Genomic DNA, 57,671 nt, shown 5'->3' on the forward strand with positions numbered 1-57,671 from the left:
CATTATTGACGGGGTTCGCTTGTGTAAAGCGGCTCGTTATCGTTATGAAAATAATAATATGGATGATTTAGAGCAGCAGCTAATCAAAGCAAATGAAGCAGGAGCACGTTTCAAGCTAATTGTAACTGACGGGGTTTTTTCTATGGATGGATTAGTGGCGCCATTGGATAAAATTTGCGACTTAGCTGATAAATATGACGCTATGGTAATGGTTGACGAATGTCATGCCGCTGGCTTTATAGGGGCGACAGGAAAAGGAACGCTTGAAGCAAAAGGAGTAATGGGAAGAGTTGATATTATTACAGGGACTCTTGGAAAAGCTTTAGGAGGAGCTATGGGAGGCTATACCACTGCCAAAAAAGAAATTATAGAATTATTGCGTCAGAAATCTAGACCTTACTTGTTTTCAAATTCATTGGCACCTGCAATTGTTGGAGCTTCAATTAAAGTGTTTGAATTATTAGAGAAAGATACAGCGCTTCGTGACAAATTAGAATGGAATACCAATTACTTTAAAGAGGGAATGAAAAAAGCTGGCTTCGATATTATTGATGGTGATTCTGCAATTGTTCCAGTTATGTTATACGATGCAAAATTATCTCAGACGATGGCAAACGAACTTTTGAAACAAGGAATTTACGTTATTGGATTTTTCTTCCCTGTTGTTCCAAAAGATAAGGCTAGAATACGTGTACAACTGTCTGCAGCGCATGAAAAAGAGCACTTAGATAAAGCAATAAATGCCTTCACAGTTGTCGGTAAAATGTTAAAAGTTATATAATTACCACTTTGGTTAAATTTTTGTAGGTTTTTTTTAACATTTCATTTTGTATTTAAAAAATTTGGTGTTACTTTTGCTTGTAATTAACTAAATTGTAATTAAAAAAATTAAGTATGAAACATCTTAACAAACTTTTAGTTGCTGTATTGATGGCGATGGGTTTAAGTTCTCACGCGCAAGACAGTAACAATCCATGGGCGATCTCTTTCGGGGTTAATGCTGTGGATACTAGAACAAGTTCAGGTTCAGGAAGTGGATTTTTCGATCAACACTTCTCTCAGCCATTCGCTGTAAAAGACAACTGGAACATTCTTCCTTCTTTATCTTACATTGGTGTGTCAAGATATGTGGGTAGCGGTTTCTCAGTTGGTTTACAAGGATCTGTAAACAAAATTGATAAATATGTTACTTTCGCTCCAACAGCTCCAGGGCATGATGGAAGAGGTAACGTTGTAACTAATCCTGGTGACTTAATGTACTACGGAATTGATGCTACTATCAAATACAGTTTCCAAGAATTAATCAAATCTAAAGTGATTGATCCTTCGTTATCTGTTGGTGGTGGTTATACTTTCTTTGGAGATAGTAGCTATGGAACTGTTAACCCAGGTGCTGGTTTAACTTTCTGGTTTACTGATGCTATTGGTCTTGAGCTTGCTACAAGATACAAATGGGCTGTTAGTGGTGACAGACAAGATGCGGCTGGTGTTCCAGATGCTCCATCTCACTTCCAACACACAGCAGGTTTAGTTTTCAAATTCGGAGGTAAAGATACTGACGGAGACGGAATCTATGACAAAGACGATGCTTGTCCAGATGTTGCTGGTTTAAAACAATTCAACGGATGTCCTGACACTGACGGTGACGGAATCGTTGATGCTTCTGACGCTTGTCCAGATGTATTTGGTTTAGCTGCATTAAACGGATGTCCTGACACTGACGGTGACGGAATCGCTGATAAAGATGATGCTTGTCCAGATGTTGCTGGTTTAGCTGCTTTAAAAGGTTGTCCTGATACTGACGGTGACGGAATCGCTGATAAAGACGATAAATGTCCTACAGTTGCTGGTCCTAAAGAAAACGGTGGTTGCCCATTCTTAGATGCTGATAAAGATGGTGTTGCTGATAAAGACGATGACTGTCCTACAGTTGCAGGTCCTGCTAGTAACAGAGGATGTCCAGAAGTAACTTCTGAGGCGTTAGAAGATCTTAAAGTTCAAGCTAGAGCGGTATACTTCAACTCAGGAAAAGCTACTTTCAAAACTGGGGATAAAGAAACTCAAGCTAGATTAGATGCTATTAAAGAAATCCTTAAAAACTATCCAAACGCGAAATTCTCTATCGAAGGACACACAGATAGTACAGGTTCTGCTAAAATCAACCAAAAACTTTCTGAGGACAGAGCTAAAGCTGTAATGGACGCTTTAATCCAAAGAGGTGTTAATCCAGAAAACTTAGAGTCTAAAGGATTTGGTTCTAGCCAACCAGTTGCAAGTAACAAAACTGCTGCAGGTAAAGCACAAAACAGAAGAACTGAAATTAGACACGTTGGTTCTAAATACCAAGGTAAACTATAATTTTAGTTTCTAAATAAACATGAAAAGCCATTCTTAATTGAATGGCTTTTTTTATTTTTATACTATGATAAATGATTCTTTTCTTCAAAAAATTGCCTCTGTTGTAATTCAGGATTATGTTGGGAAACTTTCCGAAATAACAATAGTTCTTCCAAATAAAAGAGCAAAGGTATTCTTAATTGAAGCGCTTAGAAATGCAACTTCTAAGACTATAATCGCACCTCAGATTACCAGTATAGAAGATTTTGTTCAGGATGTTGCGTCAATTCGTTCTGTAGATTCGATTGAGCTTTTATTTGAATTTTATGAAGTTTATTTGTCTATTACAGAAAAGAAACATCAGCAATCTTTTGAGTTATTTGCAAATTGGGCTAAAACGCTTTTACAGGATTTTAATGAAATTGACAGATATCTTTTAGAGCCTTCACACGTTCTATCTTATCTAAAAGATATTGAAGATATAAAGAGATGGGGACTTGAAGTTGATCAGAAAACAAAACTTTTAGAAAATTATATTGATTTCTGGAAATTGCTTCCCGTTTATTACGAATCATTATATAATCATCTGCTGTTTAAATCCATTGGATACCAAGGGTTGATTTATAGAGAAGCAGTAAATAATCTCAATCATTTTTCTAATACTATTGGAAATCGGACTTTTATTTTTGCGGGATTTAATGCTTTGAATGCGGCCGAAGAAAAAATCGTGCAACATTTGCTAGCATTAGACCAAGCAAAAATTTATTGGGATGCGGATCAAGCTTTTCTAAATGATCCTTACCATGATGCTGGACTCTTTTTAAGACGATTTAAAGAAAGCTGGAAACATTATAAATCAAATGTTTTTGAATGGATTGTGGATGATTTTTCGCAGTCAAAAAACATTCAGATTATTGGAACTCCCAAAACAATTGGCCAAGCAAAATTAGCGGGTAGCATTATTGAGAATTTAATCAATCAAAATCCTGATGCTTCTTTAGATAAAGTTGCAGTTGTGCTTGGTGAAGAAAATTTATTGGTTCCCGTTTTGTATTCTCTTCCTGCATCTGTTGGAGCATTGAATATTACAATGGGATATTCAGGAAAGAATAATCCGTCGCAGATTTTTGTAGCTAAATTGTTTAAAATGCATACCAATGCGCTTTCTCGAAAAGGCGGGAGCTATGTTTTTTATTATAAAGATGTGCTCGATATTTTAACACATCCTTTGGTTGAGCCGTACGCTAATGCGCAAAGACTAGTAAGAATTATTAAAGAGAATAACTATACTTTTATTACTCATCATAAAATTTTGGAGCTTCATCCTGACCCATCAAATTTTTTTAATTTGCTGTTTGAAAAATGGGAAAATGGTTCTGTTGCTGTTCTGAAGAATATTTCAGCTTTGTTAATTGCAATAAAAGATCATTTTAGTAATGATAATGAAGAAGAAAAAATTGCCAAAGCATTTGTTTACGGCGTTTTTAAAGTGATTAATAAGCTTATAAATTATTATTCCAAACACCATCATATTGACAATATTGATACGCTCCATTCTATTTACAAACAAATTATAGATCTGGCAGAAGTCTCTTTTGAAGGAGAACCGTTGCGTGGTCTTCAGATTATGGGAGTTTTAGAAAGCCGTGTTTTGGATTTTGAGACCGTAATCATAACTTCTATGAATGAAGGAAAATTTCCTGCTGGAAAATCTCAGAATTCGTTTATTCCATATGATGTTAAAAGGGAGTTGGGACTTCCAACATTCAAAGAAAAAGATGCGATTTACACTTATCACTTCTATCATTTGTTGCAAAGAGCAAAAAATATTTATTTGATTTATAATACAGAAAACGACGGATTAGACGCTGGCGAAAGAAGCCGTTTTATCACGCAATTGGAAGTTGAAAAAAAATCAAAGCATAATATAACTTTTGATATTTATAATCCAGATTTGCCAAATACAGCTTACGAACCGATTTCAGTTCCTAAATCTGAATTGGTAATGGAGAGGTTGAAAGAAATTGCTGTTAACGGCTTTTCCCCATCTGCGTTGACAAGTTATATCCGAAATCCAATTGAGTTTTATTTTCAGAAAATATTACGAATTCGTGAAGTAGAAGAGGTTGAAGAAAATATTGCTTTAAATACTTTAGGGACAATTATTCATGAAACTTTAAAAGCGCTTTATGAACCATTTATAGGGAAATTTATTTCTGAGAATGACCTTCTCAATTGTTTCAAATTATTGGATGATGAAGTCCTCAAGCAATTTAAGTTGGTTTACAAAGAAGGAGAAATCAAGAAAGGAAGGAATCTTTTGGCTTTTGAAGTGGCAAAACGAAACGTTTCGAACTTCCTGAAAATGGAATTAGAGTCAGTAAAAAATAATGAAGCGATTCAGATTATCGCTTTAGAGCAGACTTTTGAGCGTCAGTTTGTTCATCCAAAACTGCCGTTTCCTGTTTTGATTAAAGGAAATGTCGATCGTATTGAACGCCGAGATGGAAAAATTAGAATTATCGATTATAAGACAGGAAAAGTAGAAAAGTCTAATGTAGTTCTCAAAACTTGGGAAGGATTGACACAAGAGCTTAAAAATGATAAAATCATTCAGGTTTTGGCATATGCTTTCATGTATGAGAAAGAAGCGGGAGAGCTTCCAATAGAAGTCGGAATTATTTCGTTCAAAAACTTAAAATCTGGATTCTTGCCTTTTGGTTTTAAAGAAGAAAAAGATTTAAATGTTGTGGTTACTCCACAGATATTGAATTCGTACTTAGAAGAAATTGCTAGTTTGTTGGGAGAGATTTTTGATATTAATATTCCTTTTGAGGAAAAAACCTAGAAGACTTATTAGAAAGTTTCGAAACATATTTGAGTTTTATAAAACGACTTTGGTTGTAAATTTGGTTGTTTCTGCTATTGCATTTCTTTTTGGCGGATTTAACTATTTTTTACTGATGATAGCTACACTAGGTTTTGCATTCAGTATTGGGTTTAAAGAAATTTATCGCCAAAACGAATATCTATTTTATGTAAACAATGGTCTTTCTAAAAAAAGGCTTTTGTTTTGTAGTTTCGTACTCAATTTTGCGTTTGTATCTTTTTTTTTCACGTTGCTAATTTTAATTCAAAAGACATTTTGAGAAAGCATGTCCTTGAAATAAGTGGTATTCAAAAAAGCTTTAATGATAAATTGTTGCTCTCCGATATTTATTTAAAATTGGAAACAGGACAAATAATTGGTTTATTTGGAAGGAATGGCTCTGGTAAATCTACATTATTTAGGATTATAGTCGGAATAGTATCTGCTTCCGATAAAAGTATCTTTATTAATGGAATTTCCAAGAATAATTCGTCTGTATTGTTAAATGAAATTGGTTATTTGCATCAAAACCAATTTATACCAAATCATTTTTCTGTTTTTAAGGCCATTCAGTTATCAGTCAATAAACAAAAATTAAAAATTTTTTATGATGATGATTTTTTAAAACTTATTTTAAATCAAAAGATTGGCAATTTATCTTTTGGTGAATTGCGATATCTTCAACTAAAATTGATTCTTTCGAATGAATCAAAATTTGTATTATTGGATGAACCATTTAGCGGTTTGTCTCCAAAAATGATTGAAATTGTATTTAAGTTGATTAAAGAAAATTCTCAAGAAAAAGGAATAGTTATTACGGATCATCATTATGAAAAAGTAATAGAAATTGCCACAGATTTAAGAATGTTGAAAAATGGTAAATTAAGAACAATTACTAAGAAAGCCGAACTTGTTCAAGAAGGTTATCTGATAAATTCGGCTATGTTTTAAGTCACTTTTAACCAAATATTTTTTTGAAGAAACCTCCTTTAGGTTTTTCTTGAGAGGCTCTAATATTAATGTATCCGTTTTCAATACGAAACTTTCTAAACTTCTCCAGTTTTACATTTAAGTCAAAGCGTAATTCGTCAACAGTTTTCATTTTTAGTATTTTTTTTGCAAATCTATATAAAAACTTTTGCCAAACGTAATAATCTGCAAATCTTAATTTTAGAATTGAAATTTGTGGAACAAAATGTTATGTTTTTGATATTATTACTTTTTATGTTAATTTTTTTTGCATATTTTTTGCAAATAAATAGGATTAATTACGTGATAAATAAAAGTGCTCCAATAGGTGATAATGTACCTTTTTTTTAACAAGTGTTTATCGAACAATTTCTAATATTAAAATATCTTTGACGCTTCCAAAACATGACATATAAGAATATGGTTGATTTACAAACACTAGTAGAAGAGACCGGAGCTGAGTCTGGGCTTAGTTTTAATATTGATGGCATCTTAAATGAGTCTGTTAATTTAGAGTACGACGGAAATGTTGCAGCAATGATCGGAATGATTTTAAAGATGTGTCTTGAAATGTCTGAAGATGTTAACAATGGCAATCTTAAACAAGTTATGATTAAGAATAATGACGGAATTGTTGTAGCAAGCAAAAGTCAAGATGATAATTGTATTGCGTTGCTTTCTAAAGATCTAAGCAAAATGGGACTATTGCTACGAAGAATGGATTCTGTTTTTAATAACTAGATTAAAAAAAATGCACTAAAGTAAATTTTGGTTTAACAAGAGTGACTTTATCTAAATACAAAAAAGATATTACTTCAAAGTTATAAAGATATTTTGCCCCCAAGAATGAGAAAAAGGCTGTTTCAACCCTTGGTTAGAAATGGCCTTTTTCGACTGTAATGTTTAGTCTTCTATTCGAAGAAATGTGACAAAGCAATTTTCAGCTCTTCTTTGTTTTCTATTTGACTCATGTGTCCATCTTCAAAAGAGACTAATTCTGCAGTTGTATCTTCAATTTGAGAAAGATTCTCTTCGTAATTTAAAACAGGATCTTTTTTTCCTAAAATCAATAAAACTGGGAAACGATTCTCTTTTAAAATCCATTCTCTGTCTTTTCTGATTTTCATACCTTCCTGAGAAGCTATAATTCCTTGTAAAGGTGTTTTTAAAGCTTCTGTTTTTACTTTTTCAATTTCTTCGGCCAATCGTGTTCTGTTATTTTCGCTAAATAAATTTGCAATTGCTAAGCTTACAAAACTTGCATAATTTTGTTTTACGGCTTTTATTGCTCGAGTTCTATTTAGTTTTCTCTCTTCGCTGTCTTCTTTAGAAGTTGAATTTAATAAAGCCAATTTCTGGATTTTATCTGGATACAATTCTGCAAAAGCCAAAGCAACATAACCACCCATTGAATGTCCAACAATTATAGCTTTTTCGATTTTTATGTTTTTTAAAACTTCATTTACCACATTGGCATTATCTTCCATTTCGTGAACATAACCTAGCGGTTCAGATTCGCCATGACCTAATAAATCGATTGTTATGACACGATATTTTTCTGAGAAAAAGTCAACATATTCTTTCCACATTTTTTTGTTCTCCAAAAAGCCGTGCAGTAAAACAATTGCATTTCCTTTTCCAGAATCTGAGTAGGAAATCGTAGTATTTTTATATAAAAGCGTTTTCAAAATGAAGTTTTTTTATTGTGAAGCACAAAGTTAAGAAAGCCAAAACAAAATACCGAAATGTCTTGATTTAATTGGGAAATCTTTAAACCAGCAATAAATTTATTTATGATAAAGTACTGTTTGTTAACTAATAAAAAAATGGCTTCCATTTCTGAAAGCCATCTAATTAAAATCGGTTATCACCATCCAAAAGATTTCCAAGTCCGTCAAGAAGACTTCCTTCATCACGACTGTTTCCGCCAGATCTAGGAGCCGAAGCAATAATTCGGTCAGCCAATCTTGAGAAAGGCAACGACTGAATGTAAACTGTTCCTGGACCTTTTAAAGTAGCATAGAATAATCCTTCGCCACCAAAAATAGAATTCTTGATTCCGCCAATAAACTCAATATCATAATCTACATCTTTGGTAAAACCAATAATGCATCCTGTATCTACTTTTAGAACTTCGCCGTGAGCCAGTTCTTTTTTGGCCATTGTTCCCCCAGAATGGACAAATGCCATTCCGTCGCCTTCTATTTTTTGCATGATAAAACCCTCACCACCAAAAAGACCGCGGCCTAATTTCTGCGAAAATTCAATTCCGACAGAAACACCTTTGGCGGCGCATAAAAAAGAACTTTTTTGGCAAATAAATTTACCTTGAAATTCAGTTAAATCAATTGGAAGAATTTTTCCAGGATATGGAGATGCAAATGATACTTTACTTTTAGTATGGCCTTGATTTAAAAATGCTGTCATAAACAAACTTTCGCCAGTAAGAACTCTTTTGCCAGCACTTAAAAGTTTGCCAAACAAACCTGAACCTTGCTGTTGGGAGCCGTCTCCAAATATAGTTTCCATTTGGATATTGTTTTCCATCATCATAAAGCTGCCGGCTTCGGCAATTACAATTTCCTGCGGATCTAATTCTATTTCCACATATTGCATTTCTTCCCCAAAAATCTGGTAATCTATTTCGTGTGCTTGCATAATTTCTAAGTGATTTGTTTTTGAAATTAGTCTAATGATGCTCTAGAATGTTACATTTTTTAATGTAGTAAGGTGGTTTTTAAAAACATAAATTAATTTTGTTATTTTAAATTAGTCTTAATTATGTGTTTAATTACTTGAAATTCTATATTTTTGCATCGTTATTATATTTATCAGAATGGCATTAGTTAGTGATTTGACCACCAAAGTATTATTTGAAACCGAAAAAGGATATAGTTATCAATGTGATTTGACCAATAGTATAATTATCAATTTTATTGATACCGTGTCAAGTTATAAAATCCATGATTTTTTGATTTTTCAAAGAAAGGTCAATAGTGTTGACATCCTTAATATGCTTTATGACTTATCTGATCAGTCGGATGCACAGCTGATTGAAACTACCAAAAGAAACTTTTCCAGAAATCTTACTATTTGCGAAATAGTGCAGTTAAGAGATTTGTTAAACGGAACTAAATTTACTCTCAATTTGCATTCTATGCTTTGTAGCGTAGCGAATGTTGAGCTTATTTAAATTCTTACTTAGATTAAATCCAAATTTTCAGGCAGTTAGGATTGCCTCCTTTAATTTTTGTAAATTTACACGTATAAAAATTTAAGGTTATGAAAGATTTACTAAGAACACGTACTTCATTAGTTGAAGGTGTAGAAAATATATTGAATTTACAGGCAAAAATAGAAAGTGACGCTTCTAACAAATATCTAGCTATGGCTGCATGGTTGGATCGAAACGGTTTTGCAAATACAGCATCGTATTTGTACAAACAAGCTGAAGAAGAAAGAGAACACTTTCTGAAAATTTTCAAATATATTACAGATATGGGAGGGATTGCCATTACGCCATCTGTTCCAGAAGTGCAGCAGGAGTTTGCTTCTTTTAGAGAAGTATTCGAAATTGCTTTGCAAAATGAAATCGCAGTTACTCAGGCAATCAATAAAGTGATCGCAAAATGTAGAGCTGAAAACGATTATGCTACAGAAGATTTTATGATGTGGTATGTAGCTGAGCAAAGAGAAGAAGAGAAAAACGCGAGAAGAGCTTTAGAGCTTTTTGATCTAATTAACGGAAATGAAGCTGACGGAAAATTCCAATTGGATCTTCAGATTTCAAAAATCGGATAATAAACGTTTATAAAATTAAAAAGCCCTTAATAAATTTATTAAGGGCTTTTTGTATTTAAGAATTCATCAAGCTTTCAATCTCGTCAACTTCAATAGGAATATTTCTCATTAAGTTGAATGGTTCTCCTTTTTCTTGAACCACAACATTATCTTCTAAACGGATTCCGAATTTTTCTGCTGGAATGTAAATTCCCGGTTCAACCGTGAAAACCATATTCGCTTTCATCGGTTCGTGAAGCAATCCGTAATCGTGCGTGTCAAGTCCCAAATGGTGAGAAGTTCCGTGCATGAAATATTTTTTGTAAGCAGGCCATTCTGGATTTTCGTTCTGAACATCGGCTTTGTCAATTAAGCCTAAACCAAGTAATTCAGAAGTCATGATTTTACCCACTTCAACATGATATTGTTTCCAAAGCGTTCCAGGCGTAAGCATTTTTGTAGCTTCGTTTTTTACTCTCAAAACAGCATTGTAAACTGCTTTCTGACGATCTGTAAAACGTCCAGAAACTGGAATCGTTCTCGTCATGTCACTTGAATAATTGGCATATTCAGCTGCAACGTCTAACAAAATCAAATCTCCGTCTTTACATTGCTGGTTGTTTTCAATATAGTGTAAAACATTTGCATTGTTTCCAGAAGCGATAATTGGGGTGTAAGCAAAACCTTTAGAACGGTTACGAATGAATTCATGAGCCAATTCGGCTTCGATTTCATATTCGGTAACATTTGGTTTTACGAATCCTAATAATCTGCGGAAACCTTTTTCTGTAATATCACAAGCGTGCTGAATCAAATCGATTTCTTCGCTTTCTTTTACAGAACGAAGCCTTTGTAGAATCGGGTTGCTTTTTGCAACATTGTGCGCTGGATAACGCTCTTTCCACCATTTTACAAAACGAGCCTCACGAGTTTCTGTTTCTACAGTCGCACGGTAATGTTCGTTGGTGTTGATGTACATGGTTTCGGCGTACGTCATCATTTCGTTCAAAATTTTATGAAAATCTTGCAACCAATAAACCGTTCTAATTCCAGAAACCTGAAAGGCACGTTCTTTAGTCAGTTTTTCACCTTCCCAAACTGCAATATGTTCGTTAGTTTCTCTCAAGAAAAGCATTTCTCTTTGATGCTCATAAGGCGCATCTGGAAATAAAAGCAAAACGCTTTCTTCCTGATCTACACCGCTCAGGTAAAAAATATCTCTGTGTTGTGCAAACGGCAAAGTACTGTCGGCACTAACTGGATAAATGTCGTTTGAGTTGAATACTGCAACAGAATTAGGTTTCATTTCAGCCATGAACTTTCTGCGGTTTTTTACAAAAAGAGCGCTGTTTATTTGATGATATTTCATAATTATTTCGTTTTTGAACTTCGAATTTCAAAATTAATGATTTTACAGGAATGGCGTATGGTTGATTTTATTAAAGTTTTCTTATTTATTGTTTTTGCCGCGAAGGCACTAAGGCACGAAGTTTTTTCTTAAAACTGTAATGAAATAATCTTGCAAAGTCGCTAAAGCGTAAAGTATTTACCCAATCTTGTCATTTCGACGAAGGAGAAATCTTCGCAAGTAACTCTACAAAGAATGACAAAAACGATGAGCATAAAAAAACCGAAGCCTTCAATTTGAAAACTTCGGTTTTTTCTTTTTATAAAATAAATTCTTATTTCTTATCAAGTAACTTCTCCAAAAGAGCCACTTTCTCTTTTTCTGCTTGAATTAATTGCTGATAAAGCTTTTTGTTTTCTTCAAAAGCTTCCAAAAGTTTGTCCAACGGATTAAAAGTGCATCCAAAACTAACAACTGAAGAACTGTTCTCAGCGGTATTTCCAATAATATTAAAAACAGCTTCCTCAGAGAAGTTTTTAATTACTTCGGCTGGTACGCCCAAAGCTTCTGCAACTCTGTTTAATTTTTCATCATCAACGTTTTCACTTCCTTCAAGATTAGAAATAGATTGCTGGCTAACGCCAAGCGCAATCGCAAGCGCTTCCTGCTTCATATCTCTCAGTTCTCTAATTCGGCTAATGTTTCTGCCGATATGTTTTGGTTTTATTGCTGTGCTCATGATTCAAAGATATTTAAAATTCTTTTACCTTTTTGGTTTATGCAGAAAACAAGTTTGCAGTTGCAAGCTCTTTTTTGTGGAGTAAAAATACAATTTTTCTGACTATCGAATTGGTTTTGAATTTAGAATTGTGTAATCTTGATATTCAAAAAATCAACTTCGATTAATACCAATAAAATGCAGACTTCCAATTTCAAATTAATTACAATAGCCGAAATCAAAACCCAATATCCTTTTTTAATTGAAGATGAAAAATTCGACTATTTTGATGAATGGGAAGACGAAGATTTTTTTCTTGTTTCAGAAGAAGATGCAAATTTTGATGGGAATTTTTATTTAGATATTTATGAAGATAAAGAAAAGAAATGGCTTGCCAAATTGTTAAATCTTCCAGCCAAAAAGATCGAAGAAATAAGAATTGAAGGCATTTTGATAAACGGAAATTTCTCTGCCAGCGGTTCAATTATTAATGCCGAAGGCGATTATGGACCGTATGTTTTTATTAAAGGAAATGTGAGCTGTCAAAGTCTTCTGCTTGGTGGAGCCAATGTTGAAATAAAAGGGAATGTTACAGCAAAAGAAGTTGTGATGACGTATTATAATCATGGAAATTTTAACTGTTCGGGTTCAATAAATTCTCCGGTTTTTATCGTTACAGATCACAATACAGCATTTGCGGAAAGAAAAAATGATTTGTTTTATTACAATGACAGAGCCGACGATGTTGATCCGAAAGATGAATGTGAATATGATGATGAAACAGATGATGAAATTATCTCAAACGAACTTCGAAAATTACTCGATAATCCGTTAATTGAGACTTTTGAAGAACTTGAAGAGTTTTTAAAACGTGGAGAATTGGTTTTAAAACAAAGTAATCCGCCTGTTAAATCTTATGATTATTGGAAACAATTTGCAATATTAAATTACAGGGGTTTAAAATTGGTTCCGCTTCAATATAGAACCAAAGAATTATGCGATGAAGTAGTAAACGCATCTCCTTATGCAATTCCGTTTGTGCCTTTGGAGTTTATTACAGCAGAATTGTGTGAGAAGCTTGTAATAAAAAACGGTTTTGCAATAAGTCAAATTCCAGATCAATTTATTACAAAAGAAATATGCTTTTTAGCAGCTAAAAGTGGAACAGTAATAACATTAATACCAGAAGAATATTATTCGGAAGAATTGATATTAATGGTTTTTAAAAACGGTAGAAATGAACCAGATATAAATGATGTTCCTTCTGTATTTATAACAGAAAATCTTCTTGAAGAATATGTAAAGATTGGAAAAGGATTATGGCTGGATAAAGCCTGCAAACAAAACGGAATTGAGAAATTGAATGTTCTAAAACGAGTAATTGATTCTGGAATTGAATATTTGGAGAACATTTTCGGGAATCATTTTAGTAAAGAAACTGCTGATTATGCTTTTACGCTTTATAAAAATCAAGAAAAGTGGAATCAATATGTTCAGAAATTTAAAAAGAAATTTGAGCGTATTGGATTAAATGAATATTTATAAATTAAAAAATACCATGACCAAAAGAGAAAAAATAATCCAAAACTACATAGAAGCTTATAATCAGTTTGATACTGATAAAATGATTGCCGATTTTGACGAATCGATTGTTTTTGAAAATATCCAAAATGGAGAAACAAACTTGACCCTGAACGGGATAAAAGAATTTACAGCTCAAGCCGAAAAAGCTAAAGAATATTTTTCGGAAAGAAAGCAAACTATAACATCACTCAGACAGGATGAAATTACAGCAATTGTCGATATCGATTATTATGCAGTTCTAGCAATAGATTTCCCAAACGGATTAAAAGCTGGTCAGGGATTAAATATGAAAGGAAAATCGATTTTTCAGTTTTTAGATGATAAAATTATCAAACTGACTGATATGAGTTAAGGTTATGAGTTTGAAAGCAAATATTAGAAAAGCAGGAAATCAAGATTTAGATTTTGTCTACAAAGCAATTTGCGAACTCGAAAATGAGGTTTTAGATTTTGAAGTTTTCGAAATGATCTTCAATGAAAACATTTCAAACCCAAGAAATCTCTATCTAATTGCAGAAAACGAAATAGAAGGTTTAGGATTTATTAGTTTTCATACTCAAAATTTGCTCCATCATTGCGGATTGGTTGGTGAAATTCAGGAGTTTTTTATTCGTCAAAAATATCGAGGTCAAGGCGTTGGAAAATTATTAATAAATGAGATTTTAAGTTTTGCAGAGAAAAATGCTTTGAAAAGTATCGAAGTAACCACAAATAAAAAACGAGTAGAAAACGTAGCAATTTATGAAAATCTAGGTTTTACTTTAAGTCACAATAAGTTTACGATTTATAAATGAATAAAGAATTGTCAGTCTAGTTTGTCATTTCGACTGAAGGGAGAAATCTTCGCGAGAAGCTCGACAAAGATTGGCATGTTGGAACGGAATTTCTCGCGGAGATTTCTCGTTTCTCGAAATGACAAGCTTTGATGTGTAAAAACAAAAAACCGAAGCAAATAGCTTCGGTTCAATATTGGAATTTGGAATTTAAAAATTGAAAGTTAATTTTTTAATCCACCCATTTATAATATCTCGCCCCAATTAAAACAGGAATTTCTTTTTCAATTCGGTCTAAAACCCATTCGTTTTTTGGGGTTCTTATGCTTTGTTTTTGTTCTTTTTTATGAAGGCTTTCATAAGTGTTGAAATCAATTTCTACGCTTTCAGCTAAATTTTCAAAAAGTTTTACATTTTCTAAAGCGGATTTCCATTCTGACTGAATAGTCCCTTCAAAAACTTTCGATTTCGATCCGCTTCCGTACGCTAAGAAACCGAATTTAGTTCCTGCAACTTCTTTATTTGTGTCATAAAAATGAGCTAAAGTCGATAACAATCCCATGAAAATAGAACCTGTATACAGATTTCCAATTAAAGAAGAAGCCAATTCAGCAGGTTGCAATTTCTCAGTTACAAAACTTTTGTAATCTTCAGATTTTGCCACTTCTTTAATTTTTGTCTGATAATCTGCAGGTGCAATATCATCAGCAATAATTTTTTCGGCACTGTCTAAAGCGTAAATTTCAGACAACATTCGTCGCCCTTGGAAAGAATATGGCAAGTGCATTACAATGCTATGCCAAGTGTTATATAAAGTTTCAGTAGTATTTTTTAGTTTTTTGAATGAAAAGTAAGCATTTCGCGTACGATCCATATAACATTGGTTTGAATACTGACCGTCAAAAACCGGCTGATCTTTATGGATTTCAATTTCAGCTTCTAAATTGTCAAACCAAGAATCGTTATTGGTGTTTTTAGTAATTTCTTCTTTAGAAATGGTTCTATATGGTTTAAAGAAATCGAAAACACCTTTTGTGCTGGTTGCCCAATTATCATCAAAAGCAATAATTTTTGGGTCAGCAGAAATAAGCATCGCAACAGCTCCGGCGCCTTGAGTGTATTCTCCGCCAGAATTTAAATCGTATTTTGCGAAATCTGAAGTAACTACGATCGCTTTTTTCGTTGGATTTAATTTAACGAAGTCCAAACAGTTTTGCATCGCGTCAACTCCGCCGATACAAGCAAAAGTAAAGTCAACTACATCGCATTCTGCTAATGAATCTTCTCCAAATTTTTGCTCCATTAAACTAATTAAGTAAGAAGCAATTGGTTTAGAACTGTCAATGCCACTTTCGGTACCAACATAGATTCGGCTGATTTCTTTTAAATCAATTTTATTGTCAATAATCAGTTTGGTTAATGCATTAGCTCCGAAAACAACCGCATCCTGATGAACGTCTGGGAAAGTCATTTTTAGTAATCCAAGACCTTTTTCTAATTTTTCTGGTTCAATATTTCTGGCAATAGCCAAAGTTTTTATGGGTAAATGTATGTTTGCTACATCAAATGAAATAGCATCAATTCCTGTTTTCATTCTTAATTTTTTGAGGCGCTAAAGGTAAAACTATGTTGCGGAATGACAATTTTTTACTTAGACAAAATTTCAGACGAAGAACACTTTTGAAGAAAATAAATCAAAACTTTGAATAAAATAACAATATGATAAATTTTTGGTAATCTACTAAGGGCTTAAAATCTTTCTTTAAGGCTTAAAAAGCAGTCTTTTGAAGTTTTCTATAGTGAATTATTCTTAAGTAGTTTTATTTTTGTACGTAAAAATACGTAGAATGAGGCTATTTTAAAATCATTATAAATAACAGCGAAATGGTTGTAGTTCTTTTGTAATTGAATTATTTTTGTCTAATTTTTTAAAACAAACTACTTAACACTTATGGCACAATCTGCACTATTGAATGCTTCCATTTTAAAGAAAGTAGCTATGGCTCTTTCGGGAATATTCTTAATCACGTTTTTAGCGCTGCATGTTTCCTTAAATTTTATCTCTATTATTAGTGAAGACGTTTTTAACGAAGCTTCTCACTTTATGGGATACAATCCGCTGATTCAGTATGTAATGCAGCCAATTTTGGCATTCGGGGTAATTTTCCACTTTGTAATGGGATTTATTCTTACGGCTCAAAACAGCGCGGCACGACCAATCGCATACGCTAAATACAACGGAGCTGCAAACGCTTCTTGGAGTTCTAGAAATATGATTATTTCTGGATTGGTTATTTTGGCTTTCTTAGGATTGCACTTTTATGATTTCTGGTTTCCTGAAGTTACCTACAAATATATTGCAGGCACAGCGCCAGATGCTACAAGGTATTATGGTGAGTTAGTTCACAAATTTCATGACCCAATCCGTACGGCATTGTACTGTGTGTCATTTATCCTTTTAGGATTCCACTTATGGCACGGGTTTGCATCTTCTCTTCAATCAGTGGGGATGCACAACAAATACTCTAGATTTTTGGCGAAAGTAGGTTACTGGTTTGCGGTTGTAGTCCCAGGTCTTTTCGTAATTATCGCTTTATTTCATCATTTCAATAATTAATATAAAATTATAATGGCATTAGATTCAAAAATTCCAAATGGTCCGATAGCGGACAAATGGACAAATTATAAAGATCATATTAATTTAGTAAACCCTGCCAACAAACGTAATCTTGATATTATCGTAGTAGGTACAGGTTTGGCTGGAGGTTCGGCTGCGGCTACTCTAGCAGAGTTAGGATATAACGTAAAAGCATTCTGCTTCCAAGATTCTCCACGTCGTGCGCACTCTATTGCTGCACAAGGAGGTATCAACGCGGCAAAAAACTATAAAGGTGACGGTGACTCAGTTTACAGATTGTTCTATGATACTGTAAAGGGAGGTGACTACCGTGCACGTGAGGCAAACGTTTATCGTTTGGCTGAAGTTTCTGCTAACATTATTGACCAATGTGTAGCTCAAGGGGTTCCGTTGGCTCGTGAATATGGCGGACTTTTAGATAACCGTTCTTTTGGAGGAACTTTGGTTTCTCGTACATTTTATGCACAAGGACAAACTGGACAACAATTGTTGCTAGGAGCTTATTCTGCAATGAACCGTCAGATTGGTCGTGGAAAAATTAAAATGTACAACCGTCACGAAATGCTTGACATTGTAATCGTTGATGGAAAAGCGAGAGGTATTATCGCTCGTAACTTAATCACTGGAGAAATTGAAAGACATTCTGCTCATGCGGTAGTAATTGGTTCTGGAGGATACGGAAACGTATTTTTCCTTTCAACAAATGCTATGGGAAGTAACGCAACAGCAGCTTGGAAAATTCATAAAAAAGGAGCGTTTTTCGCAAATCCTTGTTACACACAAATTCACCCAACATGTATTCCGGTTTCAGGAGATCATCAGTCTAAATTGACTTTGATGTCTGAATCTTTACGTAATGATGGTCGTATTTGGGTGCCTAAAAAATTAGAAGATGCTCAGGCTATCCGTGAAGGAAAGAAAAAAGCAATTGATTTATCTGAAGACGAAAGAGATTATTTCTTGGAAAGAAGATATCCTGCTTTTGGTAACTTAGTTCCTCGTGACGTTGCATCTCGTGCGGCTAAAGAAAGATGTGATGCTGGTTTTGGAGTTAACAAAACTGGAGAAGCAGTTTATTTAGATTTCGCGGCTGCTATCGAGCGTTACGGAAAAGAAGCTGCTCACGTAAAAGGATTGAATGAAAATGATAAAGCTTTAGTTACTAAATTAGGAACTGATATCGTGAAAAGTAAATACGGAAACTTATTCCAAATGTACTTGAAGATTGTTGACGAAGATCCTTATGTAACGCCAATGATGATTTACCCAGCGGTTCACTACACAATGGGTGGAACTTGGGTTGATTATAACTTAATGACAACAATTCCTGGATGTTTCTCAATTGGAGAATCTAACTTCTCTGACCACGGAGCAAACAGACTTGGAGCTTCTGCTTTAATGCAAGGTTTAGCTGATGGATATTTCGTATTGCCATATACTATCGGAGATTATTTAGCTCCAGATATTAAAATGGGACCAATTTCTACAGACTTGCCAGAATTCGTTGAAGCTGAAAAAGCAGTTGTAGATCAAATCAACAAATTTATCAATAACAACGGTAAACATTCTGTAGATTATTTCCACAAAAAACTTGGAAAAATCATGTGGAATAAAGTAGGTATGGCTCGTAATGCTAAAGGTTTAACTGAGGCTATCGAAGAAATTGCTGCTTTGCGTGAAGAGTTTTATAGAGATGTAAAAGTTCCTGGAAGCGCTTACGAATTTAATCAGGAATTGGAAAAAGCGACTCGTGTTGCCGATTTCTTAGAATTAGGAGAATTGTTCGCAAAAGATGCTTTACACCGTAACGAATCTTGTGGAGGTCACTTCCGTGAGGAATACCAAACAGAAGAAGGAGAAGCACTTCGTGACGACGAAAACTTTGCATACGTTGCAGCTTGGGAATACAAAGGAAAACCAAGTGACGCAGTGTTACACAAAGAACCTCTTAATTACGAAAACATTAAATTAGTTCAAAGAAGTTATAAATAAGAATTTGGTCGAAAGCCCAAAGTCTTAAAGTCAAAAGGCAAAATGTGCCAAGCGACTTTCGACTTTCGACTTTATGACTTTCAAACGAAAAAGGTATGAAACTTACATTAAAAATATGGCGTCAAAAAAACGCTCAAGATAAAGGAGGGATTGTAGAATATCCTATCGATGGAATCGAACCAGACATGTCTTTCCTTGAAATGTTAGACGTTCTTAACGAAGATCTAATCAATAAAGGAGAAGAGCCTGTAGCATTTGACCATGATTGTCGTGAAGGAATCTGCGGAATGTGTTCTTTATTCATCAACGGTGAAGCACACGGGCCAGACAGAGGTGTTACAACTTGTCAGTTGCACATGCGTATGTTTAAAGATGGCGATACGATTTTTATCGAGCCATTTAGAGCAAAAGCTTTCCCTGTAATTAAGGATTTAGTGGTTGACAGAAGTTCTTTTGATAGAATCCAGCACGCTGGTGGATTTATTTCTGTTAATACTTCAGGAAACACAATCGATGCGAATACTATTCCAATTCCAAAGGCAGATGCAGACAAATCATTTGATGCTGCTGCTTGTATTGGTTGCGGAGCTTGTGTTGCAACTTGTAAAAACTCTTCAGCAATGTTATTCGTTTCTGCAAAAGTTTCTCAATATGCATTATTGCCACAAGGTAAAGTAGAAGCAACAGACCGTGTATTAAACATGGTTCACCAAATGGATTTAGAAGGTTTTGGAAACTGTACCAATACAGGAGCTTGTGAAATCGAATGTCCAAAAGGAATTTCGCTTGAAAATATCGCACGTATGAACCGTGAGTATTTAGCAGCAAGCTTGAAAGGTTAATTAAACCGATTACTATATTAAAAAAGCTTCCGATATCGGAAGCTTTTTTTTGTTGTTTCAGTTTGTGGAGAACTATTTTCTGTTTTATCTTTAATTCTCTTTCTAAACCATCGAAAATGAGCTTGTGAAATACTTTTTTCAAATTTAACTGCTTCGTGAGCTACATTAAATTCTTACTTTTGTAAGTACAAAAAAATAATTGGCATGAGCACTGAAAATGAAGTTTTAAATTATAGCAAAGAAGAACGTAAAAATCATATTCTAAAAGAGATCAACCTGCATACACGTGTAAGTTTTGAAACTCTTTCGGCTAAACTTGGTGTTTCTGAAGATACTGTTCGCCGTGATATAAACGAACTTGACGCCGAATCGCTTATAATCAAAGTAAAAGGCGGTGCAATGACCAAAGGATATCACTATTCTTCGCTGAATCAGACTTATGCTGTAGAAGCGAAACAAGTTATTGCGCAGAAAGCAGTCGATCTTCTTCATGATGGTATGGTTTTAATTGTTGATGGAGGAACCACTATTCGTGAATTCATCCGATTAATTCCAAACGATCTTAATCTAACTGTTTTTACAATTACTGCTTTAACGGCTGTTCAACTTCTGGATAAACCAAATATCAAAACCATCATGATTGGCGGTAGTATTTCTTCTTACAGCCAAATGTGTGTTAGTGGTGAAGCTTTTCATCAATTAGCTAGCATAAAGGCTGATCTTTTGGTCTTAGGAACAAATGCTCTTGATGTAGATGGCGGTTATTCTGATTCTGATTGGGAAACGGTTCAGGTAAAAAAAGCTATGATTAATGCTTCTAGAAAAACAGCAGTTTTAACTATTACGGAGAAATTAAACACCGTTCTTAAAATGAAAATTGCCAATTTATCTGAAATAAATTATGTAATTACGGAAGTAGAACCAACTCACGAAAAATTACAACCTTATAAAAGTGCTGTTCCAAGTCTTATTGTGATCTAATTTCAAAGTGCTTTTGACTTTCATACAGTTATAAAAATGAAAATTGCTTTAATCCAAACCGATCTTTTTTGGCAGAATGCCAGTAAAAACCGTGAAAATTTCGATTCAAAAATTAATGAAATTGATTCGGAAGTAAATTTGATTGTACTTCCTGAAATGTTTTCGACCGGATTTACTATGAACGTTTCTGAGGTTGCTGAAACCATGCAAGGTGAAACGATTGGATGGATGAAGTTTAAAGCAAAACAAAAAAATACAGCAATTACTGGAAGTGTAGTTATTGTCGAAAATGGAAAGTATTATAATCGTATGATTTTTGTTTTTCCGTCAGGCGAAATTCAATATTACGATAAAAGGCATTCCTTTTCTCTTGCAGGCGAAGACAAAGTGTATACGCGTGGAAACCGAAAAGTAATTGTAGAGTATTTAGACTGGAAAATATGCCTTCAGATTTGCTACGATTTGAGATTTCCTGTTTTTGTGCGAAATGCAGAAAACTACGACCTGATTCTGTATGTGGCCAATTGGCCAAAAGTGCGCACCAATGCTTGGGATACTTTGCTAAAAGCCCGGGCAATAGAAAATCTTTCCTATGTAATTGGGGCAAACAGGATAGGGAAGGATGCTCATAATTTTGAACACATTGGTCATTCACAAGTGATAGATTTCTTAGGGAATTATATTTTAGAGCCACAAGAAAAAAATGGTGTCTTTGTCGTAGAATTAGACAAAAACACCATGTATGAAACGCGTAAAAAGTTAGATTTTTTAAGCGATAGAGATCAGTTTGATATCAAGCTTTAAAAAGCTTTCCGTTTCTTTTCTGCGTCTTTTCTCTTTTTATCGTCCTGTTTTTTCTCAACTTCTGGATTAAAAGGAATGCTCAGGTCAATAGTTTCGTTCCGATCCCAATTGGCGCGGACATCAAATTCTTCCTGATTGTAAAAAACTTCTTCGGGATACCTTTTTTCTAAGAAGCTACCGGTATCGTATTGTTTGTTTTTATTGTCATCATAAATAATACGAACCGTGAAAACATCTGGTTGCAATAAATTGAATTCTAATGTAGTTGCACCTTCAGAATATCCTTCAGCCAAAACAACGTCTCCTTTTTTATTGGTCAGTTCAACAATAATAGGAAAACGTTTTACATTTTTCAGGTTCAATATAATATTTCCGTAATCAGCATATTCTTTAGTAGCGAGTTTATACGATAAAGTATCGTTTGTTTTTTCGTAGAAATCGGTCAAAGCACCTGGAAGGAAAGTGAAATTATACTTATCCAAAGGTTCTTTTTTGAAATCTATATACAGTTTCTGGTCAAATTCGTCGTATTCTGTGGTATAAGGAACAGCAACAGAATCTTTATTAACCAATGTGATTTTAGATTTATCAAATTTTACCAAAGGAGTTTCACTTTCCAATGTAAAACGCTCTCTAAAATTAAGCTGGCCATTTTGTATCGCTTTAATATTTAAAGTGTCTTTTTTTAAAGATTTAATTTTAAAAGAAAATCTTTTCTTATAGTCTCCTTTTTCAACTTCCATAGATAACGAATCGGCTTTAACAGGTTTGTACCAGACTTGAAGCGAATCTTTTTTAGGAAATTGTGTGACAATAGTTTCCAAAACCTCGTTACCATTTTTTAGGGTAATTTTTGGTTTTGAATTCTTGAAATTCTGTTTCCCTTCATACGGAAGATACAAGCGGTTTCCAGAAGCTTGAATAGGTTTGAAAGCTTTTAGAGGAAGCGTTTCTTTAAACAATTCTAACTCATAAACAGTATCCGTCGGAACTGTGATGTAGTTTTTTAAAAACCCGATTTTGTCATCTTTCGGATTAAATTTATTGTTTGATCCTTTATCTTTTAAAGCAACCAGAAGATATTTTCCCTCTTTCAAATTTTCAAATTGAAAAGTACGCATACTATCCAAAGTGTTGGTAATATAGCGTGGAAATTCTTTGTAAATCGTAGAATCTTTAAATTTGTCATTTACTTCGTATAGCATTACAGAAACAAAATTGTCAACATATTTTCCGTAAGCGTCTTTAATTCTTCCGTTTAATTTAAGCGAATCAATATGTGATCCTGTTGAGAAAATGTATTTAAACTGATTTAAAGCATTCCCCTCGTTATTATCCTGAATTGCCTGTCCAAAATTTAAGCTATAAGTGGTATTGGGCAACAAAGTATCTCGAAGTTCTATTTTTATAAATTTGCTGACATTGGTAGGCGTAATTAACGGCTCATTTTTTAAAGGGGGAGAAATGATCAGCTGTTTATTGGTGTTTTTAAGTTTGACATATTCGTCAAAATTTAAAGTGATTGTATTTCCTTTAAAATCAGTTGTGAAATTTTTTGGAAAGCTAGATGTTAAAACAGGGGGTAATGTGTCTTTTAAACCGCCGGTAATGCTGCCTCTTTTGGCGCAGCTTATCATTGATATTAAAATTATAAAAGCAATGTATTTAAGAGTGTTTTTCAACATAACGGTTTTTCAATTTGATTGCACAAAATAACGATTATATTTGCTTTAATTGAAATTTTTTAGCCATTTATTAGGATTTAGGACTTTTGTGAATCTTCTAAAAAAATTAGCGCTTTGAAGATTTTAAAATGATATAATTTCTTACTTTTGAATTAAAATGTAATTTTCTAAGTTTTGTTCAAACGATTTTTTCCAGTTTTGTTTCTCTTTTTAATGTTTTCATGCACTAAAAATGAAAAACCTGTAATCTCTTTTTATTACTGGAAAACGATGTTCAAATTTTCAAATACAGAAAAAGAAGTTTTGAATGAAAATAATGTTCAAAAATTGTATGTGAGGTATTTTGACATCGGACTCCATCCAAAAACCAATTTTCCTATTCCCATTAGCCCAATCCGATTTGAAGAAAATCCAATAGAATATACAATCGTTCCAGTGGTTTTCATTCAAAATAAAGTCATGTTGCAGCCCAATCTTGATGTAGAAAATCTGGCTCAAAAAACTTTTGATTTTATAGAACAAATCAATTCCAAAAACAAAATTCCTTGTCAGGAAATTCAAATTGATTGCGATTGGACATTAAACAGCAAAGAGAATTATTTGAAGTTTATTGAGGTTTTTAAAAAAAATTCAAGAAAGAAACTTTCAGCTACCATTCGACTGCATCAGGTGAAGTATTTCAAAAAAACAAAAATCCCCAATGTAGATTCTGGCGTTCTGATGTATTATAATATGGGTTCGATTGCACCAGATTCGCTAAATTCTATTTACGATCAGAAAGTGGCAGAGCGATATCTGAAAAGTTTGAAGAAATATCCGCTGCATCTTGATTTTGCATTTCCAATTTATTCTTGGGGAATTCATATCAGAGACAATAAAGTGATCGGACTTCGTTCTAAAATGAATAGCGCAGGATTAGAGAAAGATTCCAATTTTGAAAAAACAAGTCCGAATTTTTTCAGGGTAAAACATTCCAATTATAAAAATGGTGTTTTTTATGAAGAAAATGATCTCCTGAAAATAGAGGAAATTAAAACAGAAGATTTAAAAGAAATGGCAGAAGATTTGCAAGACAATCTTGTCGAAAAGCCAAACGAAATTATATTTTACGATTTAGACGAATTCAATTTAAATAATTATGAAAAGAATATTTTTAAGCAAGTTGTTTCTTGGTTTTAGTGTTGCATTCCTTTTTGCTTGCGGTATAATTTATGCCTGCGCAGATGGAGATTGGGATTATTTTGGTGCTTATAATTCAAACTTTACGCCAGAAACTTTTGCCGACAAATCATACTCGCCCTTATTTTTATCGGGCGGAATTTTCTACGGAATTGGTTTTGATACCCAACATAATTCTCGTTTCAATAAAAACATAAAATCAGATTGGGCAGATTATCTTAAAGGGAAAGTAGATACCACAACAGTCAATTATTTTTTGATTGGAGATGAAAAGCCAAGATATTATTCTGATGAAAAAAATGCGATCAAAAACAAAGAAGAAATAGCCGATCTGCATGTTTTTTATAAAACAAAAAAGGAAAACAAAAGCTCTCAAAAATGGGGCAAAAAGCTGAATTTGAAAGACGAGAAAGTAAAGAACTTTGTTGAATTTTTGTATTTGGCCCAAAAGATAGAAACGGTTTCAATTGGCGAAGATTATTGGAGTTATGATCCTGTTGTGGCAAAAACTTTCAATGATGCTAAAATGATTCAGTCCATAGAAAATGTATACAATACTTTGTCTGATCCGTTTTTGAAAAACAGATATTGGTTCCTCACTATGAAGGCGCGTTTTTATAGTAATGACAAACAAAAAGCAATTGACTTTTTTAACAAAACCGAAAGTTCTGTTGCCAAGAATACTTTATATTATCGTGCTTTGGCGTATGTTGCCGGAATAAATTATAAGCAGAAAAAATACGCGACTTCAAATTATTTATATGCTCAGGTTTTTGACAAATGTCCAGAATTAAGAGTGGTTACGGCCTATAGTTTCAAACCAAAAAACGAATCTGATTGGACTAAGGCTTTAGCCATGGCAAAAAACAATAAAGAAAAAGCAGCGCTTTGGGCAATTCACGGGTATTATAAAGATGAAAAACAGGCGATTGAAAAAATCTACGAGTTAGATCCGAAAAGTGAACATTTAAATTATCTAGGAACGAGATTGGTTAATTCGCTAGAGCAAAAAATAAACAATTCATTTCAGGTGAGCAGCGGAGATTATAGCAAGCCGCCAACACCGCAGACTGTTGCAGAGAATAAAAATGAAAATAAAGCAAAAGTTGATAATAGTGCAGTTGATTTAATTGCAAAAATTTCTGCTGCTGGAAATACCGAAAAACCATACTTATGGGATCTTGCAATTGGATATCTTCAAACGCTAAAAGGCGATTATGCTAATGCGGATAAGAATTATACGAAAGCTGAAAAAACACTTCCAAAAACAGAATTGGCTAAATATCAAATTCGATTATTGCGTTTTGTAAATAATTTGAGCAAAATAGATAAGCTGACTGATAAAAACGAAAAAACAATTCTAGCCGATTTGAATTGGCTGTATTATGAACTTCCTAAAAATTATAAAGGACAAGAATTTCGTTATCAGAATGCTTCATCATGGAGCAGAAGTTATTTGTCAAATCTTTATAAAGAAAGCGGCAATTTGGTTATGGCTGAAATTTTTGGTGAATCTCGTTATAGTTATTGGAATGATGGAAATTCGTTTTATGATGATGAGAAGAAATTATTGGGAATTAAAACATTTTTGGCAAAACCAAATAAAACTGAAATAGAAAATATTGGAGCAGGAATTTATAGTTTGAAACTAAAAGACATAAATAATTTTCAAGCAGTTCAGGCGACATTCAAAAACAAAATTCCAGAAGCAATCGAGTTTATGAAACAAACCGATTCGGTTCAATATTATAAATTCTTAGGAAATCCGTTTAACGGAAGTATAAAAGACTGTCATGATTGTGATCACGCGGCGTATCAGAAAAGAAAATATACTTTCATGGATTTCTTGACTACAATAAAAGAAATGCAGGATAAATTGGCGCAGAAAGAAGATGTTTACACGAATAGTCTTTTGCTAGGAAATGCGTTTTATAATATTTCTCATTTTGGAAACGGAAGAACTTTTTATGAAAACAACATTGTAGGTTATGGTTCTAGTCCATATTCATTTAGAAATACAATGAAAGAAATGATTACAAATAATTCGGTTTCGAAAATATATTATCAAAAAGCTTTTGAAGCAGCATCAAACAAAGAGCAAAAAGCAAAATGTTTGTATCTGATTTCAAAATGTGAAAGAAATGAATATTACAATAAAAAATACAATAACGTAAACAGCTATTGGGAAATTCAAGATGATAAAGTTAATTTTATTGCCTGGAACTCATTCAAAGCTTTAAGAAAAGACTATTCTGATACCAAATACTATCAGGATGTAATTGCAGAATGCGGTTATTTTAATACATATATAAATCAATAATTGAAGTAATGGTAAACAAAATAGAACATATCGGGATTGCTGTAAAAAACATGGATGATGCGAATGTTTTGTTCGAAAAAATGCTTGGCGTTCCGTCTTATAAAATGGAAGCAGTAGAAAGTGAAGGCGTATTAACTTCTTTTTTTCAAACCGGAAATAATAAAATCGAACTCTTGGTAGCAACAAATACTGAAAGTCCGATTGCTAAATTTCTGGAGAAAAAAGGAGAAGGCATTCATCATATTGCATTTGATGTTGATGATATCGAAGCTGAAATTACACGTTTAAAAAACGAAGGTTTTGTCTTAATTAACGAAGTTCCAAAGAAAGGAGCCGACAATAAATTGGTTGTTTTTCTGCATCCAAAGAATACAAATGGAGTTTTGGTGGAGCTTTGCCAAGAAATTAAATAAAAAAATGTTGTTTTAATTTTTAAATAAGATGTTGAAAATCAATTTCGTTTTTGAGATTCAAAAAAAGATTTAAAATAAAATTCAAATGATGTCTTAAAATATTTGGAGTGAATGAAAAATAGTAGTAATATTGCATCCTCTAAACCGGTCCTATAGCTCAGCTGGTTAGAGCACCTGACTCATAATCAGGTGGTCCCTGGTTCGAGCCCAGGTGGGACCACTAGTAAAATCAAGCCTTTGCAGAAATGTAGAGGCTTTTTTGTTTCATAGTACAACATATGTACAACAAATTTGCTAACCTTGTAAAGGTAGTAAATATTTGACTCTGTTTTAATTAACCGTGTTTTTTTAGTATTTTTACTTTGCAATTAAAAAATAATTAGCATTATGGTGAAAATAATTGAAAAGTCTTTTTTCTTTCTTCATCGGCAAATACAAAAGATAAGCTCAATACTAGCCTCTAAGAAAATGTCACTTATTTTAGCACCGCTATTACCTGTTTTGGTTGTTGTCTTCAGCGCTTTCCAGTTATATCAAGGCAATTTTATTTTATTCTATTTAATAATTTTTATTTTGGGGGTTGTTTTTTCGTTCTTGCTTATCGTATCATCCTTATATTTTTTAAAAGAAGACAATATTTTTACTCGATATAATAGAGAAAAGTCAAATAGTAATTTATCTCAGTTCCAAAATACATTAAAGTCTTCAAGCAATATATCTGAGAAAAAAGTAGCTGATTTAATTGAGGCTAATAGAGAGGTAATAAATTACTATTATATTGAATTTAAAAAGATTGAAATATTTAATGATGATACATTAGCAATTGACTTTGAAAGTTTGATTGCCAATTGCTTAAAAAAGTCTAAGAACAATCATTTCTTTAAATTAGAAATTAGTGCTCAGGAAACACATGGTTTTATCAGTGAATTTATGATTCCGTTCTTGATAAAATTAGATTCAAGCACTATAATTTCTAAAAAAAGTATAGCTTCTCTGCTGCAATATAAGAAAGCTGGCAAATATATTCCTGTAAATGAAAAATCATTATCCGATAAAAATAGAATAACTGTTACTGTTCCTCAAAAAAAGTTATACGAAAATCTTCAAAAAATGTAAATTCCTTGAATTATTATGCGGCCAAGTCGCAATTCCACGTTTCATCTAGTTTCATTCCAGTAGTTTAGCCTCATAATTCTAAAACATAAATTATGAATCCGCAAAAAATTATTGAACAGTTAAATGAAATTAAAATGATGATTACAAAAGGTAATCAGTTTCAAAAAGAGATTTTTACCATTAAAGATCTTATGAATTATACAGGCTTTTCAGATAGTACGATTCACAAATTATCTGCTAAAAAATTAATCCCCCATAACAAGCCTACCAACGGAACTTTATTTTTTGATCGAGTTGAGATAGTTGAATGGATTAGAAAGCACAAAGTCTATTCAGATGAGGATGTTTTGTCTAAATTTTCAAAACAGTTAAAAAAATAAGTCGTTCAATTTCCGCAAAATGAGCGCATAAAATCCCTTTATTTTTAATCAATTCTTATGACAGATTTGTAAGAATTATAATTTGAATCTTATGAACTTAGATATTCCTTATATCAGAGTAGGAACTTCCTATTTCAAAATTATAGATAAACCTTTAATTTCAGGTGATAAAGTAAAAGTAATGGTTCGGTGGAATCGCGAGACAATTATTACGGATCACGGAAAATCATTTTTAAATGATATATCTAAATTAGACGGGTTTTGCTGTATTCCTAACCATTTTGGTTATGAGCAAATTGTAGATGATTTTTATAACACCTACCATGAACTACCAAGCCAACCCACCGATAAAAATTTTTCATTAGATGAACTTGAAAAATTAATTCCGAATTCATTGCAGTTTATTGACCATATTTTTGGCGATCAAGTGCAATTAGGCTTAGACTATATAAAACTTTTATATGAAAGACCTACACAAACATTGCCAATTCTTTGCTTAGTAAGCAAAGAGCGATCGACGGGCAAAAGCTCTTTCATAAAGTGGTTGAAATCAATTTTTGGAATGAATATGACTTATATAAAAGGTGATTCATTTGGTTCGCAGTTCAATTCTGATTGGGCAAGTATGTTGCTTGTGGCAATTGATGAAGTTTTTTTTGATAAAAAAGAAATTACAGAGCGTTTAAAATACCTTTCTACGACCGACAAAGATAAAATAGAAGCAAAAGGCAAGGATCGGCAAGAGATTGAATTCTTTGCAAAATTTATTCTTTGTTCTAATAATGAAGATAATTTTATCCAAATAGATGAAGAAGAAATCCGTTTTTGGATTCGTAAAATTCGGACTATAAATACAGAAGATGTTTTTTTTCTTAAAAAACTGAATAAAGAAATTCCATATTTCTTAAAATACCTCCAAACCAGAAACTATTTTTCTAAGCAGAAAACAAGAATGTGGTTTAAACCCGAACAGATAATGACCGCCTCTCTGTTAAAGCTCGTAAACCGAAACAAAGAAGAAATACTTATTCTTGAACTCATACATGAATGCTTTGAGAAAATGGAAGAGGATGAATTAAGATTAGCTCCTAACGATATTTTTATGCTGCTGAGAAGGCAAAACAACAGACTGAATGTTTCTGCTAATGAAATAAGAAATATACTCAAACGATGGGGTTTTACACCTGAAGATAATACGAAGTCTTATTGTGGAATTGAATTATTGTCGCATGGTGAATTTGTAAAAGTAGATCGAAGAGGACGTTTTTATACGATAAAAAAGATTTTGTTCTATAAAATATTTGATGCTTTGATGCAGGATTAAGGTAAAGTGCTGTAATTGGACGAAATACATCTGCATCAAACCTTGCATCAAACTAAAAAAAGATCTTTTTTGATGCAAAACTGATGCAGAGGAAAAATAAAGTGATGCAATGATGCAGTCATTGATGCAAGGCAATCGTAGTAAAATCAATACATTAGACGGCATTTGCATCAAATCATCAAAAAAGGCAAAAGAGAAAATATTTTCTTTTCAATAGCAAAAAAAACAGATTTGTGCCAATCAAATAGAAGATTTACAAAAAAAATAATTATGGAAAAGTTCAATTGTAAAATCGCAAATGAAATTGATCTGGTTGATTATCTTAAAATATTAGGGTATGAACCATCAAAAATAAAAAATCAGGATTATTGGTTTCTGTCGCCATTCAGAAATGAAAACACGCCCTCCTTTAAAGTGAATCAAAAATTAAATTTATGGTATGACCACGGATTAGGCAAGGGAGGGAATACAGTTGATTTTGGAATTGAATATTTTAGATGCACGGTTTCAGAATTTTTACAGCTTTTAAATGGATGTAGTATTTCCTCTGATATAAGTTTATCAATTAAAAATGACAATCGACAATCTTTTAATCTAAGTCTTGCAAATGAAAAAAAAGATAGCCTCCCTGATAAAATTGTCATAGTTGAAGTACGGACATTGGAAAGTAAGCCGATACTGGACTACTTGCATAGGCGGAGTATTCCACTCGAAATTGCAAAACAGCATTGCAAAGAGGTTGAGTTTTCTTTAAATGGACGAAAGCAGATTGTGATAGGATTTAAAAATAATGCCGGAGGATTTGAATTGCGAAGTGAAAATTTTAAAGGCAGCAGCTCACCAAAAGACATCACTTTTATAGATAACCAGGCAAAATCACTAGCTGTTTTTGAAGGGTTTTTCGATTACCTCTCCTATGAAATGATAAATCAAAAATCGGTTAGCCCACAAACAAATTTCCTGATATTTAATTCACTGTCCTTTTTTAACAAGTCCATACAGTTAATGGAAAAACACGAAAGAGTAAACCTCTATTTAGATAGAGATACAGCAGGTCTGAAATTTACTGTTGAAGCCCTGCGAAGAGACTCTGCAAAATATACCGATCAAAGCTTTTTATATGACCAGAAGAAAGATTTAAATGAATGGCTAAACGAGGTACAGAAAGTAAATCGAAGCCAAAAATTTAGACGATCTATATAACGTTCGAGTGGTAGCCAGCTATGTTTAGGTAAAACCAAAACGCTGGCTCATCTCATGCTATCGCATTCGTTGAGGGGATTTTTTTCATGCATGCGCATTCAAAAAATAAATGATGAAAGACTATGGAACAGGAGAATGAAACAAAAAAAAATAGTGGAGGCCGACCAAAAAAGCAAATTAAAAGAGACCAACTAATGGCAATTAAATGCACACTCTATGAGCGTAAAATAATTGAAACCAAAGCTAAAAAATCGAATCTTACCATTTCCGAATACCTTCGTGAAATTGGATTGACAGGGAAAATTGATTGCAGAAATAAGGCTCTTCCAAAAGAAATTCTAAGCTTTACCGGAGTGCTCAACCATTTGGCAGCCAACCTGAATCAGATCGCTAAAAAGAGAAATAACAATGATGAATTAAGTCCGCTTGAACGGGCAGAATTAAAAGTACAGGCAGGGCAGGTTAAAGATCTTGCTGTCCAAATTAAAAGCTTTATGTCATGATAGGCCATGTAAGCATAGGCCGCTCTTTTTACCATTGTATTAGCTACTGTCTGGAGGATAAAATAGAATTGTCTGAAGAGAAAAAACTCTTACTTGCAACACAGGATCATTTGCAACATAAAGAGCGTGCAGAAATACTAGAATACAATAAATGTTTTGGTAACAAGTATGAACTTACACAGCAGTTTAAGGATGTTAGGAAATTAAGCAGACGTGTTGAAAAACCAATGTTGCACCTGACCCTGCGTTTAGCTCCGGAAGATGTACTGACCAAAGAACAATTTAGAGAGATTGGAAGGCAATGCGTTAAGGAGTTTGGTGTAGCAGACAACCAATACATCTGCGTACTGCATAAGGATACCAAAGAACAGCATATTCATATTGCAGCTAATCGGGTAGGCTTTAATGGCAAGGTTGCCAATGACAGCAATAGTTATAAGCGCATGGCTGAACTTTGTCGCCGTCTTGAAAAGCAATATGGTCTTCAAGAGGTATTAAGCCCAAAGGTATTTCTGTCTCCTAAGGACAGGTTGTTGCCTCGCCATGACAGTCGGAAAGAAAAATTAAAAGCAGATATCCAACAGACATTAAAGCATGCCAATACTTATCTAGGATTTGAAAGACAAATGCGGAATTTGGGCTATAAAGTTCTTAAGGAGAGGGGGATTTCTTTTATAGATGATAAAAAAGTAAAAATAAAAGGAAGCGAAATTGGTTTTTCATTGGCAAAAATTGAAATGATATTACATCAGAAACAACAACTTGCCCTAAAAAATACAGACGAAGAAAAAAAACGTAATAAAAACAGTCTGCCAATATCCATTACTTTCAAAACTGAAAAACAACAAGAAGTAAAGCAAAACTTTAATCAAGAAACAGCAGGAGAGGAAGTTATTAAGCAAGTTTTGGGGGTAATTGGACACTTAATGAATTCTGAATATCCGCTAGAATATATCGATACCGAATTGCAGAGAAACCTTCAAAAAAAGAAAAAGAAATCAGGATTAAGGAGATGAGGCAAAAAAAAAATAAAAAATATGGAAATAAATTCAAATACAGACAAGGGACATATTGAAAGGGAGACAATGCAATTAGTGCTGGAAGAATTTACACTAGAACAGAAAACCAATAATCAGCATGTTGAGGCGCTTATTGCTGCAGTTAAAAACATAGAGAATAAAATAGATTTATTTAAAAATGAGTATAAAACCGAAAAAAATGTTGCAGAACAATTGGATATAGAGCAAGTAAAGGCTGTCCTTCAAAAAGGCTTTCTAGATATAAAATATATGATTGGCAGACAGCCAAAAAGTATCACCAGGAAATTTCAGATTTTGTTGTTTCCAGAACAGGATGCAAAACTGTTTTATAAAATTGTTTTTAGCAGGTGGTTTTTATGGCTTGCAATAATGATAGCCCTAAGTAATCTTTACAAGTGGGGAATACATTATAGTGATAATAGTAAAGAAATTGAAATACAACAAATTCAAAATGATAGGATAAGAAAAGCTTGGATGCATATGTATATTAATAATGATAAAGAAACTAAAAAACTTATGGAAAAAGCTTATTTACACTCAGTAGAGAATTAATGACACAGCGAAAACATGTGAGTTCAGTTTTGTAAGAATAATGAAATGTTTACCAGCAGTAGAATAAAAGTAAAATAATTTGAAAGTTTTTCTGATTTTGTAAATTCAGACCATGTTCAAATAATGATAAGTTTTTGGTGAAATATGTGTTATTGATGTAAAATTTTAATAATAATAAGATATAAATTTACTTTTGTGTAATTGATTAGTTTTTAATTATTTATAAGTTTATTCGTTATTTTTTGTTTATTTTTTAAGGTTTTTTCTTGTTTTTTAATTATTTATAAATATGTTTGCTTCAAATATAAATAAATATTTACAAATATATTGTTAGATGGTTACCAAAAATGTGAAGCTTCAAGTTAAAATAGCTGAAGTGTTTTATTATTTTATAGTATTTTTTATTTGTTATACGGCATCAAATAAATTGATTAAAATACAATCTTTTAGAACTAATTTAATTAAGACAACTCTGTTTACTCCAGATTTAGCGGATGTGTTTTCTATTTGTGTAATCGCCTTTGAGGTAATTCTAATTTTAGTTTTATTATTTTATAAAAAAAACGGATTATTATTAAGTTGTCTCACTTTTTTAGTGTTCACGTTGTATATATCGGTTTTAAATTTTAAGGGTTTGTATGAAGTTTGCGGTTGTGGTGGCGTCTTAAATGGTTTACCATATTCTTATCATCTTTTAATTAATATAGCATTAATTGTAGGTTCTGCATTTTCCTTTTTAACATTCTATGTCCTTAATAATGAAGAATAAGTATTTAGTAGGGCTGATTACGGTTTTTGTTTCGATTATTGTTTGCATAACAGTCTTGAATCTTGTAAATTCAAGCTCAAAAAAGAATTATTATTTTGATAGAACTTTTGTTGAGAATAATTTTTTCAAATTTTCTAAGACAATCTCCAAATTGAATTATAAAAGTGATTTTTTGTTTAATATCAATTCCGATAATTTGTTAGTTGAGAAAGAATTTTTGAATAATGCTAACTCTACAAATTTTTATAAATTATATCTATCGGACTTAAATTTCGAGAAAAAAAATAGGAAAGATATAGATTTGCCAATGAGTGCAGATATAAAGCTATGTATAAAAAATGTTGTTTTTTATGTGCAGAAGTTTAAGCTATATAACTACAATTTAATTTCTAAAAATAGAGAGGAGATAAAATTAAAGAATTTTAAAATTGTTTCGCTTTTTCCTTTGAAAGGCTCAGAAACTAAATTTATTTCCTTTGGAGAATTGTTAAAAGATGGAGTTTATTATGCAGGGTTTTTTATTATAGATACAAAATCTTCGACAGTTAATTCGTTAAAAATTCTGGAAGAAACTAAAGAAAGCAAAGTAATAAGTTCATCATTACAGTATTCAGGTAGTTTTTCTTCAAATACAGATAATGGTTTTTTGGTGTATTGTTGTAACAAATATTCGAAAATTTATTTTTTTTCAGCTCAAACAGGAGTTTATAAGAAAGTTTTGACTACGAAAGAAGATGTCCCTTTGCCACAAATACTACAAAATAACAAAGGTGATAGTTTTTATGCAAGAGGTACAACTAGAAACACAAATATGGGCATGTTTTTAAAGGATGGAAATGTATTTGTTTTTTCTGCAAGATCCCCACTTGATAACAGAATATTAGTTGATATTTATTCTTCAGATTCATTTAAGTATGAGAAAAGCATCAAGTTTTTTTATAAAAATTTTGATTCAAAAAGTATTGAAATGATTGTATTAAATGGTAATAAAATAATTATTGGGTTTAGTACAGATTATGCAGTTTTTAATTTTTTGTAAGGTACATGTTAGGAAAGAATTAGAAGTTTTGTTCTAAGATTCCCTAAACTAATCTCATAAGTATTCAATTTGTAAATTGGATTATTTAAAAGTTTTCTATTATTAATTTAAATATACTAAAAAATGAAAAATTATTTAAAATTTGTTGTTGCTGTTTTTGGAGTTGTAATTTCTTTGTGTGCATCGGGAGTAGTAAATGCTCAAAAAGATAAAGGAGAGCCTGGTACATGTACCTTAAATAGTCAGATCTGTGGTAGAACAGGTGATGGTAATATAATCAGTGGAACGTATAATGAATAAAAAAATGATAAACCCAGCTAAAATAAGAATTATTGTTGCTGTTTTTGGAATTGTAATTTCATTGTGTTCATCGGGAGTGGTAACTGCTCAAAAAGACAAACAAAATCCAAGCGATTGTTCCCCTGGTCCTGGAGAATGTGGTATAACATCGGATGGTACAGTCATTATGGGGATATGTAAATGTAACTAAATATTATTTAATAAAAATTATGAAAACAAAATTAAGATTTATTATTGCTGTTATGGGAATAACAGTTGCGTCTTTAACTTCGTCAATTAGTACTGCTCAGAGAGATAAAGAAAATGAAGGAGGTTGCTCAGGTTCAAGAGGAGAATGTGGGAAAACGGATGACGGAAAAATTATTGTAGGTGTTTACAACACTTAAAAAAAAAGTACAAAATTGATTATTAGCTTTCCTAACTTGTTTAGTTGGGAAAGTTTTTTTTAAGATTATATATCATATTATTTATGCGTTTTACAGTTTGTTTTTTTCTTTTATGTGCTATGAGTCTTTTTTCTCAAGAAAAAAATACTATTTCAGGTAAGGTGTTAAGTGATAATAAACCTTTACAAGATATATTGGTTGAGCTTAAAATTGGTCAAGTTTCGAAATTTTCTATATCTAATAAGAAAGGAGAGTATAAATTTGATTATACTACTAATGATACGGTTTTTATTAAAGTAAAAAATTATGCTTACAAAGAGTTTAGTTCTTTTGTAGATACTAAAAGTAAAAATACTTTATTTAATATAGATCTTGTTGAATTTGTGCCAGAAATGTTAAATGAAGTAGTTATTAAATCTACCGAAAAAAATAGTACGAGTGCTAAAAAAGTAATTTACCAGATCAATCACAAAGATTATCTACAAAATGCAAAAGTAAGTGATGTGCTTCAGTCAGTACCTAATGTATATTTCAATGAATTCGATGGTAAGGTATTAGTTGATGGAGTGTTAAATGGTAAAATTTTTATTGATGGATTAGAAGCGGATGCCAGTGAACTTAGAGGCCTTAAAGCGGAAGATGTAAAAAGTGTTGAAATAATAAATAATCCTTCGGTGGCTTATTATAAATCGGAATTTTTAGGTGCAATTATTAATGTTATAACAAAAACTAGGTCTGAAAGTTTTTTAAAAGGTAGTTTAGAGGGGACAGCCGGTGTTATAAATAATTATTGGGCATTTAGTCCTAATTTTTCGTTTAAGAAAGATTTTTTTCTTTTGAGAACAAATTTTCAATATTTAAACAATGATCAAGTAATTGATTTTACATCAAAAAGGATTGATGAAAATGGTCTTTTTTATCAAAGTAATACCAATCAATCCAATGGAAAACAATTGTATTCTAATACAAGGATATCAATAAAGTTAAACAATAAGAGTAATTTTACTGTATCAAATAATATTAGCCAATATAGTTTTTTTGGTAAGGCAAATGGTTTTACTGTTTTAAATGAAGAAGAAGCTAGTCTTTTTTCGAAAATAGGAAAAGAAAGTATGGTAAATTGGAGCATTGCTTCAGTTTATAATTATAAGATTACTGAAAGTAATGTATTTTTCTTTAAAAGCTCATATTCAATTTTTAACAATGAAAATAAAAGTCAGTTTGACTTTTATAATAATTCTCAGTCAGACTATTATAATATTCAATCAAAAAATAATGAACTTTCGTTGCAAGCGGATTATGAATTGGAAGAAGTACATGTTTTTGGCAAGAAAATGGATTTTTATACTGATATAAAATATATAAATAGGAAGTATAGTTTCTCGCATGATGATTTTTATGTTTATCAGAATGTGTTTGATAGTTCAGTAGAATTAGATTCTGAATGGTCAAATAAATTTTCAACAGAAGTGAGCTTAACTTACGAATTCACAAACAATTCAAATCAATTATTAAGACAAAGTTATAACTTGTTATTGCCTACAATTAATAGTCTCTATCATTTTGGGAATAAATTGGATTTAAAAGCAGGTTATTCTCGTAAGGTGCTAAGACCTAGTGCAAGTGATTTGAATGATGATGTGCTTATCTTATATCCAGGTGTTGCAAAACAAGGGAATTCAGAGCTTGATCCACAGATCAGAGACTACTATTTTTTAATGCTGACTAAATTTTATAAGTCAGATAGTTTTTCGTTCAAGATTTATAATGAATCTATAAATAATGCTATTACGTCTGTATACAGGACAGATGGGGACTTGTTAATTCAAACTCTTGAGAATGCTGCTAGATATAATTCTATTGGAATGAATGTTGGCTTTAAAACGAAGTTGGTTCAGAAAATTACAGCAAATATAAATTCAGGCTTTGATTATAATGTTTTTGAAGACAATAGTAAAGATGCTATAATTAGAAAAAACAGTGGTTACACATTTAGGGGTAACTTTAATTTAAGTGGAATGTTTTTTAAAGACAAGGTGTCTATTTCTGTTTCTGGAAGGCAAGATGGTCCTAGTTATTCCTTATTGTCAAAGAGGATTACTAATCCTTATTTGGATTTTACAATTTCAACCAATATTTTAAAAGGGAAGTTAAATTTGAGTGTTTATGGACGAAACCTTCTAGGTAGGGTTTCGAGTGGATTTACAGATCTAAGTGATTATAATAATTTTTACCAAAAAATTGAAACAAAAAATAATTCGCGAAATTTACTTTTAACTCTGACTTATAATTTTGGTAAAAAATTTAGTGACAGGATAGAATCTCAAGATATTAACAATAGTGATGTTAGACGGTAATAAGGATTCGTTTTCTGTGTTTTAATAATACAAAAATAAATCTAAGATTGTAAAGCTATTTATGAGACCATGTTTGTTATCAAAAATATGATATCTTTTTAAAAGTATTAATGTCTTTTTTATCGTTTGTAAATAATTGAAATTGATAAAAAAGTGGTTGTTTTATGGTAATATCCTGTTGTTTCTCTGAAGTCCATTTGCATTCTTAATTTTTCCTTTAAAATGTGGCGCTTGTTTTACGCAGTATTACTTTAGCATAATATTCTTTTGAATGTATTGATCTTAATTTTGAGAAATGATTTCATATTTATTAAATCTATCCAAAGTATTACTTGGAAGAGTATTTAAATAAGATATTGGACTTTATATCCTTTATGATCTTAAGTTTTCTATATGTTATTTATTAATAAATTATTAAATTTTAGAATGGTGGTAAATTAATGTCTTGCTACGCAATAGGACTGTGAATATGCCTTGAAAAAACAAAACGACACGGGTTGTTTTGTATTTCCTAAATTAAGTTTTCAAAAGCTTTGTCTAATTCTTCAGTGCTAAAATCTTCTAAATAAGTTTCAGTTGTTTTAATAGATTGATGCCCCAAGCCTTGTTTTATCATTACTGTGCTTAATCCTTTTTTTAAAGATAGTGTTGCAAAGGTATGTCTAGCAGTATAAAAAGTAACTTTTGTTTTTATGCCGGATTGAAGTGATATATTGTTAAGGAGTTTTCCATAGTAATTTAATACACTTTTTTTTCGATTCCTAAGTTCTGTTTTAGTGTATAGGTCTTTATCTTTCTCTAAAATTGGAAAAATATAATCAGTATTAAAAGGGCGGTAGATTTTAAAGTATTGTAAAATTTCAATCATATGTTTATTATTTGGAATTTTTACATTTAATTTAACTAGTGTTTTATTCCTTATATAGGAAAAACTATTTTGGTCTACATCATCCCATTTTAATTCAGCCAAATCAGTAAAATTCATGCCGCGGCAGTAGAAGCTGAATAAATAAGTATACAATGCTTTAATGCCTTCTTTGTTAGTCGAAAAATCATAATCTAATAGTAATTGCAAATCTTGTTTAGTCAAAGCTTTTTTTACTTTACTAGATTTCAATTTTGAAATTATATAGTCTTTGAAGGGGTATGTTTCACTTGATACAATCTTTGACTTAATGGCTGAATTGTAGACTGATCTAATATTGCGCATATAGACACCGATACCGCCATCACGGCAATTATTTGAACGTAAATAAGCTTCAAAAGAAACTAAGAAAGCGTAATTAATTTTTGTAAATGAATAAGTTAAAAGTTCAGGATTAAATCGCGTAAGAGCAGAAATGGTGTCACGATAAGAATAACTAGAGCTTATTTTTCCAGACTCCTCGAGTTGTAATTTTCTCTGTTGGAAATACGCAATAAAACTTAGTTTTTGGACTTCCTCAGGTCTAAATAAAGAGTCGAATGCTTCTATTGATAGATCATGCTCTTCTTCAATGAGCCTATTTAAAATTTTGGAAGCGTCTTGTTTTATCGAATTTAATATTCAATTGCACTGTAAATAATTTGGGAACTTACTTGTAAATTCATTTCCTTTGTCATCCCAAAATTTTGGTAGAGCATTATAAGGAGTTCTATAGAATTTAGATTTTCTATTAATTGTAATTCTTAAATTAATTGGAGATGTGCCATCTTTAAGTTTGGTCTTTTTTAGAATAATTTTTATACTAGCTTTCATTTTTACTATATTTTAAAAGTACAACATACGTACAACAAATGCGAGTATTATATGAAGTTGAATGAAACAAAAGTATTTTTTAAAAATGATAAAGCCTTTAAAAACAGCCATTTTGAAGCTAAATGCAGTTAAATGTAAAGACTGTTTGTCTGTCTCATAATCAGGTGGTCCCTGGTTCGAGCCCAGGTGGGACCACTTTTTTAGAAACAGAAAGCCTTTGCAGAAAATGTAGAGGCTTTTTTGTTTTTAGTTCTTTTTAAGATGTAAAAATTGAAATTTTTGCATGGCTATTATTAAACTTCTATTTTATAAAATGCCTTAACTTTATCCATCCGAAACAAATTTAATCTTCAAGATGGATAGATTAACTCCCGAACAGAGGAGGAAAACTATGCAGGCGATAAAGGGCACTGCTACGAAAGGCGAATTGAGGCTTGCAAAAGCATTATGGAAATTGGGCTACAGATATCGAAAGAACAATAAAAAGATATTTGGAAGGCCTGATCTTACTTTTGCCAAATATAAAATCGCCATTTTTGTGGATAGTGAATTTTTTCACGGAAAAGATTGGGAAACGGAGCAATTTAGAATTAAAACGAATCGCGAATATTGGATTCCAAAAATCGAAAGAAACATACAGCGTGATGAAGAAGTCAATGCTTTTTTAATTGCTGAAAATTGGACTGTTCTTAGGTTTTGGAGTAAGGATATTGAGAAAAATCTCGAAGTCTGCGTGGCAAAAATTGAAGGAACGATTATGCTTATGAGTATTTAAACCTTTTCGGCTTTTAGTTTCTTGGCTTCAATTTTTTCAATGCATCTGAATATTTCTGAAGCTAGTCTCTCTATAACCGGCATACTTACCGAATTACCTGCTTGTTTGTAAAGGCTTGAATTAGAAATTTTGGGTAATTTATAACTGTCAGGAAAACCTTGAAAACGAAAACATTCTCTTGGAGTTAGTTTTCTTAAACCAAATTCTGTTGTAATAATGGGAACGTTGTGTCCGCCAGTTCCCATGTTGGCAGTTAGAGTAGGGCAGACTTCTTTTTTGTTTTCTCGTACGTAATGTCTCCTGAACTGATAAATTCTATCTTCTCTCACAACCGATTCTTTCAGTGTGTTATACATGTATTTATCTTCTGTGTAATAGAATTTTTTATCAACTTTTTCTTTTATGATTAAATCAGTAACTTTTTGGGTTAATTCTTCTTTTTCTGGAAAATTAAACTTAAAACCTTTTTTAACGAAATCTTTATCAAAAGCAATCATGAAAATTCGTTCGCGGTTATGTGGAATGTTTCCAAAATCTTTAGTGTTCAAGATGGCGCTGTCAAAAGTGTAATTGCGTTTTTTGATTTCGCGTTGAATTACTTTCATGGTATTTCCTTTGTCATGGCCTTTCAAATTTTTGACATTTTCGAGAAATATCACTTTAGGTCTCATTTCATCAATAAAATCTAATATTTTGAAGAAATGATTTCCTCGGCTGTCTTTAAAGCCTTTCCTGTGGCCAGCAAGAGAAAAAGGCTGACAAGGAAATCCCGCGGTAAGAATATCTATTTTGTTGAGTTTTTTTACATCAAGCTGCATTACGTCGCCTTCAATAAGTTTATGCTCGAAATTGTTTCGATAAGTGACACAGGCTTTCTTGTCAAATTCATTTGCCCATTCTAATTTGAAACCTGCATTTTCAAAGCCCAAACAAATACCGCCCACGCCTGCATATAAACTTCCGACTGTATATTTGTTTTTCATTTTGATTACGATTGAGATGCGTCTGAATTGGATTGTACAAATATATTAATTTGACAATATTCTTATTCTAGAAGGAATGAACTTGAACTGTTTTTTAGATGTGAGTTGATTTAGAAATTTTTTCGAAGAGAAGTCTTTTTTTTGAAATCAGTAAATTCTTATAGGCCTGTGGTTCTTGTGAATAATAATAATTGCCCTTCTAGAGCCTTTTATAAAAGGATTAGCAGAATTGGAAAAAGAAAATGTTAAAATTTGTTTCTCCTTTTTTAATTTAAAAGTTGCTTTTCTGTAAAAAACTTATACTTTTGTTCAAGATTTTAGAGATAGAAATGCATTGTGCGAAATTTCTACCAAAGAATATTTATCAATAATTATCTAGACTTGCATATTGCAATAGCTTGAATTTATGAAAAATCTAAAAGCCCCATTTTTAGTAATCGCCTTATTGTTGTTGAATGTTTCATTAGTTGTGGCAAATGAGCCACTTCCTGAACCCGGTAATACAGATGGTATGAATCAAAAAAGTAGTGAGGATTGTGCAGCTTGTCCTGAAGGCTTTCCAATAGATCAAAATGTTAATATTCTCCTTGTAGGCGGTTTGGCTTTAGGAGCTATTATGATATATAAAAACCGAACAAAAAAAGCTTCAATTTAATTGAAGCTTTTTTTATAAAAAAAAAATAATTAGGGTTATTTGTTTATAGAATAAAGTCTAGAAATATATTTTCCGACTACATCAAATTCAAGGTTGATTTTTGTTCCAACTTTGAAATTTTTAAAATTAGTGTGTTCATATGTGTATGGAATAATTGAAACACTAAATTCATTTGTTTTAGAATTTACAACTGTAAGGCTAACACCATTTACTGTAATCGAACCTTTTTCGATTGTGATATTGTTTTGAGTTTTGTCGTACTCAAAAGTATAATTCCAGCTTCCGTTTGCTTCTTCAATTTTAATGCAAGTTCCAGTTTGGTCTACGTGTCCTTGTACAATATGCCCGTCAAGACGATCTCCGAGTTTCATTCCTCTTTCTAAATTAACGATATCGCCAACCTGCCAATCGCCGATATTGGTTTTTAAAATAGTTTCGTCAATCGCAGTTACTGTATATAGAGAATCTTTAATGGCTACAACTGTAAGGCATATTCCGTTGTGCGAAACGCTCTGATCTATTTTTAATTCGTGAGTTATGGATGAATCAACTGTTATATGAAGATTGCTTTGGTCTTTTTTGATTTCGTGAACTTTGCCGAGTGTTTCTATAATTCCTGTGAACATTGTGGTTTTATTTTACTAAATTTGCACATCAAAATTAGTAATAAATAAACTGAGCTCATGAATAAAAAAGCAGAAAATATAATTGTTGGAATTTCAGTTGGAGATTTAAACGGTATTGGAAGCGAAGTTATACTGAAAACATTCGAAGATTCTCGTATGTTGGAATTGTGTACGCCGGTTATTTTTGCAAATGCTAAAATTCTTTCATTCGTTAGAAAAAGCTTTACATCAACAGTTCAATTTCACGGAGTTGATAAATTAGATCAAGTTATACCAGGGAAAGTAAATGTTTTGAATCTTTGGAGAGAAGGAGTTGATATAAATTTTGGAGTAAATGATCCTAAAATAGGGGAGTATGCTATAAAATCTTTTACGGCAGCGACAAAAGCTTTGAAAGATGGCGAAATTGATGTTCTGGTGACAGCTCCTATTAATAAATATAATATACAGTCTGAAGATTTTAAATTTCCAGGCCACACCGATTATTTAAATCAGGAATTAGAGGGCGATGCGCTTATGATGATGGTTCAAGATAATTTGCGAGTAGGTTTAATTACGGATCATGTGCCGTTAAACGAAGTTGCTTCTCATCTAACAGAAGAATTAATCACTAAAAAGATAGAAACTATAAGAAAATCTTTAATTCAAGATTTTAGTATTGTGAAACCAAAAATTGCAGTTTTAGGATTAAATCCGCATGCTGGTGATGGTGGTGTGATTGGGAAAGAAGATGATTTGATTTTAAAGCCAACTTTAAAGAAAATCTTTGATTCTGGAACAATGGTTTTTGGTCCATTTCCTGCGGATGGTTTTTTTGGAAGCAGTCAGTATGAAAAATATGATGCTATTGTAGCAACGTATCACGATCAAGGATTAATTCCATTTAAAACATTGTCTTTTGGAAAAGGAGTTAATTATACAGCAGGTTTAAATAGAGTTAGAACCTCTCCGGATCATGGAACAGCTTATGATATTGCTGGAAAAGACATGGCAGATTACAATTCGTTTAAAGAGGCAGTCTATCTTGCAATCGATATTTTTCGCTCGCGTAATCAGTATGAGGAGATTAGCCAAAAACCTCTTAAAATAAAAGAAAAACAGTTATAAACAAAAAAAGGTCAATAAGATTATTAGATTTATAATAATTTTATATCTTTGCACCCCAATTCAGATATCTAGTTTTAGAATTGAATTGATCAAATTGATGTTGAAATGAGCAAAACAAAAGAATTTTTAATTCCTTTCGTAGGATTAAAACTAGGAAAACACCATTTTGAGTATCAAATAAATAACACGTTCTTTAAGGACTTTGATTACGATGAGTTTCAAAGTTCAGATATTAAAGTCAATTTACTTTTCGAAAAGAAAAGTAATATGTTAGAGTTAGAATTCAAACATAAAGGAACCGTAAATGTCCCTTGTGATCTGACAGGCGAAGATTTTGATTTACCTATAAAGGGAAAAATGAAACTGATTGTTCGCTTTGGAGAAGAATTTAATGATGATAATGAAGAGTTGTTGATTTTACCACATGGTGAACATGAAATAGATATAGCACAATATATTTATGAAATGATCGCGCTTTCTGTTCCGCAGAAAAGAGTTCATCCAGGTGTTAAAGATGGGAGTCTGCAAACAGAAGCTTTAACAAAACTGAATGAATTAAGTGTAAAAGAACAAAAGGAAGAGAGTAACAAAGAAGAAGATATTGACCCGCGTTGGGAAAAATTAAAGAAACTATTAACGGATAAATAATATAGTAAAATGGCACATCCTAAGAGAAAAACCTCGAAAACAAGAAGAGATAAGAGAAGAACACATTACAAAGCTACTGTAGCTCAAATCGCTACATGTCCTATTACAGGTGAGGCACATTTATACCACAGAGCTTACTGGCATGAAGGTAAAATGTACTACAGAGGGCAAGTTGTTATCGATAAATCTGAAGCGGTTGCTTAATACGTTTTTGTAAATTATACTAGAACTCTCACATAGTGAGAGTTTTTTTTGTTGGTTATAATTTTCGTTTTTTAGGAAAATATAGACAAATTCGTTACGTTTTTTTTTGTAATTTTCAAGCCTTTTAAAAATTTTTCAAATTAATGATAATTTGAAAGGAAAATAATAGAATATAATGAATACAATCACAGCCGCAATTACCGCTGTTGGAGCTTATGTTCCTGACTTCGTTCTTTCGAACCAAGTGCTAGAAACAATGGTTGATACCAATGATGAGTGGATTACCGCTCGAACAGGAATTAAAGAAAGAAGAATTCTTAAAGATGCTGATAAAGGTACATCTTATCTTGCCATTCAAGCAGCAAAGGATTTAATTGCAAAAGCAAATATAGATCCGCTTGAGATTGATATGATTATAATGGCAACTGCAACACCAGATATGATGGTGGCTTCTACAGGAGTTTATGTTGCGACAGAAATTGGAGCTACAAATGCATTTTCATACGATTTGCAGGCTGCATGTTCAAGCTTTTTATACGGAATGTCGACAGCTGCAGCTTATGTTCAGTCTGGACGTTACAAAAAAGTGCTTTTAATTGGTGCCGATAAAATGTCATCAATTGTAGACTATACAGACAGAGCAACTTGTATTATTTTTGGAGATGGAGCTGGTGCAGTTCTTTTCGAACCAAATTATGAAGGTTTAGGTTTGCAGGATGAGTATTTAAGAAGTGATGGTGTTGGAAGAGATTTCCTTAAAATCCCAGCAGGAGGTTCTTTGATTCCGCCTTCAGAAGAAACTATAAAAAATAGACAGCACAATATTATGCAAGACGGTAAAACTGTTTTCAAATATGCTGTGACTAATATGGCCGATGCCAGCGAATTGATTTTACAAAGAAATAATTTGACAAATCAAGACGTTGATTGGTTGGTGCCACACCAAGCAAACAAACGTATTATCGATGCTACAGCAGGAAGATTAGAATTAGACGAGTCTAAAGTGCTGGTAAACATCGAGAGATATGGTAATACTACTTCTGGAACTTTACCATTAGTATTAGCTGACTTTGAAGATAAGCTTAAAAAAGGAGATAATGTTATCTTTGCCGCTTTTGGTGGTGGATTCACTTGGGGATCTATCTATTTGAAATGGGCTTACGATAAAAAATAAATTAAAACTAAAAACGAATCATTATGGATTTAAAAGAAATTCAAAACCTAATTAAATTTGTTGCAAATTCGGGCGTTGCAGAAGTGAAGTTAGAAATGGATGATGTAAAAATCACGATCAGAACAACTTTAGAAACAAATGTAACTGAAGCAACTTACGTACAGCAATTACCTGCTCAAGCAGCTTTACCTCAAGCGGCAGTTCCGCAAGTTACAGCTCCAACAGTTGTAAGTGTAACTCCAGAGAAACCTGCTTCTGACGATTCTAAATATGTTACTATAAAATCTCCAATCATTGGAACATTCTATAGAAAACCATCTCCAGACAAACCAGTTTTCACAGAAGTAGGAAGCACTGTATCTAAAGGTGATGTTCTTTGCGTAATTGAAGCAATGAAATTATTCAACGAAATTGAATCTGAAGTTTCTGGTAAAATTGTAAAAATTCTTGTAGACGATATGTCTCCAGTTGAATTTGACCAACCTCTATTCTTAGTAGATCCATCATAAATAAATTTAGATTTTAGATTTTAGATTTTAGATTGATCTGGCAGAATTAATACAGACATCTAAAATTATCTAATTATCAAATTGTCTAATTATCTAATTAAAATAAGATGTTTAAAAAAATATTAATTGCGAATAGAGGAGAAATTGCACTTCGTGTAATTCGTACATGTAAGGAAATGGGAATCAAAACTGTTGCAGTTTACTCTACAGCCGATGCAGAAAGTTTGCATGTTAAATTTGCAGACGAAGCGGTTTGTATAGGCCCTCCTCCGAGTAACTTATCGTATTTGAAAATGTCAAATATTATTGCAGCTGCAGAAATTACAAACGCAGATGCAATTCATCCAGGTTATGGATTTCTTTCTGAGAATGCTAAATTCTCTAAAATCTGTCAAGAGCACGGAATTAAGTTTATCGGTGCTGCTCCAGAAATGATCGACCGAATGGGAGATAAAGCTACTGCAAAAGAGACAATGAAAGCTGCAGGAGTTCCTTGTGTACCAGGTTCAGACGGTTTATTAGAATCATACGAACATGCAAAAAAAGTAGCTAAAGAAATTGGCTACCCAGTAATGATGAAAGCTACTGCTGGTGGTGGTGGAAAAGGTATGCGTGCCATCTGGAAAGAAGAAGACCTTCAGAAAGCATGGGAAAGCGCACGTCAAGAAGCTGCTGCAGCGTTTGGAAATGACGGAATGTACATGGAAAAACTTATTGAAGAGCCACGTCATATCGAAATTCAAGTTGTTGGAGATGCATACGGAAAAGCATGTCATCTTTCTGAAAGAGACTGTTCTGTACAGCGTCGTCACCAAAAACTTACTGAAGAAACCCCTTCACCTTTCATGACAGACGAACTTCGTACAAGAATGGGAGAAGCTGCTGTAAAAGCTGCTGAATTCATTAAATATGAAGGAGCTGGAACTGTAGAGTTTTTAGTGGATAAACACAGAAACTTCTACTTTATGGAAATGAATACTCGTATTCAGGTCGAGCACCCAATCACAGAACAAGTTATTGATTATGATTTGATCCGTGAGCAGATTATGGTTGCTGCTGGAATTCCAATTTCAGGAAAAAACTACCTTCCACAATTACACGCTATCGAAGTTCGTATTAATGCTGAAGATCCTTATAACGATTTTCGTCCTTCACCAGGAAAAATTACTACGCTTCATATGCCAGGAGGACACGGAGTGCGTTTAGATACTCACGTATACTCAGGATATAGCATCCCGCCAAACTACGATTCTATGATTGCTAAGTTAATTACTACGGCGCAATCTCGTGAAGAAGCTATCAGCAAAATGCGAAGAGCTTTGGATGAATTCGTAATTGAAGGTGTGAAAACTACAATCCCTTTCCACAGACAATTAATGGATGATCCAAAATATATTGCAGGAGATTATACAACTGCATTTATGGATACATTCAAAATGAATAGTCCAGAATAATTATAAAGGCTTCCAAATTTGGAAGCCTTTTTCTTTTATAAACCTTTATAAATTCCAATATTCAAATTCCAATTGGAAACTTGAACTTTAAATTAGGAATTTAAATCTCACTGTAAACTTTGGAATTTGGAATTTACAAAAATTGGAATTTCTTTCAAGGTTACACTTTAAGTGTTTACTTATTACACACCTTTTTTCTCTTTTACACACCTTTTTAATTTTCTCATTTTTTGCTATATTTGATCTAAAACCTTTAAATACAGGTTTTTATGGTATTTGGCACGGCTCTTTTCTTTTACGGCATAATAATTTCATTACTTAAAGCGTAAACAACTATTAATTTAAATATATACGTTATGAAAAAATTATTTTTATCAGCCGCAATTGTTTTAGGAAGTTTAACGTCATTCGCTTCAACTACACAAGCACCCAATACAATCGTAAAAACGATTTCTATTGAAGACGAATACACAGAAATTAAATTAGAAGAATTACCAGCTGCTATCACTGAAGCTTTGAAAAAAGCATACCCTGAAGCAGTAATTACTAAAGCATACAAAAACGAAAAAGCACAGTATAAACTTGATGTGACTGTTGGCGACAAAGTTGGAAATCTTTTCGCAAATGCAGACGGAACTTGGATTAAACAATAATCTTAAAATGAGGTCTTGTGAAAATCCGGATCAAGAATACTAAGATCAAATTAACTATATTAAAAAACAACTATCATGAAAAATTTATTTTTATCAGCCGCAATCGTTTTGGGAGGTTTAACATCATTTGCTTCAACTTCGCCAATTTCAAATTCAATCGTAAAAACAATCTCTATCCAAGATGATTATACAGAAATCAAATTGGAAGAAGTTCCAACCGCTGTAACAGACGCTTTGAAAAAAGCATATCCAGACGCTGTGCTTTCTAAAGCATTTAAAAACACAAAATCTGAATACAAACTTGAAGTAACTGTTGGAGATAAAACAGGAAATCTTTTTGCTAACGCAGACGGAACTTGGATTAAAAAATAATAAAGTCTAACCCTTAAACTATAACTATGAAAAAGTTAATCTTATCGGCAGCAATTGTCTTAGGCAGTTTGTCGATGCATGCAGAAACCACTGCTGTAACTAACCCAATAGTACAGACAGTTAATGATCAGGATGGATATAAAGAAGTAGACGGAGTTCCGGCAGCTGTTAAGAAAGGCTTAGATGAAGCTTATCCTGGTGTAGTGCTTGAAAAAGCTTGGGTAAATGATAAAAAGGAGTACAAAATTGAGATAACGGTTCGAGGTGAAAAATCGATCGTTTATACAGATGCTTCTGGTAACATTCTTAAAAAATAATTTAAACCACAAATATTATGAAAAAGTTAGTTTTATCAGCAGCGATTGTTTTAGGAAGTCTTTCAGTAAATGCTGCAGTTCTTCCAGCAATCTCAATTACTCAATCAGTAATTTTTCAAGATGCATATACTGAGGTGGCTGCAGACCAAGTGCCGGCAGCAGTAAAATCTACAGTTGAAAAATCGTTTCCAAACACTAAGCTGGAAAAAGCTTATAAAAACGATAAGAACGAGTACAAACTTGAAATTTCAAGTGGAGATAAGAAGTATACTATTTTTACAGATGCTTCTGGTAATATCATCAAGAAATAATTAAAAATCAGCATCATGAAAAAATTAATCTTATCCGCAATAGTTGTTTTAGGAATAATGTCAATTCATGCAAATGTATTGCCTGCTTCTAAAGTTACTAAAGCAACTGTAACCATTCAGTCAGAATATACAGAAGTTACAGTAGATGCTGTGCCTGCAGCTGTAAAAACAGCCTTGCAGACCGCTTATCCGGGTGCAAAACTGGAAAAAGCATTTGTAAACGAAAAAAAAGAGTACAAGCTCGAAATATCAGTTGGAGACCAGAAGGCTACTGTTTACTCAGATGTCAATGGTAACTGGTTGAAGATATAATTAGGTGAATTTAGATTTATGTTTTTGGTGAAAAAGAGATTGCGTCGTGCAATCTCTTTTTTTTTTACATATTTTACATAATTTTATGAAATAACAAGTATAATAATATTATTTTAGCAAAAAGTCCCTAAAAGCAGATGCCGAAGATATTAATAATAGAAGATGATATTGCGTTTTGTAAATTATTAGAAAAATTTCTAATCAAAAAAGCGTACGATGTAACGATAGCGTTCTCTGCCTCAGAAGCACGTGAAGCAGTTAAAAATGAATCCTTTGATTTGATTTTGACAGACCTTCGCTTGCCTGATTCTGATGGTATTGGATTGATGTCTGAATTTAAAAATTCGCATCCTCATATTCCGGTTATTTTGATGACAGGTTATTCTGATGTAAACACTGCAGTTAAAGCCATTAAAAATGGAGCGGCAGATTATATTTCTAAACCGTTTAATCCAGATGAAGTTCTTTTGGTTATTACCAATGCATTGCAAGCTCCAAAAGCTGAAGAAGAACAATCTGAAATTCCAGAGAAAAAGAAAAAAGCATCTAAAAAGCCAGTTTCAACAGAAAATGAATTTGTCAGAGGAATTTCTGTTGCCTCTAAAAAGCTTTTAGATCATATTCAATTGGTAAGCCCGACAGATATGTCTGTTTTGATTATTGGTGAAAGTGGAACAGGAAAGGAAATCATAGCAAAAAGCATTCATCAGCAGAGCAGAAGAAAAGACAATAATTTTATCGCGGTAGACTGTGGAGCTATTCCAAAAGAATTGGCAGCGAGCGAATTTTTCGGTCACTTGAAAGGTTCTTTTACCGGAGCAATCAATGATAAAAAAGGTTATTTTGAAGCGGCTAATGGCGGAACTTTGTTTTTGGACGAAATTGGAAATCTTTCGTACGAGAATCAAATTCAATTGTTGAGAGCACTTCAAGAAAGAAAAATTAAACCCGTTGGAAGCAATAAAGAAATAAACGTCGATATACGCATTATTACGGCGACCAATGAAGATTTGCGTGAAGCAGTAAAAAACGGCGATTTTAGAGAAGATTTATACCATAGAATTAATGAATTTTCTATTCAGTCACCGTCTTTAAAAGACCGTGGAGAAGATTTAATGGTTTTTGCCGATTATTTCCTTGAAAAAGCCAATCAGCAGTTAGATAAAGATGTTATCGGATTTTCTCCAGAAGTAGTTTCTATTTTTCAGAATTACAACTGGCCAGGGAATTTACGAGAATTGCAAAATTGCGTAAAACGTGCCACTCTTTTAACCCGTGGAGATTTTATAGAAAGCGATGTGCTTCCGGCAGAGTTTTTTCAGATTCAAAAACAACCTTCATCAAATGAGGTTTTTTCATTATCTGAAAACGAAAAAGAAACTATTATTCATGCGTTATCAAAAACACAAAATAATAAATCGGAAGCGGCAAAATTGCTTAAAATTACCAGAAAGACACTTTACAATAAATTGAAACAGTACAATATTGAGTAAAAAATTACTTTAAAAAGAGTTTTTTAAATCTCGTGTTTTAATTCTTCAAAAAGAACTTCTATTTTCTCATGTAAATCTGAATAAGTTGCTTTTATATCAATGGTATCTAAATCTTCTTTTTCGAGATCTTTTAAAAGCTCACCAATATCATTCGCCTGAATTTGTTTGAACATCGGAGCAATACGGTGCGCGATAGATTTTATTTCATCATAATTTTTTTCTTGAACCGCGATTTTCAAAAAGCCTAAATTTTCTACTGTCGTGTCAATAAAAGATTTTAAAACTTCTTTTAACGCCAATTCGTCTTGTCCCAAAAAATCTTTCAAAGTTTCGAGAGAATAGATTTGAGAAGCATTAGTTGTACTCTCAATATATTCATTCACAGGAATTTCTTCATGATCCAAAATATGCTGAATCGTTTCCAATAAAATTTTTGGCGAATAAGGTTTCTTTATAACCGTAGTAAAACCAGCATTTTTATATACCGAAAGATCCAAATCTGTACGTCCTGTAAGTGCAATGACAGGCTGATTTTTAAATACAGTTTCGGGAAGCTCGCGAAGTTTCTCTAAAAACAAAAATCCGTCGATTTCTGGCATTTGAATATCAGTAATGACAAAATCAAAATGCGTATTTCGAAGCGCTTCTAGAGCTTTAGCAGGATTAGTAAACGATAAAACCTGATGCTGTTCCTGTTTTAAAACACCGCTGGTCAAATTCAAGAGATTTATATCGTCATCTACCACAATAAAAGTTTGTTTTTTGATTTTTTTTGAAAGTTTGCTTTTGGTTTCGTTTAAAATAATATTCCCCTGGCTGCTATCAAATAATAATGGCAACTGAATAGTAAATGTGCTTCCTTTTCCAAAAATACTGTCTAAGCTTAAACTTCCTCCCAAAATAGAAATAATCTTTTGGCAGATTGACAAGCCTAAGCCAGTTCCGCCATATTTCTTTTCAATGCCTTCATTTGCCTGAGCAAATTCTTCAAAAACCAATTTCTGATTCGCTTTTTCAATTCCAATTCCAGTATCTTGAATCGAAATTGTAAAAAACTGATCATCATTCGCGTAAGCGGCAATTCGAATATGACCTTCTTCGGTAAATTTATAAGCATTTCCGATAATGTTAGTCAGAATCTGTTTTAAACGAAAAGGATCGCCAACAATGCGTTGCTGAAACTGTTCGTCTACGTTGATGATAAGATCAATGTCTTTCTGTTTGTAAACCGTCTGAATATTTCTAGCAACATCCTCAATAATTTCAGGTAATGAAAACGGAACTTTTTCTATAGAAATTTTTCCCGCTTCAATCTGCGAAAAATCCAATAAATCCTGAACAAGCTGAGTTATATATTCAGACGAATTTTTAATGTTTTTAATGAAATAGGATTGCTTGGTATTGACATCTGAATTGCCTAAAAGTTCAGAATAACCGACAATGGTACTCAAAGGAGTTTTTAAATCGTGGCTTACCGTTGAAATTAATTGCTCGCGGCTTTTCAACAGATTTTTGGTTTTAAAGTTCGCGATTTCAAGCTGTTTCTTGTACAATTGAGATTTCGAATAATCGCTGACAATTAGAATGGAGAAAAAGACCGTCAGCAACAAACCAATAACAGCAGAAGCCGTAACGATTTCGTTGACTCTTTTTAATGATTTTTCTTTTAATGAATTGTTCTTTATCGAATTGATGATAATCTCTCGCTCAATAATTCGAAGTATTTTTCTTAGCTGATCTGAAATGGCAATTTCATTTTGAAGCAATTTATTTTCCTCAAAATTCAAAGATTCTTTCTTCTTCTCGGCTTTTAGTTTTACAGAACTCAAAAGCTTTTTAGAATTAGCCAAAATAGAATCAGAAGCTTTTTTGCTGAGAGTGTTGGTGCTGTCATCAGGAATATTCGAATTTAAATAATCGACATATTGCTGCAGAACACTTCGCTGATAACTCCCTAGCTGATTTGGGTTTTTGGTGAAATCCTGAAGTTCAAGTTTTCTAAGATTAAACTCCATTTTCGTGATTTCGTCAATCGCATTATTTACAGAAGTTTCATCGTCTGCTTTATTCTTGATTTCTCTTAATTGCTTGATGTTTTCTGTCTTTTCTGCCAAGAAATAAGTGACACTATCCAAAAGTGTTTTCTGGTATTCTGTCGTAACAATCTGTTTTAAAGTATCAATACGTTTGCGAAGCGAATCGGTTTCGATTAGATAATTTTTAAAATCTTTTTCAGAATTATTCTGAATTGTCTGTCTGGCTAAGCTCTCAGTTTTATAGACATTCGAATAAAGTCGGCTGACTCTAAGGATTTTGGTTTTTTCTAAAGCGATCTTATCTTCAAGCTTGTTATAAACCACATTTTCAGAATACAGAAACCATCCAACTGTTACAACCAAAGCCAATAATGCAACATAGCTGAATAAAACTTTGATTGCGGTGTAACTTCTTTTGGTCTCCATATTTTGCTTGAAAGATTTGGGATTCGGTTCGATTTTCGGGGATTAAAAACATTGCAATTTATCTAAAAAAATCTGTTTACGGAATAGTAAATTGGTCAATATCTTACATAATTCTAATGTCTAAAAACAGAAACAGCCGTAGATTATGTAAATCTACGGCTGTAAAATATAGTTTTTAGGTTTTACAAAGTCTCATCCAACCATTTGAAGAATTCACCTTGCCAAACTTGAGCATTTTGTGGTTTTAAAACCCAGTGATTTTCGTCTGGGAAATACACAAAACGGCTTTTGATTCCTCTTAATTGAGCTGCTTGAAAAGCCTCTTGTCCTTGTCCGATTGGCACGCGGAAATCTTTTCCTCCTTGGAAAATCAGAATTGGTTTGTTCCAGTTTTGAACTAAAGTTGCAGGATTAAAAGTTGTGTATGCTTTTTGCGCTACAGCATTATCTTTTTCCCAATATGGTCCACCAAAATCCCAGTTGTTAAAGAAAACTTCCTCAGTTGTTCCTAACATTGAAACGGTATTGAAAACACCATCGTGAGCGATGAAAGTTTTGAAACGGTTTTTGTGGATTCCAGCTAAATAAAATACAGAATATCCTCCGTAACTAGCACCAACACATCCTAAACGACTTTTGTCAACATAGCTTTCTTTTGCCACATCATCAATGGCAGAAAGGTAATCGTGCATAACTTGTCCGCCCCAATCTTTACTGATTTGTTCATTCCACTCAACTCCGTGTCCTGGCATTCCGCGGCGGTTTGGCGCTACGACTACATAACCTTTTGCAGCCATTAAAGAGAAATTCCAACGGAAAGAGTACGATTGTGTCAATGGACTTTGTGGTCCTCCTTGACAGAATAATAAAGTTGGATATTTTTTAGTAGCATCAAAATTTGGAGGTAAGATTACCCAAACCAGCATTTTTTTGCCGTCGGTTGTAGTAACATAACGTCTTTCGGTTTTGCTTAAAGCTAAAGTTTTATACGTTTCTGTATTGATGTTTGATAATTGTTTCCAAGTATTTTTTTTCAAATTGAAAGAATATATTTCTCCAGCGTGATTCATGTCTGTTCTAGTAACAATAATATCATCTCCAGAGAAACCAATTAAATCATTTACATCAAAATCTCCGTTTGTCAATTGGCGAACGTTGATTGCGATTTTAGTCAAGCCAGGAAAATTAACAGAGAAAAGTTGTTTTGTTCCGTCAACTGGAGCCACAAAAAACACTGTTTTTCCGTCTTTGCTCCAGATAAAATTATCTACGGTTCCGTCCCAGTTTGCTGTCAAGTTCGTTTTGATTCCTTTAAACTCAACAATAATATCGTTTTTATCAGACTCGTAACCGTCACGTTTCATTTGTAGCCAAGATAAATTTCCTGTTGGAGAAAATTGCGGTGCAGTATCATAACCTAAATTACCTTCGGTTTTATTAATTGTTTTTTGAGTTTCTAAATTGTACTCATAAATGTCTGTGTTGGTAGAAATAGCATAAGCAGTTCCCGCTTTTTTCTTGCAAACATAGAAAATGCTTTTGCTGTCTGGCGACCAGATATAATCTTCGTCACCGCCAAAAGGTTTTTGTGGAGAATCGAAATTTTCACCTTTCATGATGTCGGTTCCTTTTGCTCCGTCTTTGTTTTCTTTATAAAAAACGTGATTAAACTTTCCTTCGTTCCAAGTATCCCAGTGACGATAATCTAATCCGTCATAAATTTGAGCATCAGATTTTGTTAGACTTGGATAAAAATCTTTACCTAAAACACTTTCAAGTTTTACTTCTTCATTGTAAACGACAAATTTTCCGTCAGGCGAAATATTTTTATCAGCTAAAATTTCTTTAGTGTCTTTAATCTCAGTTGCAGTTCCTCCGTTTACAGGAATCGTGTAGATTTTAGAAGTCGATTTGTTATCGGCCACAGAAGGCGTCGAAACTTTAAAAACGACATTTTTTGCATCTTTAGAAATGCCAAGAGGTGTCACTCTTCCTAATTTCCATAACAATTCTGGTGACATTACATTCTGTCCGATAGCATTTAAACTCATCATTATTAAGGTTGTTAATACTACTTTTTTCATAATTAATTATTCTATTTTTTGTGCGCTAAAAATACGAATTAAAAATCCCAAACTTTTAAAATCCAAATCCCAAAAAGTGTTAAAAATTAAAGTAGAAATTCCAATTTAAAAATTCCAAATTCCAATTGCTATCCTTAGCGAAGTCGAATGGCGCACCAGAAAGTGGCTTCGACTCCGCTCAGCCTGACAGCGTAAGCAAAATTTTTAATTGGAAATTGGAATTTAAAATATTGGAATTTATCTAAAAATTGTAATTTAACCCAAGATTGGAATTTGGAATTTTACTAATTGGAATTTTAAAAAAAATGGAACTAAGCTATTGGGAACTTAAAAATTGGTTCACGAATGTAGATTACACAATTGTGGGTAGCGGAATTGTTGGTTTGCACACGGCATTACGCTTGCGCGAAAGATTTCCTGCTGCTAAAATTCTGGTTCTCGAACGTGGAATGCTGCCACAAGGCGCTAGTACAAAAAATGCCGGTTTTGCCTGTTTTGGAAGTCTTTCTGAAATTATGGACGATTTAAAAACGCATTCAGAAGAAGATGTTGTGGCACTAATTGAAAAACGTTGGAAAGGTCTTCAGCTGCTTCGAAAAAGGTTAGGGGATCAGGCTATTGATTTTAAACCGCACGGTGGATATGAATTGTTTTTGAAAGAAGATGAACTTGGATTTAATGAATGCATTTCTAAAATTCCGTTTATCAATGAAGTTTTAAAACCCCTTTTTAAAGCCGATGTTTTTTCGAAAGAAGTAGACCGATTCGGATTTCAAAATATTCAGGAGTATTTAATTTTTAATCCATTTGAAGGACAAATTGATACTGGAAACATGATGCAGGAATTATTGAAGCAAGCAGTTTCGGCAGATATTTTAATCTTAAATCAGCAGACCGTAAAATCGTATTCCGATGCAGGAAATCATGTCGAAGTTGCGCTAAACGATTTTAGCTTTAAAACACAAAAATTGCTTTTTGCAACCAATGGTTTTGCAGGCTCTTTAACAAACGGAGCAGTAAAGCCAGCTAGAGCGCAAGTGCTTATTACAGAACCAATTCACAATTTAGACATCAAAGGGACGTTTCATTTAGATCGTGGCTATTATTATTTCAGAAATATTGGCGATCGAATTTTATTAGGAGGAGGAAGAAATCTTGATTTTGAAGGTGAAACCACAACCGAATTTGGACAGACGAAAATTATTCAAAATAGATTGGAAGATTTGCTGAAAAATGTAATTTTACCAAATCAGGATTTTCAGATTGCGCACCGTTGGAGTGGCATTATGGGAGTCGGAAATAGTAAGAATCCTGTCGTGACCCAGCTTTCTGAAAATGTGTTCTGCGGAGTGCGTCTAGGCGGAATGGGAGTGGCAATAGGAAGTTTAATAGGAACAGAATTAGCAGATTTAGTATAATGGCAGCAACCAAAAAACCAGCACCAAAAAAAACAACAGCAAGTAAACCAAAACCTAAAACATCTTCTAAGAAAGGAAATCGCACTTTTGGCGAAAAAGTAAAATGGTTTTTTATTAAAGCGGCTTTATGGTTTTTTGGATTATCAATTGGGTCGGTTATATTTTTTAAATACGT

At 32.7% G+C, this 57,671-nt stretch carries 60 protein-coding genes, 1 tRNA gene and 1 pseudogene (2 of these 62 only partly in view); 48 read left to right on the forward strand and 14 right to left on the reverse strand.

Annotated elements, in window-relative coordinates:
• From kbl to GR162_RS16565, 4 genes are all read left to right on the forward strand, one after another.
• A protein-coding gene (gene kbl / locus GR162_RS16550) for a glycine C-acetyltransferase (protein ID WP_160783045.1) crosses the window boundary here: on the forward strand, positions 1 to 781 show its 3' portion. It extends 413 nt beyond the left edge of the window; the window shows 781 of its 1,194 coding nt (coding positions 414-1,194); its start codon lies off the left edge, out of view; the stop codon is at positions 779 to 781.
• Between the two features lie 113 nt (positions 782 to 894).
• Positions 895 to 2,358: an OmpA family protein gene (locus tag GR162_RS16555; protein WP_160783046.1), complete on the forward strand. Its 1,464-nt coding sequence runs from the start codon at positions 895 to 897 to the stop codon at positions 2,356 to 2,358.
• A gap of 64 nt (positions 2,359 to 2,422) precedes the next feature.
• Positions 2,423 to 5,185, forward strand: a complete 2,763-nt coding sequence (locus GR162_RS16560) for a PD-(D/E)XK nuclease family protein (protein ID WP_160783047.1) — start codon at positions 2,423 to 2,425, stop codon at positions 5,183 to 5,185.
• A gap of 297 nt (positions 5,186 to 5,482) precedes the next feature.
• Entirely contained in the window at positions 5,483 to 6,157 is a 675-nt protein-coding gene (locus GR162_RS16565) for an ATP-binding cassette domain-containing protein (protein WP_160783048.1), read from the forward strand.
• Positions 6,158 to 6,164: 7 nt separating this feature from the next.
• On the opposite strand, the gene GR162_RS16570 is transcribed toward GR162_RS16565, so the two are convergent.
• Positions 6,165 to 6,308 (reverse strand): hypothetical protein, encoded by a 144-nt coding sequence (locus GR162_RS16570; protein WP_160783049.1) that lies wholly within the window; start codon positions 6,306 to 6,308, stop codon positions 6,165 to 6,167.
• Positions 6,309 to 6,580: 272 nt separating this feature from the next.
• On the opposite strand from GR162_RS16570, the gene GR162_RS16575 reads away from it, so the two are divergent.
• Positions 6,581 to 6,916, forward strand: a complete 336-nt coding sequence (locus GR162_RS16575) for a hypothetical protein (protein ID WP_237421380.1) — start codon at positions 6,581 to 6,583, stop codon at positions 6,914 to 6,916.
• A gap of 170 nt (positions 6,917 to 7,086) precedes the next feature.
• Here GR162_RS16575 and GR162_RS16580 read toward each other — a convergent pair whose 3' ends face one another.
• Together GR162_RS16580 and GR162_RS16585 are read right to left on the reverse strand one after the other, a co-directional pair.
• Positions 7,087 to 7,863 carry an alpha/beta fold hydrolase gene (locus GR162_RS16580; protein WP_160783050.1) on the reverse strand — a complete coding sequence of 259 codons (777 nt, stop codon included), beginning with the start codon at positions 7,861 to 7,863 and terminating at the stop codon, positions 7,087 to 7,089.
• Between the two features lie 166 nt (positions 7,864 to 8,029).
• Complete coding sequence (locus GR162_RS16585) at positions 8,030 to 8,833, reverse strand: TIGR00266 family protein (protein ID WP_160783051.1); 804 nt, start codon at positions 8,831 to 8,833, stop codon at positions 8,030 to 8,032.
• A 178-nt stretch (positions 8,834 to 9,011) separates the two neighbouring features.
• Here GR162_RS16585 and GR162_RS16590 point away from each other — a divergent pair, with 178 nt between their 5' ends.
• The gene (locus GR162_RS16590) at positions 9,012 to 9,368 is read left to right on the forward strand and encodes a hypothetical protein (protein ID WP_160783052.1); all 357 of its coding nucleotides are present in this window, start codon (positions 9,012 to 9,014) and stop codon (positions 9,366 to 9,368) included.
• 89 nt (positions 9,369 to 9,457) lie between these two features.
• On the forward strand, positions 9,458 to 9,976 hold the full coding sequence (locus tag GR162_RS16595) for a ferritin (protein ID WP_008465272.1): 519 nt from the start codon (positions 9,458 to 9,460) through the stop codon (positions 9,974 to 9,976).
• A gap of 55 nt (positions 9,977 to 10,031) precedes the next feature.
• Here the strand turns inward: GR162_RS16595 and GR162_RS16600 are convergent, their stop codons facing one another.
• Both GR162_RS16600 and GR162_RS16605 read right to left on the reverse strand, forming a co-directional pair.
• Positions 10,032 to 11,324, reverse strand: coding sequence for an aminopeptidase P family protein (locus GR162_RS16600; protein ID WP_066033375.1), 1,293 nt, complete (start codon positions 11,322 to 11,324; stop codon positions 10,032 to 10,034).
• 313 nt (positions 11,325 to 11,637) lie between these two features.
• Complete coding sequence (locus tag GR162_RS16605) at positions 11,638 to 12,042, reverse strand: helix-turn-helix domain-containing protein (protein ID WP_160783053.1); 405 nt, start codon at positions 12,040 to 12,042, stop codon at positions 11,638 to 11,640.
• A gap of 138 nt (positions 12,043 to 12,180) precedes the next feature.
• On the opposite strand from GR162_RS16605, the gene GR162_RS16610 reads away from it, so the two are divergent.
• From GR162_RS16610 to GR162_RS16620, 3 genes are read left to right on the forward strand one after another with little or no spacing between them, the layout of a single operon-like run.
• On the forward strand, positions 12,181 to 13,566 hold the full coding sequence (locus GR162_RS16610; protein ID WP_237421381.1) for a polymer-forming cytoskeletal protein: 1,386 nt from the start codon (positions 12,181 to 12,183) through the stop codon (positions 13,564 to 13,566).
• 13 nt (positions 13,567 to 13,579) lie between these two features.
• Positions 13,580 to 13,957, forward strand: a complete 378-nt coding sequence (locus GR162_RS16615) for a nuclear transport factor 2 family protein (protein WP_160783054.1) — start codon at positions 13,580 to 13,582, stop codon at positions 13,955 to 13,957.
• 4 nt (positions 13,958 to 13,961) lie between these two features.
• Complete coding sequence (locus GR162_RS16620; RefSeq protein ID WP_160783055.1) at positions 13,962 to 14,399, forward strand: GNAT family N-acetyltransferase; 438 nt, start codon at positions 13,962 to 13,964, stop codon at positions 14,397 to 14,399.
• Positions 14,400 to 14,610: 211 nt separating this feature from the next.
• On the opposite strand, the gene GR162_RS16625 is transcribed toward GR162_RS16620, so the two are convergent.
• Positions 14,611 to 15,972: a hydroxymethylglutaryl-CoA synthase family protein gene (locus GR162_RS16625; protein WP_160783056.1), complete on the reverse strand. Its 1,362-nt coding sequence runs from the start codon at positions 15,970 to 15,972 to the stop codon at positions 14,611 to 14,613.
• A 357-nt stretch (positions 15,973 to 16,329) separates the two neighbouring features.
• Here GR162_RS16625 and GR162_RS16630 point away from each other — a divergent pair, with 357 nt between their 5' ends.
• The 5 genes from GR162_RS16630 to GR162_RS16650 all read left to right on the forward strand — a co-directional run bounded on the left by GR162_RS16630 (position 16,330) and on the right by GR162_RS16650 (position 21,635).
• A complete protein-coding gene (locus tag GR162_RS16630) occupies positions 16,330 to 16,995 on the forward strand; it encodes a succinate dehydrogenase cytochrome b subunit (protein ID WP_160783057.1) in 666 nt (221 codons plus the stop codon).
• 12 nt (positions 16,996 to 17,007) lie between these two features.
• Positions 17,008 to 19,008, forward strand: a complete 2,001-nt coding sequence (locus tag GR162_RS16635; RefSeq protein WP_129746619.1) for a fumarate reductase/succinate dehydrogenase flavoprotein subunit — start codon at positions 17,008 to 17,010, stop codon at positions 19,006 to 19,008.
• A gap of 95 nt (positions 19,009 to 19,103) precedes the next feature.
• A complete protein-coding gene (locus GR162_RS16640) occupies positions 19,104 to 19,850 on the forward strand; it encodes a succinate dehydrogenase/fumarate reductase iron-sulfur subunit (protein ID WP_160783058.1) in 747 nt (248 codons plus the stop codon).
• Positions 19,851 to 20,054: 204 nt separating this feature from the next.
• Positions 20,055 to 20,831 (forward strand): DeoR/GlpR family DNA-binding transcription regulator, encoded by a 777-nt coding sequence (locus tag GR162_RS16645; RefSeq protein ID WP_160783059.1) that lies wholly within the window; start codon positions 20,055 to 20,057, stop codon positions 20,829 to 20,831.
• A gap of 36 nt (positions 20,832 to 20,867) precedes the next feature.
• The gene (locus GR162_RS16650; protein ID WP_160783060.1) at positions 20,868 to 21,635 is read left to right on the forward strand and encodes a nitrilase family protein; all 768 of its coding nucleotides are present in this window, start codon (positions 20,868 to 20,870) and stop codon (positions 21,633 to 21,635) included.
• On the opposite strand, the gene GR162_RS16655 is transcribed toward GR162_RS16650, so the two are convergent.
• Complete coding sequence (locus GR162_RS16655; RefSeq protein ID WP_160783061.1) at positions 21,632 to 23,320, reverse strand: Ig-like domain-containing protein; 1,689 nt, start codon at positions 23,318 to 23,320, stop codon at positions 21,632 to 21,634. The two genes, GR162_RS16650 and GR162_RS16655, sit on opposite strands and share 4 nt — an antisense overlap.
• Positions 23,321 to 23,590: 270 nt before the next feature.
• Between GR162_RS16655 and GR162_RS16660 the strand changes: the two genes are divergently transcribed.
• The 17 genes from GR162_RS16660 to GR162_RS16740 all read left to right on the forward strand — a co-directional run bounded on the left by GR162_RS16660 (position 23,591) and on the right by GR162_RS16740 (position 38,201).
• Positions 23,591 to 24,499 (forward strand): hypothetical protein, encoded by a 909-nt coding sequence (locus GR162_RS16660; protein WP_160783062.1) that lies wholly within the window; start codon positions 23,591 to 23,593, stop codon positions 24,497 to 24,499.
• Entirely contained in the window at positions 24,459 to 26,819 is a 2,361-nt protein-coding gene (locus GR162_RS16665) for a hypothetical protein (RefSeq protein ID WP_160783063.1), read from the forward strand. Before GR162_RS16660 ends, GR162_RS16665 begins: the two co-directional genes overlap by 41 nt.
• 8 nt (positions 26,820 to 26,827) lie before the next feature.
• The gene (gene mce / locus GR162_RS16670) at positions 26,828 to 27,232 is read left to right on the forward strand and encodes a methylmalonyl-CoA epimerase (RefSeq protein WP_119793253.1); all 405 of its coding nucleotides are present in this window, start codon (positions 26,828 to 26,830) and stop codon (positions 27,230 to 27,232) included.
• A 146-nt stretch (positions 27,233 to 27,378) separates the two neighbouring features.
• A tRNA-Ile gene (locus GR162_RS16675) sits at positions 27,379 to 27,452 on the forward strand.
• A 167-nt stretch (positions 27,453 to 27,619) separates the two neighbouring features.
• Positions 27,620 to 28,348 (forward strand): hypothetical protein, encoded by a 729-nt coding sequence (locus GR162_RS16680; protein WP_160783064.1) that lies wholly within the window; start codon positions 27,620 to 27,622, stop codon positions 28,346 to 28,348.
• Positions 28,349 to 28,440: 92 nt separating this feature from the next.
• A complete protein-coding gene (locus GR162_RS16685) occupies positions 28,441 to 28,728 on the forward strand; it encodes an AlpA family transcriptional regulator (protein WP_160783065.1) in 288 nt (95 codons plus the stop codon).
• Positions 28,729 to 28,819: 91 nt separating this feature from the next.
• Complete coding sequence (locus GR162_RS16690; RefSeq protein WP_160783066.1) at positions 28,820 to 30,052, forward strand: primase-helicase family protein; 1,233 nt, start codon at positions 28,820 to 28,822, stop codon at positions 30,050 to 30,052.
• Positions 30,053 to 30,322: 270 nt separating this feature from the next.
• Positions 30,323 to 31,255, forward strand: a complete 933-nt coding sequence (locus GR162_RS16695; RefSeq protein ID WP_160783067.1) for a toprim domain-containing protein — start codon at positions 30,323 to 30,325, stop codon at positions 31,253 to 31,255.
• Between the two features lie 122 nt (positions 31,256 to 31,377).
• Entirely contained in the window at positions 31,378 to 31,758 is a 381-nt protein-coding gene (locus GR162_RS16700; protein WP_160783068.1) for a mobilization protein, read from the forward strand.
• Positions 31,755 to 32,774, forward strand: a complete 1,020-nt coding sequence (locus tag GR162_RS16705) for a relaxase/mobilization nuclease domain-containing protein (RefSeq protein WP_160783069.1) — start codon at positions 31,755 to 31,757, stop codon at positions 32,772 to 32,774. The genes GR162_RS16700 and GR162_RS16705 overlap by 4 nt, the downstream gene beginning before the upstream one ends.
• A gap of 21 nt (positions 32,775 to 32,795) precedes the next feature.
• Complete coding sequence (locus GR162_RS16710) at positions 32,796 to 33,350, forward strand: hypothetical protein (RefSeq protein WP_160783070.1); 555 nt, start codon at positions 32,796 to 32,798, stop codon at positions 33,348 to 33,350.
• Between the two features lie 334 nt (positions 33,351 to 33,684).
• Positions 33,685 to 34,119: a MauE/DoxX family redox-associated membrane protein gene (locus GR162_RS16715; protein WP_160783071.1), complete on the forward strand. Its 435-nt coding sequence runs from the start codon at positions 33,685 to 33,687 to the stop codon at positions 34,117 to 34,119.
• Positions 34,109 to 35,158, forward strand: coding sequence for a hypothetical protein (locus tag GR162_RS16720; RefSeq protein ID WP_160783072.1), 1,050 nt, complete (start codon positions 34,109 to 34,111; stop codon positions 35,156 to 35,158). The genes GR162_RS16715 and GR162_RS16720 overlap by 11 nt, the downstream gene beginning before the upstream one ends.
• A 123-nt stretch (positions 35,159 to 35,281) precedes the next feature.
• The gene (locus GR162_RS16725) at positions 35,282 to 35,458 is read left to right on the forward strand and encodes a hypothetical protein (protein WP_160783073.1); all 177 of its coding nucleotides are present in this window, start codon (positions 35,282 to 35,284) and stop codon (positions 35,456 to 35,458) included.
• Between the two features lie 4 nt (positions 35,459 to 35,462).
• Entirely contained in the window at positions 35,463 to 35,648 is a 186-nt protein-coding gene (locus GR162_RS16730; RefSeq protein ID WP_160783074.1) for a hypothetical protein, read from the forward strand.
• Between the two features lie 19 nt (positions 35,649 to 35,667).
• Complete coding sequence (locus tag GR162_RS16735) at positions 35,668 to 35,844, forward strand: hypothetical protein (RefSeq protein WP_160783075.1); 177 nt, start codon at positions 35,668 to 35,670, stop codon at positions 35,842 to 35,844.
• Positions 35,845 to 35,927: 83 nt separating this feature from the next.
• The gene (locus tag GR162_RS16740) at positions 35,928 to 38,201 is read left to right on the forward strand and encodes a TonB-dependent siderophore receptor (RefSeq protein WP_160783076.1); all 2,274 of its coding nucleotides are present in this window, start codon (positions 35,928 to 35,930) and stop codon (positions 38,199 to 38,201) included.
• Positions 38,202 to 38,712: 511 nt separating this feature from the next.
• On the opposite strand, the gene GR162_RS22305 is transcribed toward GR162_RS16740, so the two are convergent.
• The 3 genes and pseudogenes from GR162_RS22305 to GR162_RS22315 form a co-directional block, all read right to left on the reverse strand.
• Entirely contained in the window at positions 38,713 to 39,318 is a 606-nt protein-coding gene (locus tag GR162_RS22305; RefSeq protein WP_237421382.1) for a tyrosine-type recombinase/integrase, read from the reverse strand.
• A 75-nt stretch (positions 39,319 to 39,393) separates the two neighbouring features.
• Positions 39,394 to 39,747, reverse strand: a pseudogene (locus tag GR162_RS22400) (phage integrase SAM-like domain-containing protein); the annotation flags it as partial.
• Entirely contained in the window at positions 39,748 to 39,939 is a 192-nt protein-coding gene (locus GR162_RS22315) for an Arm DNA-binding domain-containing protein (RefSeq protein ID WP_237421383.1), read from the reverse strand. It lies immediately after the preceding pseudogene.
• A gap of 355 nt (positions 39,940 to 40,294) precedes the next feature.
• Here GR162_RS22315 and GR162_RS16750 point away from each other — a divergent pair, with 355 nt between their 5' ends.
• Positions 40,295 to 40,714: a very short patch repair endonuclease gene (locus GR162_RS16750; RefSeq protein ID WP_160783077.1), complete on the forward strand. Its 420-nt coding sequence runs from the start codon at positions 40,295 to 40,297 to the stop codon at positions 40,712 to 40,714.
• Here GR162_RS16750 and dcm read toward each other — a convergent pair.
• A complete protein-coding gene (gene dcm, locus GR162_RS16755) occupies positions 40,711 to 41,697 on the reverse strand; it encodes a DNA (cytosine-5-)-methyltransferase (RefSeq protein ID WP_160783078.1) in 987 nt (328 codons plus the stop codon). The two genes, GR162_RS16750 and dcm, sit on opposite strands and share 4 nt — an antisense overlap.
• A 406-nt stretch (positions 41,698 to 42,103) precedes the next feature.
• Between dcm and GR162_RS16760 the strand changes: the two genes are divergently transcribed.
• Positions 42,104 to 42,352, forward strand: coding sequence for a hypothetical protein (locus tag GR162_RS16760; protein WP_066033389.1), 249 nt, complete (start codon positions 42,104 to 42,106; stop codon positions 42,350 to 42,352).
• Between the two features lie 35 nt (positions 42,353 to 42,387).
• On the opposite strand, the gene GR162_RS16765 is transcribed toward GR162_RS16760, so the two are convergent.
• Positions 42,388 to 42,978: a riboflavin synthase gene (locus GR162_RS16765; protein ID WP_160783079.1), complete on the reverse strand. Its 591-nt coding sequence runs from the start codon at positions 42,976 to 42,978 to the stop codon at positions 42,388 to 42,390.
• Positions 42,979 to 43,035: 57 nt separating this feature from the next.
• Between GR162_RS16765 and pdxA the strand changes: the two genes are divergently transcribed.
• The 12 genes from pdxA to GR162_RS16825 all read left to right on the forward strand — a co-directional run bounded on the left by pdxA (position 43,036) and on the right by GR162_RS16825 (position 51,532).
• On the forward strand, positions 43,036 to 44,085 hold the full coding sequence (pdxA, locus tag GR162_RS16770) for a 4-hydroxythreonine-4-phosphate dehydrogenase PdxA (protein WP_160783080.1): 1,050 nt from the start codon (positions 43,036 to 43,038) through the stop codon (positions 44,083 to 44,085).
• A 105-nt stretch (positions 44,086 to 44,190) separates the two neighbouring features.
• A complete protein-coding gene (locus GR162_RS16775; RefSeq protein ID WP_091135378.1) occupies positions 44,191 to 44,733 on the forward strand; it encodes a DUF177 domain-containing protein in 543 nt (180 codons plus the stop codon).
• A 9-nt stretch (positions 44,734 to 44,742) separates the two neighbouring features.
• A complete protein-coding gene (rpmF, locus tag GR162_RS16780; protein WP_008465217.1) occupies positions 44,743 to 44,937 on the forward strand; it encodes a 50S ribosomal protein L32 in 195 nt (64 codons plus the stop codon).
• A gap of 175 nt (positions 44,938 to 45,112) precedes the next feature.
• A complete protein-coding gene (locus tag GR162_RS16785) occupies positions 45,113 to 46,111 on the forward strand; it encodes a beta-ketoacyl-ACP synthase III (protein WP_008465216.1) in 999 nt (332 codons plus the stop codon).
• 23 nt (positions 46,112 to 46,134) lie between these two features.
• On the forward strand, positions 46,135 to 46,620 hold the full coding sequence (gene accB / locus GR162_RS16790; protein ID WP_008465215.1) for an acetyl-CoA carboxylase biotin carboxyl carrier protein: 486 nt from the start codon (positions 46,135 to 46,137) through the stop codon (positions 46,618 to 46,620).
• A gap of 107 nt (positions 46,621 to 46,727) precedes the next feature.
• Complete coding sequence (gene accC / locus GR162_RS16795) at positions 46,728 to 48,074, forward strand: acetyl-CoA carboxylase biotin carboxylase subunit (protein WP_008465214.1); 1,347 nt, start codon at positions 46,728 to 46,730, stop codon at positions 48,072 to 48,074.
• 356 nt (positions 48,075 to 48,430) lie between these two features.
• Positions 48,431 to 48,727: a hypothetical protein gene (locus GR162_RS16800; protein ID WP_008465212.1), complete on the forward strand. Its 297-nt coding sequence runs from the start codon at positions 48,431 to 48,433 to the stop codon at positions 48,725 to 48,727.
• 75 nt (positions 48,728 to 48,802) lie between these two features.
• Positions 48,803 to 49,099, forward strand: a complete 297-nt coding sequence (locus tag GR162_RS16805; RefSeq protein WP_008465211.1) for a hypothetical protein — start codon at positions 48,803 to 48,805, stop codon at positions 49,097 to 49,099.
• A gap of 26 nt (positions 49,100 to 49,125) precedes the next feature.
• On the forward strand, positions 49,126 to 49,416 hold the full coding sequence (locus GR162_RS16810; RefSeq protein WP_008465209.1) for a hypothetical protein: 291 nt from the start codon (positions 49,126 to 49,128) through the stop codon (positions 49,414 to 49,416).
• 17 nt (positions 49,417 to 49,433) lie between these two features.
• Positions 49,434 to 49,727 carry a PepSY-like domain-containing protein gene (locus tag GR162_RS16815; RefSeq protein ID WP_008465208.1) on the forward strand — a complete coding sequence of 98 codons (294 nt, stop codon included), beginning with the start codon at positions 49,434 to 49,436 and terminating at the stop codon, positions 49,725 to 49,727.
• 15 nt (positions 49,728 to 49,742) lie between these two features.
• Positions 49,743 to 50,039, forward strand: a complete 297-nt coding sequence (locus GR162_RS16820) for a hypothetical protein (protein WP_008465206.1) — start codon at positions 49,743 to 49,745, stop codon at positions 50,037 to 50,039.
• Between the two features lie 137 nt (positions 50,040 to 50,176).
• Complete coding sequence (locus GR162_RS16825) at positions 50,177 to 51,532, forward strand: sigma-54 dependent transcriptional regulator (protein ID WP_160783081.1); 1,356 nt, start codon at positions 50,177 to 50,179, stop codon at positions 51,530 to 51,532.
• A gap of 23 nt (positions 51,533 to 51,555) precedes the next feature.
• Here the strand turns inward: GR162_RS16825 and GR162_RS16830 are convergent, their stop codons facing one another.
• Positions 51,556 to 53,994, reverse strand: a complete 2,439-nt coding sequence (locus GR162_RS16830) for a hybrid sensor histidine kinase/response regulator (RefSeq protein WP_160783082.1) — start codon at positions 53,992 to 53,994, stop codon at positions 51,556 to 51,558.
• A gap of 182 nt (positions 53,995 to 54,176) precedes the next feature.
• Complete coding sequence (locus tag GR162_RS16835; RefSeq protein WP_160783083.1) at positions 54,177 to 56,078, reverse strand: S9 family peptidase; 1,902 nt, start codon at positions 56,076 to 56,078, stop codon at positions 54,177 to 54,179.
• Between the two features lie 305 nt (positions 56,079 to 56,383).
• Between GR162_RS16835 and GR162_RS16840 the strand changes: the two genes are divergently transcribed.
• Both GR162_RS16840 and mtgA read left to right on the forward strand, forming a co-directional pair.
• Entirely contained in the window at positions 56,384 to 57,496 is a 1,113-nt protein-coding gene (locus tag GR162_RS16840; RefSeq protein ID WP_160783084.1) for an FAD-binding oxidoreductase, read from the forward strand.
• Positions 57,496 to 57,671, forward strand: the 5' end (the start) of a protein-coding gene (gene mtgA, locus GR162_RS16845) for a monofunctional biosynthetic peptidoglycan transglycosylase (protein WP_160783085.1). Its footprint extends 616 nt past the window's final position; 176 of the gene's 792 nt are visible here — the first part of the coding sequence; the start codon lies at positions 57,496 to 57,498; the stop codon falls past the right edge of the window. Before GR162_RS16840 ends, mtgA begins: the two co-directional genes overlap by 1 nt.

The sequence above is a fragment of the Flavobacterium sp. HBTb2-11-1 genome (assembly GCF_009826975.1).
GTDB lineage: Bacteria > Bacteroidota > Bacteroidia > Flavobacteriales > Flavobacteriaceae > Flavobacterium.

Coding starts and splice junctions, on each gene's coding strand:
- GR162_RS16775 (WP_091135378.1), top strand. CDS start 44,191: ATGAGCAAAACAAAAGAATTTTTAATTCCTTTCGTAGGATTAAAACTA.
- mce (WP_119793253.1), top strand. CDS start 26,828: ATGGTAAACAAAATAGAACATATCGGGATTGCTGTAAAAAACATGGAT.
- GR162_RS16750 (WP_160783077.1), top strand. CDS start 40,295: ATGGATAGATTAACTCCCGAACAGAGGAGGAAAACTATGCAGGCGATA.
- GR162_RS16560 (WP_160783047.1), top strand. CDS start 2,423: ATGATAAATGATTCTTTTCTTCAAAAAATTGCCTCTGTTGTAATTCAG.
- GR162_RS16785 (WP_008465216.1), top strand. CDS start 45,113: ATGAATACAATCACAGCCGCAATTACCGCTGTTGGAGCTTATGTTCCT.
- GR162_RS16840 (WP_160783084.1), top strand. CDS start 56,384: ATGGAACTAAGCTATTGGGAACTTAAAAATTGGTTCACGAATGTAGAT.
- GR162_RS16820 (WP_008465206.1), top strand. CDS start 49,743: ATGAAAAAATTAATCTTATCCGCAATAGTTGTTTTAGGAATAATGTCA.
- GR162_RS16575 (WP_237421380.1), top strand. CDS start 6,581: ATGACATATAAGAATATGGTTGATTTACAAACACTAGTAGAAGAGACC.
- GR162_RS16600 (WP_066033375.1), bottom strand. CDS start 11,324: ATGAAATATCATCAAATAAACAGCGCTCTTTTTGTAAAAAACCGCAGA.
- GR162_RS16650 (WP_160783060.1), top strand. CDS start 20,868: ATGAAAATTGCTTTAATCCAAACCGATCTTTTTTGGCAGAATGCCAGT.
- GR162_RS16635 (WP_129746619.1), top strand. CDS start 17,008: ATGGCATTAGATTCAAAAATTCCAAATGGTCCGATAGCGGACAAATGG.
- GR162_RS16835 (WP_160783083.1), bottom strand. CDS start 56,078: ATGAAAAAAGTAGTATTAACAACCTTAATAATGATGAGTTTAAATGCT.
- GR162_RS16700 (WP_160783068.1), top strand. CDS start 31,378: ATGGAACAGGAGAATGAAACAAAAAAAAATAGTGGAGGCCGACCAAAA.
- GR162_RS16590 (WP_160783052.1), top strand. CDS start 9,012: ATGGCATTAGTTAGTGATTTGACCACCAAAGTATTATTTGAAACCGAA.
- GR162_RS16725 (WP_160783073.1), top strand. CDS start 35,282: ATGAAAAATTATTTAAAATTTGTTGTTGCTGTTTTTGGAGTTGTAATT.
- GR162_RS16555 (WP_160783046.1), top strand. CDS start 895: ATGAAACATCTTAACAAACTTTTAGTTGCTGTATTGATGGCGATGGGT.
- GR162_RS16595 (WP_008465272.1), top strand. CDS start 9,458: ATGAAAGATTTACTAAGAACACGTACTTCATTAGTTGAAGGTGTAGAA.
- GR162_RS22315 (WP_237421383.1), bottom strand. CDS start 39,939: ATGAAAGCTAGTATAAAAATTATTCTAAAAAAGACCAAACTTAAAGAT.
- GR162_RS16605 (WP_160783053.1), bottom strand. CDS start 12,042: ATGAGCACAGCAATAAAACCAAAACATATCGGCAGAAACATTAGCCGA.
- GR162_RS16760 (WP_066033389.1), top strand. CDS start 42,104: ATGAAAAATCTAAAAGCCCCATTTTTAGTAATCGCCTTATTGTTGTTG.
- GR162_RS16620 (WP_160783055.1), top strand. CDS start 13,962: ATGAGTTTGAAAGCAAATATTAGAAAAGCAGGAAATCAAGATTTAGAT.
- GR162_RS16735 (WP_160783075.1), top strand. CDS start 35,668: ATGAAAACAAAATTAAGATTTATTATTGCTGTTATGGGAATAACAGTT.
- GR162_RS16665 (WP_160783063.1), top strand. CDS start 24,459: ATGAAAAGAATATTTTTAAGCAAGTTGTTTCTTGGTTTTAGTGTTGCA.
- GR162_RS16680 (WP_160783064.1), top strand. CDS start 27,620: ATGGTGAAAATAATTGAAAAGTCTTTTTTCTTTCTTCATCGGCAAATA.
- GR162_RS16710 (WP_160783070.1), top strand. CDS start 32,796: ATGGAAATAAATTCAAATACAGACAAGGGACATATTGAAAGGGAGACA.
- rpmF (WP_008465217.1), top strand. CDS start 44,743: ATGGCACATCCTAAGAGAAAAACCTCGAAAACAAGAAGAGATAAGAGA.
- GR162_RS16705 (WP_160783069.1), top strand. CDS start 31,755: ATGATAGGCCATGTAAGCATAGGCCGCTCTTTTTACCATTGTATTAGC.
- GR162_RS16715 (WP_160783071.1), top strand. CDS start 33,685: ATGGTTACCAAAAATGTGAAGCTTCAAGTTAAAATAGCTGAAGTGTTT.
- accB (WP_008465215.1), top strand. CDS start 46,135: ATGGATTTAAAAGAAATTCAAAACCTAATTAAATTTGTTGCAAATTCG.
- GR162_RS16655 (WP_160783061.1), bottom strand. CDS start 23,320: ATGTTGAAAAACACTCTTAAATACATTGCTTTTATAATTTTAATATCA.
- GR162_RS16615 (WP_160783054.1), top strand. CDS start 13,580: ATGACCAAAAGAGAAAAAATAATCCAAAACTACATAGAAGCTTATAAT.
- GR162_RS16810 (WP_008465209.1), top strand. CDS start 49,126: ATGAAAAAGTTAATCTTATCGGCAGCAATTGTCTTAGGCAGTTTGTCG.
- GR162_RS16825 (WP_160783081.1), top strand. CDS start 50,177: ATGCCGAAGATATTAATAATAGAAGATGATATTGCGTTTTGTAAATTA.
- GR162_RS16630 (WP_160783057.1), top strand. CDS start 16,330: ATGGCACAATCTGCACTATTGAATGCTTCCATTTTAAAGAAAGTAGCT.
- GR162_RS16815 (WP_008465208.1), top strand. CDS start 49,434: ATGAAAAAGTTAGTTTTATCAGCAGCGATTGTTTTAGGAAGTCTTTCA.
- GR162_RS16640 (WP_160783058.1), top strand. CDS start 19,104: ATGAAACTTACATTAAAAATATGGCGTCAAAAAAACGCTCAAGATAAA.
- GR162_RS16645 (WP_160783059.1), top strand. CDS start 20,055: ATGAGCACTGAAAATGAAGTTTTAAATTATAGCAAAGAAGAACGTAAA.
- GR162_RS16660 (WP_160783062.1), top strand. CDS start 23,591: ATGTTCAAATTTTCAAATACAGAAAAAGAAGTTTTGAATGAAAATAAT.
- accC (WP_008465214.1), top strand. CDS start 46,728: ATGTTTAAAAAAATATTAATTGCGAATAGAGGAGAAATTGCACTTCGT.
- GR162_RS16570 (WP_160783049.1), bottom strand. CDS start 6,308: ATGAAAACTGTTGACGAATTACGCTTTGACTTAAATGTAAAACTGGAG.
- GR162_RS16800 (WP_008465212.1), top strand. CDS start 48,431: ATGAAAAAATTATTTTTATCAGCCGCAATTGTTTTAGGAAGTTTAACG.
- GR162_RS16585 (WP_160783051.1), bottom strand. CDS start 8,833: ATGCAAGCACACGAAATAGATTACCAGATTTTTGGGGAAGAAATGCAA.
- GR162_RS16720 (WP_160783072.1), top strand. CDS start 34,109: ATGAAGAATAAGTATTTAGTAGGGCTGATTACGGTTTTTGTTTCGATT.
- GR162_RS16805 (WP_008465211.1), top strand. CDS start 48,803: ATGAAAAATTTATTTTTATCAGCCGCAATCGTTTTGGGAGGTTTAACA.
- GR162_RS16625 (WP_160783056.1), bottom strand. CDS start 15,972: ATGAAAACAGGAATTGATGCTATTTCATTTGATGTAGCAAACATACAT.
- pdxA (WP_160783080.1), top strand. CDS start 43,036: ATGAATAAAAAAGCAGAAAATATAATTGTTGGAATTTCAGTTGGAGAT.
- GR162_RS16730 (WP_160783074.1), top strand. CDS start 35,463: ATGATAAACCCAGCTAAAATAAGAATTATTGTTGCTGTTTTTGGAATT.
- GR162_RS16740 (WP_160783076.1), top strand. CDS start 35,928: ATGCGTTTTACAGTTTGTTTTTTTCTTTTATGTGCTATGAGTCTTTTT.
- GR162_RS16765 (WP_160783079.1), bottom strand. CDS start 42,978: ATGTTCACAGGAATTATAGAAACACTCGGCAAAGTTCACGAAATCAAA.
- GR162_RS16695 (WP_160783067.1), top strand. CDS start 30,323: ATGGAAAAGTTCAATTGTAAAATCGCAAATGAAATTGATCTGGTTGAT.
- GR162_RS16690 (WP_160783066.1), top strand. CDS start 28,820: ATGAACTTAGATATTCCTTATATCAGAGTAGGAACTTCCTATTTCAAA.
- dcm (WP_160783078.1), bottom strand. CDS start 41,697: ATGAAAAACAAATATACAGTCGGAAGTTTATATGCAGGCGTGGGCGGT.
- GR162_RS16830 (WP_160783082.1), bottom strand. CDS start 53,994: ATGGAGACCAAAAGAAGTTACACCGCAATCAAAGTTTTATTCAGCTAT.
- GR162_RS16685 (WP_160783065.1), top strand. CDS start 28,441: ATGAATCCGCAAAAAATTATTGAACAGTTAAATGAAATTAAAATGATG.